This is a genomic window from Acinetobacter sp. EKM10A, assembly GCF_011075215.1.
Lineage (GTDB): Bacteria > Pseudomonadota > Gammaproteobacteria > Pseudomonadales > Moraxellaceae > Acinetobacter > Acinetobacter baumannii.
Window position 1 is genome coordinate 57,672 of the sequence record NZ_JAALLK010000009.1, and the last position, 57,671, is coordinate 115,342.

Here is a 57,671-nt window from a genome sequence, read left to right on the forward strand (position 1 = left end):
AATTGGCATTATAACAGTAAATAGCTATGAAAAAATCATGTCAGATTGAGCTAATTTTTTATTAAAAATGCTGATAGAATAACCAGTTGTTTATTGTTCTTTGAATTGATGCGGTTTGACTTTGCTTTATAGGGGCAGAGTACAGTAAAATTGCCAAACATTGTAGGCCGATTTCGGCTTGATTGTACGAGAAACTTAATGACCCATTTTATTTTTGTCACTGGTGGTGTGGTTTCATCGCTAGGTAAAGGTATTTCTGCTGCTTCTGTTGCTGCACTTTTGGAAGCTCGTGGCTTAAAAGTCACAATGGTTAAAATGGATCCTTATATTAATGTCGATCCAGGGACAATGAGCCCATTCCAGCATGGTGAAGTTTTTGTTACCGAAGATGGTGCAGAAACAGATCTGGATCTGGGTTATTACGAACGTTTCTTACGTCGCGCGAAAATGACCAAACTAAACAACTTCACTAGTGGTCGTGTATATCAAGACGTTTTAAATAAAGAGCGTCGTGGTGATTACTTAGGTGGTACAGTTCAGGTTATTCCTCATATTACCGACAATATTAAAGAACGTGTACTCCGCGCAGGCGAAGGTTATGATGTTGCTATCGTAGAGATCGGTGGTACCGTAGGTGATATCGAATCTTTACCGTTTATGGAGTCGGTTCGTCAGTTAATGGTTGAGCTGGGCCATAAACGTACCATGCTTATGCATTTAACTTTGTTGCCATATATTAAGTCAGCAGCGGAGTTAAAAACCAAACCAACTCAGCACTCTGTAAAAGAGTTACTTTCAATCGGTATTCAACCAGATATTCTTATCTGTCGTACTGAGTATGATGTTGATGCAGACACTAAACGTAAGATCGCGTTATTCACTAACGTAGAGGCTCGTGCGGTTGTCGTGTGTAAAGATGCGAAAACGATCTATCAAATTCCACGTGGCTTCTATGAGCAAAATGTAGATGACCTGATTTGTGAACGTTTTGGTTTTACTGATTTACCGGAAGCTGACTTAACTGATTGGGATAATGTTGTAGAAGCATTACTTAACCCAGAATACACAGTACGTGTAGCAATGGTCGGTAAGTATGTTGAATTACCGGATGCTTATAAATCTGTAAACGAAGCATTGTTACATGCTGGTATTAAAAATCGCGTAAAAGTACAAATTGATTATGTCAATGCTGAAGAGCTTGAAAGTCAAGATGTTTCTATTTTGAAAACAGCTGATGCGATTTTAGTTCCTGGTGGTTTTGGTGAGCGTGGTACTGAAGGCAAAATGAAAGCTATTCAATACGCACGTGAAAATGGTATTCCTTTCTTGGGAATCTGTTTGGGTATGCAGTTGGCTGTTATTGAATATGCTCGCCATGTTGCAGGTATGCCAGAAGCTTCTTCTACAGAATTTAACCGTTCTACAAAATATCCATTGATTGGTTTAATTACCGAATGGTTAGATGAGCGCGGTGAATTACAACAGCGTAGCCTTGAGTCTGACTTAGGCGGAACAATGCGTTTAGGTGCACAAAAATCAGAATTGGTTGAAGGCACAAAAACTCGTGAAGTTTACGGAAAAGCTGAGATTACCGAACGTCATCGTCACCGTTATGAAATGAATAATCGTTTCATTGAAGCGATTGAACAAGCGGGCATGAAGATTTCTGGTTATTCTTCAGCGCAACATTTAGTTGAAACTGTAGAAATTCCTGAACATCCTTGGTTTATTGCTGTACAATTCCACCCGGAATTTACAAGTTCACCACGTGATGGACATCCATTATTTGCTAGTTTTATTGACGCTGCAAAAACACAGCATCAAAAAAGTAAGTAATGCGATTTTAAAATAAACTGGGAAAGTTTAAATGTCACAATTAAAACCACAAGAAGTTGTACGTTTAGGCGATATACAAATGGCAAATCATTTGCCATTTGTATTATTTGGCGGAATGAACGTACTCGAGTCAAAAGATTTAGCTTTTGAAATTGCTGAAACTTATATTGATATTTGTAAACGCCTGGATATTCCTTATGTATTTAAGGCGAGTTTTGATAAAGCAAACCGTTCTAGTTTGCATTCATTCCGTGGTCCTGGACTTGAAAAAGGTATTGAATGGTTAGGCGACATTAAAAAACATTTTAATGTACCAATTATTACCGACGTTCACGAACCATATCAGGCAGCGCCAGTTGCCGAAGTCGCTGATATTATCCAGCTTCCTGCTTTCTTAAGCCGTCAAACTGATCTTGTTGAAGCAATGGCGAAAACCCAAGCTATTATCAACATTAAAAAAGCACAGTTCTTGGCTCCTCATGAAATGCGCCATATTTTGCATAAATGTTTAGAAGCGGGAAATGACAAACTTATTCTTTGTGAGCGTGGCTCAGCATTTGGCTATAACAATTTAGTTGTAGACATGCTTGGCTTTGACATCATGAAAGAAATGAATGTACCTGTATTCTTTGACGTGACTCATGCTTTACAAACTCCAGGTGGTCGTTCGGATTCAGCTGGTGGTCGCCGTGCTCAAATTACAACATTGGCACGTGCTGGTATGGCAACAGGTTTAGCGGGATTATTCCTAGAGTCTCATCCAGATCCAGACAAAGCAAAATGTGATGGACCATCTGCATTGCGCTTGTCACAGCTTGAGCCATTCTTGGCACAACTAAAAGAATTGGATACTTTAGTTAAAGGATTCAAAAAGTTAGATACTCATTGATGCAGGAATTTGCATCGCGTTATTCATTCAACTGAGGAATTGTTCATGAGCCAAATCGTTGACATTCGTGCACGTGAAATTTTGGACTCTCGTGGTAACCCAACCATCGAAGCAGACGTCATCTTGGAATCTGGGGTGGTTGGTCGTGCATGTGCACCATCTGGTGCTTCAACTGGTTCTCGTGAAGCTTTAGAACTTCGTGACGGCGACAAATCTCGTTACTTAGGTAAAGGCGTTCGTACTGCTGTTCAGAATGTAAATAGCTCAATTCATGAATTGCTTGTTGGTCAAAGTGTTTTTGAACAAAAAGCGCTTGATGAAAAAATGATTGCTTTTGATGGCACTGAAAACAAATCTAAATTAGGTGCTAATGCAACTTTGGCGGTATCTTTAGCAGCAGCTCACGCAGCAGCAGCTGAACAAAAACTTCCATTGTTTCAATACATTGCTAACTTACGTGGTCAAACTACTTTGACTATGCCTGTACCAATGATGAACATTTTGAACGGTGGTGCTCACGCAGATAACACTGTTGATATTCAAGAGTTCATGATTGAGCCAGTTGGTTTCACTTCATTCGCTGAAGCATTACGTGCTGGTGCAGAAGTATTCCATTCTTTGAAATCAGTTCTTAAGAAACAAGGTTTGAACACAGCTGTAGGTGATGAAGGTGGTTTTGCGCCTAACCTTCGTTCAAATGAAGAAGCGATTACAGTAATTCTTCAAGCAATTGAGCAAACTGGTTATAAAGCTGGTTCAGATATTATGCTTGCACTTGACTGTGCATCTTCAGAATTCTACAAGAATGGTCAATATATTCTTGAAGGTGAAGGCAACAAGTCTTTTACAAGCAATCAATTTGCTGATTACTTAGCTGGTCTTGTTAAGCAGTATCCAATTATCTCTATTGAAGATGGTTTGGATGAGTCTGACTGGGAAGGCTGGAGTTACTTAACTTCAATTCTTGGTGATAAAATCCAATTGGTTGGTGACGATTTATTCGTAACTAATCCTAAGATTTTACAACGTGGTATTGATGAAAAAGTTGGTAACTCAATTTTGATCAAATATAACCAGATTGGTACATTGACTGAAACTTTAGATGCAATCTACCTTGCTAAAGCAAATGGTTACACTACTGTTATTTCTCACCGTTCTGGTGAAACAGAAGATTCAACTATTGCTGATTTAGCAGTAGGTACAGCAGCAGGTCAAATTAAGACTGGTTCACTTTGCCGTTCTGACCGTGTTTCTAAATATAACCAATTGCTTCGTATTGAAGAGTTAACTAAAGCGGTTTACCGCGGTAAAGCTGAATTCAAAGGTTTAAACTAATCTTTTGAATAAAGCTTTATATATTTAAATATTGATGAAAAATTAATATCTAAATATAAGTGCTATTTCTAAGTGTTAGAAATAGCACTTTTTATTTACCCTAAGCGCCGGGTTTTTAAAGATTCAGCCCAACTGTGGTGATGACAACGAGAGCATTCTTGGTCTAGCTTATTTAAAATTTTAGTTTCGCCACATTTCATACAGGAATAAAAAGTATTAATTTTAAGAACTTCTGCTTTACGATAAGCAGCAGGGAATAAGGGAAGTCCCCATTTGACATCTTCATCTTCATAATAAAGCAAGCTCAGAATACCATCCGATTCAAGTAGGGCTGTTCTGACTTGGCCTAAATGTTCAACGTTTTGTTGGCGCATTTCCGAAAAAAACTCATCATGAGAATAAGTCTGTTTTTGGAAATCTTTGTAGACTAAAAGGCCTTCTTTAACGACACAGAGCGCTTTTCCTTCCAATAAATCTTCAATTTTTTTATGTTTTACCATACCCCAAGTGACCAGGCGATATAGAGAAAGAATAGCGATAAAAGCTATCAATGCATGGGCAATCGGTAAATCTTTAGTAAACATAGGATCGCCAGCAGCAGAACCTAAACATAAAATAATGGCAAGTTCAAATAAGGAGAGTTGCCGAATACCACGTTTACCAGATAGCCTTAGAAAACTAATGATAATGATAAACATGATGGTACAACGGACCAAAATTTCTAAAACAAAGGACCACGTTGTGTCACCTATAAGAATATTAGAAAGATCCATCTTTTTCTCACTTGTTTAAATATGTATAAAAAATACATTTAAAATTCATATCAGAATAAAATTAAAAAAAATATACTTTTTAAGTGGTTATTGGTTAAAAAATTGATATATGTGTATTGTTATATGAAATTAAAAGATATAAAACTCATGTATAGAATAGAAGGGCCGAGCTTGAAAAAAATGACGATACAACTATTAAATTTTAAAAAAATTCTGTTTTATTAATTTATCATCTTGAATAAAATTCCGACCGGAATCAAGCATTGTAAGTAATACAATATTTAAACTTTAGTCATTGGTGGTAAGAAGATAGTCTTTATGTTCAGAGAATCTATTTCTTTATATCTTTCAGGAGAGCTTTTTTATATTTATTGAGACACTTTTTTTGTTAATTAGAAGTATTTTTATATGCATAGATTGATTTATAAGCAGTTGTGTTCATAAACATTATTTTCCTTTCCAATTGAGTTGAATTTTGACAAAATGAAACATGTCACAATGGTCAATTTAAAGTAATATGACCATTCATCGTTTTGCAGGAACTTTGCAGGAATTTTGCATGCTGCTTGTAAATTGTCATACAATACAAAAACTTAATCAAAGTTTTTAATTAAAGCTCTTAATGCTATGTTAGAAGTATTTCGTTCCACTTCAAGCAAACTTATATTGCTACTGGTTATTGTTTTAGTGGCTATATTGCAATATCAGTTTTGGTTAGGTGAGGGTGGTTATTTTCCTCATCAAGCGCTTATGCAGCAGATTCAACAACAAGCCGAAGTAAATGACGAGCTTAAAGAGCGAAACCGTATTTTGGCAGCTGAAGTTTTCGACCTAAAGAATGGTACGGAGGCGATAGAAGAGCATGCTCGCCTAGATCTAGGTTTGGTTAAGCCACATGAGACATTTGTTCAAATGAGTACAATTAGTACCCATTACAAACCTATTTATATTGACCCGAACGCTAAAGTAGATTTGGAAACTAATGAGACACCTCCATCACCAGACATCCCAGATTAAATTATGGGCAGTTATCCCTGCGGCTGGTTCAGGAAGTCGGTTTTCCAAAACTGAATTAAAGCAATACCAATATATTCAAGATGCTACTGTTATAGAACATACGGTTAAGCGTTTAAGTCAGCTTCCGCTGACGGGTTATGTCTTGGCAATTGGAAAACAGGATACTTTTGCCTCAACTTTATCTTTTCAAGATAAGCATAAAGCGCATTTTTGTAATGGTGGTGTTGAACGTGTGCATTCGGTATTAAATGCGCTGAATTATCTATCACAGATTGCGGATGAAGATGATTGGGTATTAGTACATGATGCAGCAAGGCCTTGTGTGACTTTTGAATGCTTGAATACTCTTGTTAAAAATGCAATTGAGACTAATCAGAGTGCTATTTTGGCAATTCCTGTACGCGATACGCTAAAACAAGTGAATCAGGAACAGCAAATTGACAAAACTGTGAGTCGAGAGCTGTTGTGGCAAGCTCAAACTCCTCAAATTGCTAAAATTGGAATTCTTAAAAAAGCAATAGAAACAGCGCTAAAAAATAATTTGACTATTACAGATGAAGCGAGTGCACTTGAATCTATAGGAGAGAGTGTACAGGTGGTCATGGGGCGTTCTGATAATATAAAAATTACTTACCCCGATGATTTAGAACTTGCTCGCTTGATTCTACAATCACAAAATTAAGATTTTATTACAGGATAGATGGTAATTTTTAGTTATAAAATAGCCTAAGTAAATATGGTGTTTCTACATATCTATTCAAAATAATTAGTATTTTTTTACAACTTGTATTTGTAAGATTGAATAAGTAATTTACTTAGATAATGTTCGATAGTCGAACAAAAAAATCCTAAATCGAACAAAACTATATATAGCTGACTAGATCAAAATCTGAAAATTATCAAAAATGTTTAAAAGGGAAATCTAAGGGAAACACTCGGGATTGAGTGAAATATTTATCTATTCTTCTCGCCTCAGTGTGCCTAAATCTCTTACCTCTCTCTTCTTCAATGAGCACAATGGAGTTGTCTAATGATTGACAAAAGTAAGTCCTCACTAAGCGAGGTTTTATCGCAGATTAAAGATGGTGCAACCATTCTGATTGGTGGTTTCGGTACCGCAGGACAACCCGCTGAACTCATTGATGGTCTGATTGATCTTGGCGTTAAGGACCTGACCATTGTGAGCAACAATGCCGGTAATGGGGATTATGGTCTGGCTAAACTGCTCAAAGCCGGTTCAATTAAAAAAGTGATTTGCTCTTTCCCACGTCAGTCTGACTCTTATGTGTTTGATGAACTGTACCGTGCCGGAAAGGTTGAACTTGAACTGGTACCGCAAGGCAATCTGGCGTGCCGTATTCAGGCAGCAGGTATGGGCCTTGGGGCGGTGTTTACCCCAACGGGCTTTGGAACACTTTTGGCCGAAGGCAAAGAAACCCGTCATATTGATGGTAAAGATTACGTGCTTGAGTATCCGATCAAGGCTGACTTTGCCCTGATTAAAGCCTATAAGGGCGACCGCTGGGGCAATCTGGTTTACCGTAAATCTGCACGTAACTTTGGCCCGATCATGGCCATGGCTGCTGATGTCACCATTGCTCAGGTCTCTGAAGTGGTTGAATTGGGTGGATTAGACCCGGAACACATCATTACCCCAGGTATCTTTGTACAGCATGTTGTACAAGTACAGCCCGCACAGTAAGCAATAAGGAGAAATAACATGAGCTACCAGAAACTCAGCCGTGACCAGATTGCAAAGCGTGTGGCACAAGATATTCCAGATGGTGCCTATGTGAACTTGGGTATTGGTTTACCGACCAAGATTGCCAGCTACCTACCTGCTGACAAAGATGTCTTCCTACATTCTGAAAATGGCCTGTTGGCTTTTGGCCCACCGCCAGCTGCGGGTGAAGAAGACCCTGAACTGATTAATGCGGGTAAAGAGTTTGTGACTATGCTTGAAGGCGGGAGCTTTTTCCACCATGGCGATTCATTTGCGATGATGCGTGGTGGTCACCTTGATATTGCCGTACTTGGTGCATTTCAGGTTGCAGCCAATGGTGACTTGGCCAACTGGCACACGGGTGCACCGAATGCGATTCCTGCCGTAGGTGGTGCGATGGATTTGGCGGTTGGTGCCAAGAAAGTATTTATCACTACAGACCATGTGACCAAACAAGGTGAGCCGAAGATTGTGGCTGAGCTGACCTATCCGGTAACGGGTAAACACTGTGTTGACCGTATTTACACTGACCTGTGTGTAATTGATGTGACCAAAGATGGTTTAAAGGTGATTGAGAAAGTTGAAGGTCTTAGCTTTGATGAGTTACAGGCTTTAACCGGTGCAACTTTGATTGATGCGACTCAAGGGTAAGGAAGTAGGGAAATGACATTAAAAAACGCTTATATCATCGATGCCATCCGTACTCCATTCGGCCGTTATGCCGGTGGCCTTGCACCTGTCCGTGCCGATGACCTTGGCGCTGTGCCAATTAAAGCACTTATACAGCGTAACCCAAGTGTAGATTGGGAACAGGTCGATGATGTGATCTATGGCTGTGCCAACCAAGCCGGTGAAGATAACCGTAATGTCGGCCGTATGTCAGCATTGCTTGCTGGATTACCTTATCAAGTGCCGGCAACGACCATTAACCGTTTATGCGGTTCATCACTCGATGCCATTGCCATTGCTGCCCGTGCTATTAAAGCAGGTGAAGCGAATCTGGTGATTGCTGGTGGTGTGGAAAGCATGAGCCGTGCACCTTATGTAATGGGTAAGTCTGACTGTGCCTTTGGCCGTAGCCAGAAGATTGAAGACACCACCATGGGCTGGCGTTTCATTAACCCTAAACTTAAAGAATTGTATGGTGTAGACACCATGCCCCAGACTGCCGAAAACGTCGCTGAACAGTTCAACGTGAATCGTGCAGATCAGGACCAGTTTGCCTTGGTGAGCCAACAACGCACCGCAAGCGCGCAAGCCAAAGGCTTTTTTTCTAAAGAAATCGTGGCAGTTGAAATCCCTCAGCGTAAGGGTGATGCGGTGGTGATTGATACCGATGAGCATCCTCGTGCATCAACCACACTTGAAGGTTTAAGCAAACTTAAACCTGTGGTTAAAGCAGATGGCACAGTTACTGCGGGGAATGCTTCAGGCATTAACGATGGTGCAGCGGCTCTGCTGATTGCTTCTGATGATGCAGTTCAGGCTTACAACCTAAAACCACGTGCCAAGATCATTGCTTCGACAGCTGTAGGTGTAGAACCACGCATTATGGGTTTTGCTCCGGCACCAGCCATTAAAAAATTACTTAAACAAGCCAACCTGACTTTAGAGCAAATGGATGTAATTGAGCTCAATGAAGCCTTTGCTGCACAGGCTTTGGCAGTGACCCGTGATTTAGGCTTACCAGACAACTCTGACAAGGTAAATCCAAACGGTGGTGCCATCGCTTTAGGTCATCCACTTGGTGCATCAGGTGCACGTCTTGTGACGACAGCTTTAAACCAGCTTGAACAAACAGGTGGCCGTTATGCCTTGTGTTCAATGTGTATTGGGGTAGGTCAAGGTATCGCATTGATTATTGAGAGAGTCTAATCATGAGCCAGTTATATGCCAGCTTGTTTTACCAAAAAGACGTCACTGAAATCTTTAGTGATTCATCTTTAATCACCTACATGATTCAGGTTGAAGTTGCGTTAGCCCAAGCGCAGGCACAAGTTGGCGTGATTCCTCAAAATGCAGCAAATACCATTGCCCAAGTAGCTGAACAGGCGTTAGAAAAGTTTGACTTTTCGGCTTTGGCGGTAGCAACTGGCTTAGCTGGGAATATCGCAATTCCATTTGTAAAACAGCTTACGGCAATTGTTAAAGATACTGATGAAGATGCTTCACGTTATGTGCATTGGGGAGCAACCAGTCAGGATATTTTAGACACAGCTTGTATTTTGCAATGCCGTGATGCGTTGAATATTGTGGAAGGTCAACTTCAACAGTGCTACACCACAGCATTACAACAAGCTAAACAATATCGCCATCAAGTCATGATTGGGCGTACATGGTTACAGCAAGCTTTACCTATTACTTTAGGGCATAAGCTTGCTCGTTGGGCTTCTGCATTTAAACGTGATTTAGATCGTATACAAGCTATGAAGTCACGTGTGCTCACTGCTCAGTTAGGCGGTGCTGTGGGTTCGTTGGCTTCATTGCAAGATCAAGGTTCACTTGTGGTCAGCGCATTTGCGAAGCAACTGAATCTGACTGTACCAACAAGTACATGGCATGGTGAGCGTGATCGTATTGTAGAAATTGCAAGTGTGCTTGGCATGATTGTCGGGAATACGGGCAAGATGGCACGGGATTGGTCACTCATGATGCAAACTGAAATTGCAGAGTTGTTTGAGCCAACCGCAAAGGGTCGTGGTGGTTCATCGACCATGCCTCATAAGCGTAATCCAGTTGCGGCAGCATCCGTATTGGCCGCGGCGAATCGTGTACCAGCACTGATGTCTAGCATTTATCAAAGCATGGTACAGGAACATGAACGTAGCTTAGGTGCGTGGCATGCAGAATGGTTAGCAGTTCCAGAAATCTTTCAGCTTTGTGCTGGAGCATTAAGCCGTACTGGTGAAGTTCTACAAGGTTTTGAAGTTAATGCTGAGCATATGCAACAGAACCTTGAGTGTACCAACGGGTTAATTATGGCAGAAGCGGTGATGATGGCACTTGCTCCCAAAATTGGTCGTTTAAATGCTCATCATTTAGTTGAAGCTGCATGTAAAACAGCAGTAGCACAAAATGAGCATTTGTTTGATGTTGTTAGCCAACTAGATGAAATAAAAGGGCAGTTTAGCCAAGAAGAGATAAGGAATATTTTCAAACCAGAAAACTATTTAGGCAATATTCAGCAACAGATTGATGCGGTTTTGAAAGAAGCACAAGGAGAGTCAAAGTGAAACAGACTATTAGCAATCGTCAAGGAAAACAGTTAGCAGTTTATACAGATGGTCTAAAAGATGCTCCTGTGCTTATGTTTTCTAATTCATTAGGAACAGACCATGGTATGTGGCAACCTCAGCTGAATGAATTAAAAAGTCATTTTAATGTCATTACATACGACACACGTGGTCATGGCGAAAGTGATGTAATTAGTGACACCACATTGCAAAACTTAGCTGAAGATGTTGTTGATATTTTAGATGCCTTGAATATTGAAAAAGCTCATTTTTGCGGCATATCAATGGGCGGAATTACAGGGCTTTGGTTGGGTATTCATCATCCAAATCGTTTTAATAGTATTACGGTTGCAAACTCAGCAGCCAAAATTGGTCAGACTGAGGCTTGGTTAAGTCGTGCTGAATCGGTAGAAAAAAATGGTTTAGCCGAGCTAGTTAAAACTACGCATACCCGCTGGTTCAGTGAAAAATTTGACTATCAACATAATGTGGTTGCACAGACAACGATTCAAAGTCTCGCAAACACACCAGCACAAGGTTATGCCAATGCATGTCGCGCTTTAGCGTATGCTGATTTAAGAGATGAAATTGCACAAATTCAAATTCCAGCGCTACTGATTGCAGGAACAGAAGATCCGGTAACGACAGTGGCAGATGCCGAATTTATGCAGAAAGCAATTAATAATAGCCAGCTTGCAAAACTTGAAGCATCTCATCTTTCTAATATTGAGCAACCACAAAGATTTACTCAGGAATTGACTAGATTTATTCAGCAAATCTAATCGCTTAGTAATTTAAAAGGAATTGGCCTTAAGGAGGCAAATATGGCGTCTCAGGATTACGCTACACCAAGCAAAAGCATCGATGCTCAAGCACTGATTAATGATGCTCCACTTAGTAAATATCAATGGATGATCGCAATCATCTGTTTCTTAATTATTTTTACTGATGGTATCGATACAGCTGCAATGGGTTTTATCGCTCCAGCATTGGCTCAGGACTGGGGCGTTGACCGTTCTCAGTTAGGGCCGGTGATGAGTGCCGCACTTGGTGGAATGATTATTGGAGCTTTAGTTTCTGGCCCGACAGCTGACCGCTTTGGCCGCAAAATTGTTTTAGCCTTTTCGATGCTTGTATTTGGTGGGTTCACCTTGGCATCTGCTTATGCAACCAACTTGGATAGCCTTGTCGTTTTACGGTTTTTGACAGGTATTGGGCTTGGCGCAGCTATGCCGAATGCGACCACTTTATTTTCTGAGTACTGTCCAACCCGCATTCGCTCATTACTCGTGACATGTATGTTCTGTGGCTACAACTTGGGTATGGCTACAGGTGGTTTTATTAGCAGTTGGCTTATCCCGACCTACGGTTGGCATAGTTTATTTTTGCTCGGCGGCTGGTCACCTTTAATTTTAATGATTTTAGTGATTTTGGTGTTACCTGAGTCTTACCGCTTTTTAATTGTGAAAGGTAAGAATCCAGAAAAAGTACGCAAAATCTTAAACCATATTGCACCAGCACAGATTCAAAATGCGACAGCATTTCATGTGCCTGAAGAAAAAACAGAAGTTGTTCAAAAGAAAAATGTCTTTGGAATTATGTTTTCTAAGCCATATGCCAAAGGTACGGTTTTGCTTTGGGTGACTTACTTCATGGGACTCGTGGTTGTTTACTTGCTAACAAGTTGGTTACCAACACTTATGCGTGAAACAGGTGCTTCGATGGAGCGCGCTGCATTTATTGGCGGTTTGTTCCAGTTCGGTGGTGTGGTGAGTGCATTGTTTATTGGTTGGGCAATGGACAAATTTAACCCGAACCGAGTTATCGCCATTTTCTACTTTGCTGCAGGTCTCTTTGCAATTGCCGTTGGTCAGAGCTTAGGCAACTCAACCTTACTTGCAGTATTGGTACTTTGTGCGGGTATCGCCATTAATGGTGCGCAATCTTCGATGCCGGCGTTAAGTGCACGCTTCTATCCAACTCAGTGCCGCGCAACTGGTGTGTCTTGGATGACGGGTATTGGGCGTTTTGGTGCGGTATTTGGTGCGTGGATTGGAGCTGTGTTACTCGGCAATGATTGGTCGTTTACCGCCATTCTTAGTTTATTACTCATTCCAGCGACCGCTGCTGCTGTTGCGGTATTTATTAAATCAATTGTTGCGCATACCGATGCAACTTAATAGAGGTCTATCACAATGAATGATGAACAACACTATAAACAAGGCATTGAGGTGCGGACTGAAGTTTTGGGTGAAAAACATGTTGGTCGGTCTTTGCAGAACCTAAATGACTTTAACCAAGATTTTCAAAATTTTATTAGCCGTTATGCATGGGGCGAAGTGTGGTCTCGCCCAGGCTTACCACGTCATACCCGTAGTTTAGTGACTATCGCAATTTTATTGGCACTGGGCCGCGAAGATGAACTACGCATGCATTTACGTGCTTGTTTCAACAACGGTGTAACTAAAGAAGATTTAAAAGAGCTGATCTTACACAGTTCACTCTATGCGGGTTTACCTGCTGCAAACGCTGCAATGCATATGGCTGAAGAAGTCTTTAAAGAGTTGGGGATAGAAGTAAACCCAATTGCAGCGAAAGAACAGGATTAAGGAGATAAAGATGTCACAACATAGCTGGGGTGCTTACGCCCAACGTAATACAGATGATCATCCACCAGCGTATACGCCAGGTTATAAAACAAGTGTATTACGTTCGCCAAAAAATGCATTGATCTCAATTAATGAGACTTTAACAGAAGTCACTGCGCCGCATTTTTCTTCAAATCTGTTTGGCCCAAAAGATAACGATTTGATTTTGAACTATGCCAAAGATGGTTTGCCAATTGGTGAGCGTGTCATTGTTCATGGCTATGTTCGTGACCAATTTGGTCGTCCTGTAAAAAATGCACTTCTAGAAGTATGGCAAGCCAATGCTTCTGGTCGTTACCGCCATCCAAACGATAAGTTTATTGGTGCAATGGACCCTAACTTTGGTGGTTGTGGTCGTACCTTAACTGATGAAAACGGTTTTTATATTTTCCGTACCATTAAACCTGGTCCGTACCCATGGCGTAACCGTATTAATGAATGGCGTCCTGCACATATTCATTTCTCTTTAATTGCTGATGGTTGGGCTCAGCGCCTGATTTCGCAGTTTTATTTTGAAGGCGATACGCTCATTGATACTTGTCCGATCTTAAAAACGATTCCTTCTGAAGATCAACGTCGTGCCTTGATTGCACTAGAAGATAAAAACAACTTTATCGAAGCAGATAGCCGTTGTTACCGTTTTGACATCACTTTACGTGGACGTCGAGCGACTTACTTCGAAAATGATTTGACTTAATCGGGAGCACGAGCATGAACAACTGGAATTTTCAGGAATTAAAAGAAACTCCATCTCAAACAGGTGGTCCTTACGTTCACATTGGTTTATTGCCACAACAGGCCGGTATTGAAGTTTTTGAAAATAACTTTAATAACCAGTTGGTTCAAGACCAGACAAAAGGTGAGCGTATTCGTCTTGAAGGTCAAGTGTTTGACGGATTAGGTTTACCGCTACGTGATGTACTCATTGAGATTTGGCAGGCCGATGCGAGCGGTATTTATCCAAGTCAGGCAGATACGCGTGAGCAAAAAGCTGACCCGGCATTTCAGGGTTGGGGCCGTACAGGTGCCGATTTTGAAACAGGCGTTTGGAGCTTTAATACAATTAAACCGGGTGCGACAGCAGGCCGTAAAGGTTCAATTCAGGCACCTCATATTGCATTAGTGATTTTCGCTCGTGGTATCAACTTAGGGCTTCATACACGTGTTTATTTTGAAGATGAAGCTGAAGCAAATGCTAACGATCCAATTCTAAATAGCATTGAATGGGCACCACGTCGCCAAACACTTATTGCGAAACGTTTTGAAGAAAATGGTGAGGTTGTTTACCGCTTTGATATTCGTATTCAAGGCGATGACGAAACTGTATTTTTTGATATCTAAGAAACACCCAAGGCTACACCTGATTATTCAAGGATGCGTGTAGCCTTTTTAAGGATGAACCTATGAACATGAAAACATTATTAAGCCTAAGTTTGCTTGCACTCCCATTTTTCGCAGCACAGGCAAATGCTGAGCCAGTTACTTTAAATGCTCAAACACAGCCTACTGCCACAGCCGTTAAAACGATTGTTCCGATTACCGCAAAAACTAAAGAACAAGCATTGGCACAAGCTCAAGTCATTGCAAATACAGCAGATGCTGATTTAGCAGAGTTCCGTATCGATTTATTAAGCTTTGCCAGCGATACAAAACAAGTCATTGCCTTAGGTCATGAGCTGAAAAAGATTTTAGGCAATAAGCCAATGATTGCCACTATTCGTACCAAAAACGAAGGGGGCCAGCTTGAAATTAGCGATGCTGATTATGGTAAGACTTATCAAGCTTACTTAAAAAATCCGTTCATGGATTGGTTAGATGTTGAAATGTTCCGTGATCAAAAAGTAGTTTCAGAAATTGTTCAAAAAGCACATCAAAAGAAAGTGCTCGTTGTCATGTCTAATCACGACTTCCAAAAAACACCAAGCCAAGATGAAATTGAAAAACGCTTGTTAAAACAAGATCAAATGGGCGCAGATGTTCTCAAAATTGCCGTAATGCCTAAATCTAAACAAGACGTTTTCACTTTAATGAACGCAACTTTAAAGGTAAGCCAGCAAACCACTAAGCCATTATTGACAATGTCGATGGGGCAATTAGGTACGATTTCTCGTGTTGCGACTGCCAATATGGGCGGAAGTTATAGCTTTGGCATGATTGGGCAGGCTTCTGCACCGGGTCAAATTGATGTGACCAAGCTCAAACAGATTTTACAAACAGTTCAACCAACAAACCCATAAATCATAAGGATATGATGAAATGAATACATTACGTTTAACTACTCTTGCATTAGGTTTGATGGTTTCAGGAGTAGCGGCAGCACAAACTTATGTTGTTGACCGTTATCAAGACGATAGCAATAAAGGCTCTTTACGCTGGGCAATTGAACAAGCCAATGCAAACCCAAGCGAAGCTAGCGACATTTTGATTCAAGCAGTAGGCAAAGCACCTTATGCGATTAAATTAAACAGCGCACTTCCTGAGATTAAAGCACCTGTCAAAATCATTGGTACTCAGTGGGATAAAACTGGCGAATATATTGCAATTGATGGTTCAAATTATATTAAAGGCGAAGGTGCAAAAGCTTGTCCAGGTGCAAACCCTGAGCAGTACGGCACCAATGTACGTACCATGACTTTACCGGGGTTGGTACTACGTGACGTCAACAATGTCACTTTAAAAGGTTTAGACATTCATCGCTTCTGTATTGGGGTATTGATTAACCGCTCGAGCAATAACCTGATTCAACATAACCGTATTAGTAATAACTACGGCGGTGCTGGTGTTATGTTGACGGGTGATGATGGTAAAGGTAACCCAACTGCAACCACGACTAATAACAACAAAGTCTTAGATAACATTTTCCAAGACAATGGAGATGGTTTAGAACTGACACGTGGTGCAGCATTTAACTTAATTGCGAATAACCATTTTGTTTCAACGAAAGCAAATCCAGAACCATCACAAGGTATTGAAATTTTGTGGGGTAATGACAATGCCGTAGTTGGTAATAAATTCGAAAACTATTCAGATGGTTTACAGATTAACTGGGGCAAACGTAACTATATCGCCTACAACGAAATGACCAATAACTCGATTGGTTTCAATATGACGGGTGATGGCAACATTCTTGATAGCAATAAAGTACATGGTAACCGTATTGGTGTAGCCATTCGCTCTGAAAAAGACGCAAATGCAAGAATTACATTGACTAAAAACCTGATTTGGGACAATGGGAAAGATATTAAACGTTGTGAAGCAGGTGGTTCATGTGTACCAGATCAGCGTTTAGGGGCAATTGTATTTGGAGTACCTGCACTTGAGCATGAAGGATTTGTTGGTTCTCGTGGTGGTGGTGTGGTGATTGAACCATCTAAGCTTCAAAAGACATGTACTCAGCCAAATCAACAGGACTGTAATGCTCAGCCGAATCAGGGTATTAAAGCTCCTAAGTTAACAGCGAATAAAGGTTCAGTTACAGTAGAAGTTAATGGCTTACCAAATCAACGCTATCAAGTTGAGTTTTTTGGCAACCAAAATGCAGCATCAAAAGAAGCTGAGCAATATTTAGGAACAATAACAGTAGCTACAGATGCCGAAGGTAAAGCAAAAGCCAATTGGAAACCAACAGTCAAAGTTGCCTCAATTACAGCAAATGTGACTGATCGCTTCGGTGCTACATCTGAGCTCGGGTTTGTGCAAGTTAAATAACAAAAAATAAAGCGCCTAAAAACAGGGGCGCATTTCAGAAAAGACAAAAGGGACTTGAAATGCCAAATGTAATGAAACTGAGTGTGCTAACAATTGCTGTATTGGGCAGCCAATTTGCACTTGCAAATGAGCCGTGGTCACAAGACCGTCAATGGTTGCTAGGCGACTGGAATGGAAAACGCCAGCAATTAGAGCAGCAGGGCTATAAATTTACGGCTTCTATTATGAGCCAAAGTGCCACAAATTTAGATGGTGGTTACAACGACAGCAATACTTTTGAAAATGCTGCACAACTTTCTTTAGGTGCCAACTTCGATTTAGAAAAAATTGTTGGTTGGAAAGATACAACAGCGAGCCTAGTCGTGACTAAACGTGACGGCAATGCATTAACTCTTGAGCGTATTAAAGACCCACGTTCTAGCCAATTGGGCAATGCTCAAGAAATTTATGGTCGCGGGAAAATTTGGCGTTTATCCCAAGCATGGGTGAAGAAGGGCTTTGTTGATAATACTGTACAGGTCAAATTTGGTCGTATGGGAATGTCAGAGGACTTTAATAGTTCTCAATGTGAGTTTCAGAACTTATTGCTTTGCGGTGGGCAGTTAGGAAAATCAATTGGTTCAATTTGGTATAACTCACCAGTCGGTGTTTGGGCGACAAACGTTAAATATCAGTTTGCACCTGAGTGGACTTTAGGTATTGGTGTGTATGAGGTCAATCCAGACAATATTAAAACCGAATCAAACAGTGATGGTTTTAATCTAGATATGAACAACGTGAAGGGCGCTACCATACCAGTTGAACTTGCATGGAAACCAAAACTTGCTGCTTTTAATGGTTTACCGGGTGAATATAAAGTAGGTGCGCTGTACTCAACCGCAGAAGCAAATGATATTAAAACTGCGGGTAAAGTGCATGACGGAAAACAAAGCTTCTGGATTAATGCACAGCAACAACTTAGCCATGCCGGCCAAGATCCGAAACGCGGTTTATATGTCAGTTTTAACGGCGTTGTAAATGATAAAGCAACGACTTTTGTTCAAAGTACACAACAACTTGCTCTTTGGTATAAGGGACCGTTTGATAGCCGTCCAAATGATTCGATTGGTTTTGGTATTGCCAATTATGTAGTCAATGACCGTGCTAAAGATAAACAGATCTCGACAAACGAAAGCCGAGGATACTATAGCTATGATTCGATTGCATCTGACTATATTCCAATTCAAGACGACGAGTTAAATGTCGAGTTGAACTATACCTATCAATGGTCTCCGGCCGTCATGTTACGTCCAAACATTCAATATATCCATCAACCTGCTGGTGTGAAAGAAGTCGATGATGCTTGGGTGGCAGGCCTGAGTGTAAAAGTTAATTTTTAATAATATTGATGGCTGGTTAGACATGGTTTAACTGGCCCAAATGCTTGAACTATTCGGGTTCAGTATATGTGGAGTAGGATCTATGTCTGAGTCAGATTCTAAGTTTCATATCTTATTCAAAATATGGTGTTTTATTTTAGGTTTAGCTTTATTGGCTACTGGTATTTTTTATATCGTGGGCGGTGGAAAGCTAGTATCTCTCGGTGGTTCTTGGTATTTCCTTATCTCAGGACTGTTTATAACCATTTCAGCAATTAGTATTTTCCGAAAAAAAGCGCTGGGTGTCTGGATTTTTGCGGCTGTTTTTATTGGTACCGTAATTTGGTCACTCATTGATGCTGGATGGGAATTTTGGCCGTTATTCTCGCGGTTAATGTTTCCTGCTGGTCTTTTTGCTGCGTTGTTATTTACCTTACCTTCAATTCGACGTTACCAATTTCAAACTAGTTTGGCATCTTCAGCCTATGCCGTAGGTGGCTTAGTTGTTGTGGGAATGTTGATTGCGCTCTATCAAATGTTCCAACCGCATCCAACAGTAGCAAGCTCAGGTGAAAAACTACCTTTAGTACCAGTTGACCCTGCAAAAAAACAGGTGAATTGGGAAAATTATGGAAATGATGCAGGTGGTAGTCGCTTTGTTGCTCTCGATCAAATTAACCGAGATAACGTTCATAAACTAAAAGAAGCTTGGCGTTTTAGAACAGGTGATTTTACAACGGGTAGCGGTAATGGTGCCGAAGACCAAATGACGCCACTACAAGTTGGAAATAAAGTCTTTTTATGTACGCCACATAACAACATTTTTGCCATAGATGCTGACTCGGGCAAACAGATCTGGAAAGCTGAGGTAAACTCAAAAGCCGATGCTTGGGAACGTTGCCGTGGTGTTGCATACTTCGATTCAACTAAACCACTGGTGCAACCAACTTTAGCTGGTGCAACTCCAGTCACTACTGTTGCCAACAACACAGCCTGTCCACGTCGTGTATATACCAATACGCCAGATGGCCGTTTAATTGCAGTCAATGCAGATAATGGTCAGCGCTGTGCGGACTTTGGTGTAAATGGAACGGTTGATCTACTCGAAGGCTTAGGCGGTGGGACTAAGGCTCCACGTTTTGAAGTGACTTCTGCACCAACTATTGCCGGAACAACTATTGTGGTGGGTAGCCGTATTGCCGACAACGTGGCAGCAGATATGCCGGGTGGTGTAATACGTGGTTATGACGTGATTACGGGTAAACTTCGCTGGGCATTTGACCCGCGTAATCCAGATCCTAACTATGTTCTTAAACCGGGTGAAACCTATAAACGTAGTTCGGCAAACTCTTGGGCTGCAATGTCATATGATCCACAAATGAATACGGTGTTTTTACCGATGGGTAGTTCATCTGTCGACATTTGGGGGGGTAACCGTAATCCTTTAGATCACAAATACAATACTTCTGTTTTGGCACTTGATGCGACAACGGGTAAAGAAAAGTGGGTATATCAAACTGTTCATAACGATTTATGGGACTTTGACTTACCAATGCAACCAAGTCTAGTCGACTTTCCATTAAAAGATGGTACGACTAAGCCAGCTGTTGTGATTGGAACCAAATCAGGCCAATTCTTTGTTCTTGACCGTGTAACTGGTAAACCGCTAACTAAAGTGATTGAACAACCAGTGAAAGCGGCAAATATTCCGGGTGAGCAATATAGCTTAACTCAACCGCGTTCTGTTGAAATGCCTCAAATCGGTAATCAGACTTTAACCGAGTCAGATATGTGGGGCGCAACGCCGTTTGATCAGCTCATGTGCCGTATTAACTTTAAGTCAATGCGTTACGAAGGTTTATTTACTGCACCGGGTACTGATGTTTCATTAAGCTTCCCTGGTTCTTTAGGTGGCATGAACTGGGGTAGTATTGCTTTTGACCCGACACATCGTTACATGTTCGTAAACGATATGCGTCTTGGTTTATGGGTTCAACTCATTAAACAAACACCTGAAGATATTAAGATTCAGGCGAGTGGTGGCGAAAAAGTAAATACAGGTATGGGTGCTGTACCAATGAAAGGTACACCATATAAAGTGAATAAAAACCGCTTTATGTCCGCTTTAAGTATTCCTTGTCAAAAACCACCGTTTGGTACCATGACAGCAATTGACATGAAAACTCGTCAGGTTGCATGGCAAGTACCACTTGGTACAGTTGAGGACACTGGACCACTTGGTATTAAGATGGGCTTGAAAGCCCCAATTGGTATGCCAACTATTGGTGGGCCAATGGCAACTCAAGGTGGCTTAGTCTTCTTTGCTGCAACTCAAGATTATTACTTGCGTGCTTTTGATTCATCTACAGGTAAAGAGCTGTGGAAGTCACGTATGCCAGTAGGTAGTCAAGGTACACCAATCAGCTATGTTTCACCTAAAACAGGTAAACAATATGTAGTGGTTACCGCGGGTGGTGCACGACAGTCTCCAGACCATGGTGATTATGTGATCGCATATAGTTTAGATAAGTAATGAAAGAGGGCAAAAGGATAAATTTTCTTTTGCCCTTATTTTTTAATATCTTTTTTCTATTAAAGTATTTGCGTAAATTCTGTAATTTTAGTGGGATAGCTTTACCAAATAGTAAAAAAGTGCTTGAAGTTATTGCTAAACTTAAAATATTCCTATAATTGATTCATCCTGAACACTAGATATAGCCGAACTATTAAGCATTTTTTTATAATGTTTTACCTATAAATAAAATTTCAAAATTTATTAAGTTTTGTTTAACTTAAAGTTGTGAATTTTAATTAAAAATAAACATTATTGAGTTTTTAACTCTAAAAAACAGGTTTTTTTTGTTGGAAAAACGAGCGTAAATATATACTTATATTATATTTAAATAATGTATTGCATTAAGATAGAATGGTCGGCGCAGGTTATTACTACCCAGTAATAATTTGTATTTCAGGAATTTAAGCTTTAATTGGCTTAAGGCTCATCTAACGATGGGCCTTTTTTTATGTGCTTTATATTTTAATTTTCTTGATAACTAAAAATAGCCTAAGTAATAGCAAATAATACTATGAAAAATGAGTCTTTAATGACAATTTGCATATGATTTGTTAGATTAATGCCACTTGATAATAATAGGTGATGTAATGAGATTTTTAGTTCTTGCAACTTTATCCGGTTTGGCTTTAATGGGTTGTGCTTCTGTTCAACAAGCATCTAATACACAAGAAACCATTCGTTATGCTTCTAGTCCATGTTTCGGCGCATGCCCAATTTACTCAGTAGAAGTAACACCTACAGGTTTAATTCGTTTTGAAGGTAAGCAATATACAAAAGCAATTGGCGTTAAAGAAATTCAAGGTAGCGTAAAAGATTATCAAAAACTTGCTGATGAATTAAAAACTTATCGCCCGCAAACAGGAACCCAATCTAAAACTGCAGGTTGTCAGCAAACTGCGACCGATATGCCTAGCTATTACATCACCTGGATTCAACCCAATGGTACAGAAACAAAATTAAGCCATTACACAGGTTGTATCTCTCCAGCAAATAATAGATTAAATAAAGTTATGGAAAAATTACCTGAACAATTAGGCATTAAAGATCTAATTTAATGATAAAAGCCCCAAAATCTTGGGGTTTTTTCTTGTTAAGAAGAATTATAAACTTAAAGGTTTTATATTAAGTATTTCTAAAAGAATCAGCGTATAATACAGATTATAAAAACATATATTGTTAAGAGTGCTTATATGTCAAGTATTGTCTATGCCTTTGTGGGTGGTTTATTACTCGGTATCGCAACAGTTGGGTATTTATATATAAATGGTCGTATAGCTGGAATTAGTGGTTTGCTTGCTCAATTCATTAGCCCATCTAGAGATATATTTAAAAGTTCTGCATTCTGGTTCATTGCAGGACTCGTGATTACACCTTTCATATATGGTTATTTCTATCAGCCTGAAATCGAAATTAAAGCCAATTCATTTGTACTTATTCTGGCAGGGCTACTTGTTGGTTTTGGTACACGACTTGGATCAGGCTGTACAAGTGGGCATGGTATTTGTGGAATGAGCAGGCTATCAAAACGCTCAATAATAGCGACCGCAGTTTTTATGTTTGCTGGCATGCTGACTGTTTATATCATTCGCCATGTGCTGGGGTAATCTTATGAAAAATATCTTTGCTTTTATATTTGGTGGTTTGTTTTCATTGGGGTTAATGATTTCTGGTATGTCTAACCCTGCAAAGGTTTTAGGGTTTCTAGATATTTTTGGACAATGGGATATTAGCTTAATGTTTGTGATGCTAGGTGCTATTGCTGTGGCATTTATTCCGTTTCAAAGGGCTATTAAAAAACCAAAAACGATTTTTAATGAACAAATTCAATTACCAACAAATACACAGATTGACCAAAGGTTAATTGTAGGCGCTTTTATTTTCGGTATAGGCTGGGGAATAGCAGGTATATGTCCAGCGCCCGCTTTAACTCTTATTGGATTAGGGCATTTTGAAGCACTTTATTTTATTGTCGCGATGTTAGTAGGAATGTTTATTTACCGAATTTTAAATAAAGGAAATTAAAGATATGCAACAACCTCTAGTAAAAGATTTTTTTGATGAAAATACCAATACTTTTAGCTATGTTGTTGCAGATTTAGCGACTCTTCAATGCGCTATTATTGATAGCGTGCTTGATTACGATGCCGCATCGGCCACTACAAAAACAACTAATGCTGATCTGATCGTCGATTATGTCTTGGCGCAAAATTTCAAAGTGCAATGGATTTTAGAAACCCATGTACATGCGGACCATATGACTGCTGCCCAATATTTAAAATCTAAATTAGGCGGTAAAATTGCGATTAGTCAAAAAATCTCGGTAGTACAAGAAACATTTTCGGCTATCTATAATTTTGATTTTAAGAAATTTAATGAAAATCAGCCTTTTGATTATCTATTTGAAGATTATGAACATTTCAAAATAGGGGATATAGAAGCCTATAACATTCCTACACCAGGGCATACACCTGCTTGTTTAAGCTATGTGATTGGTGATGCTGTTTTTGTCGGGGATACTTTATTTATGCCCGATTATGGTTCGGCTAGATGCGACTTTCCTAAAGGAAGTGCTGCTGAGCTTTATGATTCGGTACAAAAGCTTTATACACTTCCTGACGATATGCGTATGTTTCTATGCCATGACTATAAGCCCGAAGGTCGTGATGAATATATCTGTCAAACAGATATAAAAACTCAAAAGCAAAGCAATATCCATTTAAATCGACGAGTTTCCAAAGAATCATTCATAAAAATGCGTCAAGAAAGAGATGCTACTTTGGCAATGCCAAAATTAATTCTGCCTTCAATTCAAATTAATATGAACGGTGGAAATTTTCCGGAACCTGAAGCGAATGGCATCCGCTATTTAAAAATCCCATTTAATTACTTTTAGAAATAGCCTAAGCATACATTCCGACCATTTTATTTATTCAAATAGCCTAAGCAAAAATAAAATTAATCTTATGGAAATAGCCTAAGCAAGATTTAAAGAACTTGTCTTAAATCCCGCGCAGTCTCTTGCAATAGCGGCAAAATATGTTGAATTAAATATTCTTCAGTTGTTCTCATGGTTGGAGAAACAATGTTTAAGGCAGCAACCACTTTAAAATCTTGTCCATAAATCGGTACGGCGAGCGCATGGACACCTAATTCGTGCTCTTCACGTGAATAACACCAATCTTGTTCTCGGATTTCTTTGAGTAACTCTAAAAATTTATCATTTTCGACATGCGTATATTTAGTTAAACGTTGAAGCGGATATTTTTGGAGCCAGTCCAATTGTTCTTCTTGGCTTAAATGTGCCAGTAAAATTTTACCCGCTGAAGTTGCATGAGCAGGTAAGCGATTACCCAAATGCAAACCATATGGATTTACGCGGTCGGTTTGTTGATGCGCGGCACTACGGGCAATGGTAATGGCTTCATAACCATCAAGAACCATCACTGAATAAATAAGGGAAGTCTGGTTAGTTAACAGATTTAATAAAGGCTGGGACACTTTTGGAAGCTGAGCTGCACCTAAATAAGCTCCTGAAAATTTAAGAACCTTTGGGGTTAAATAGTAATAGTGGCCATCTGACTCAAGATATCCTAAATATTCTAATGTTAATAAATGGCGTCTTGCTGCCGCTCGGGTGAGCCCAGTTTTTTCAGCCGCCATAGAAATGTTTAAACGATGTTGATTACTACTAAAACTATCTAAAATCGCCATGCCTTTACCAATGCCAGCAATGTAATCTTCATGACGAATCGTTTTTTTGTTGTCTTGATTCTGGATTATCCGTTCATCTTTACTCATTACTGATCCTTGTACGATAGAAGCTTAGTAGATCAATTTGCTTTACTGAAAAAGTTTAATAATTTCATGTCGCAAAAATTGATGCCTTAAATTATCCCTTAAATCTTCGTGCCAAAACATACCCATTTTAATATTGGTCATCTCAAAAGGTAGAGAATGTAACCGAATCTTAGGGCTATAAGATAAATGCTGCAAAATCATACGGGGCATGGTGAGTATTGCGTCGGCTTGGGCTCTCAAGACTTGTAACGCGGTTGAGTAGTTTTGACAGCGCATAAATACATTTCTTGAAATTTTTTGGTGTTGGTTTAAATAAATATCTTCAAGTAAAGCACCCGTACGGCGTGATGAAACACCAATGTGTCGTCCATTAATATAACTAGCTAAATCGACTTCTTTAAGTTGGCTGCAAATAACGAAATCATCTGTGACCAAATGATCAAAGGTAATTTTTGGAGATAAGTATTGTTCTAGATCAATCACGAAATCGAGCTGTTGTGTCGCCAAGTCCGCCATAATATGTTTTCGATCGAGCTTCATACTGACAAACTGCAAATCTAAATTAAGATTTTGAAAATGTTGAGCCAATCTTGGAAGAATAATTGGCTCAATTTCGTCATGCACGGCAATTTTTAAGCTTTTTAAACTTGTTGGGTCGAACACATGTCTCTGTTGGCTAATATTTTGGATGGTTAAAAGTGCTTGCTTAACAGTTGGATAAATGTGTTCTGCAAAAGGCGTTGCAGACATTTTATTACCTACACGTATAAATACATCATCTTCAAGTTGTTGACGTAAACGCTGCAAAGCATGACTTGCTGCTGACTGCGTAATATTGAGACTACTTGCCGCATTTGAAATACTTTTTTGCTCATAAATCGCGATAAAAAGCGGATATAAATTAATATCGATTCGGTGAAAAAAACTTAAGTCTAAGCCATGTAGGTTATGAATATTATTCATGATGCATTATTTAATAAAATCATTTCATTCATATTAAGTTTCAAGTTATGTTGATGTAAAGAATAGATAATGATGTAAAGGAAAAAGAATGTTTGAACTCTCCAAGAAAGCTCAAGATTTTGCTGAGCGAACTAAAAAATTTATTTTAGAAGAAATAGAACCTGTCGAAGCAAAATTTTGGGAAGAAGTTCATGAGTTAAATCCAGATGGAAACTGGAAAAAATGGCAGTGGCCCGAGCTTTTAGAAACTCTAAAATCTAAAGCTAAACAAGCTGGTCTTTGGAATATGTTTTTACCCGATGAAAAGCTAGGTGCTGGGTTAACTGTTCAAGAATATGCACATATTGCTGAATTGACTGGCCGCAGTTTATTGGCACCAACCGTTTTTAACTGTAATGCACCAGATACGGGAAATATGGAGGTGTTATGGCGCTATGGCAGTGAGCAGCAAAAACAGCAATGGTTAGAGCCTTTATTGGACGGAAAAATTCGCTCGGTTTTTTGCATGACTGAACCTGATGTTGCATCAAGTGATGCAACCAACATGCAAGCGACCGCACTCATTGACGGTAATAAAATTGTTTTAAATGGCAAAAAATGGTGGTCGTCTGGTTTAGGTGATCCAAATGCTAAAGTCATTATTTTTATGGCCCATACTCCAGATGAAACTAAAGACCGCCACCATCAACACTCTATGGTTTTAGTACCGATTGATACGGCGGGTGTCGAAATTCAACGTATGTTACCTGTGTTTGGTGACTACGATGCGCCACATGGACACGGTGAAGTTCACTTTAATAATGTTCGAGTGCCTATTGAAAACTTTATTGGTGGAGCGGGCCAAGGTTTTGAAATTGCACAAGGGCGTTTAGGGCCAGGACGTATTCACCATTGCATGCGCTGTATTGGGGCTGCTGAAAAAGCGCTAGAACTCATGATTGATCGTGGCATGGCTAGAACGGCGTTTGGTAAAGAAATTTTAAAACTCGGTGGAAACCTCGAACGCGTGGCTGATGCTCGAGTCGCCATAGATCAAGCCAGACTTTTAACCTTGTATGCTGCTTATAAAATGGATACTTTAGGGAATATGGCTGCTTTAACAGAAATATCTGCAATTAAAGTGGTTGCTCCGAGTGTTTTAGAAAAAGTAGTCGATATGGCGATTCAGCTACATGGCGGTGCGGGCGTTTCAAGAGATACGCCATTAACGGGTTTCTTTGCCCAAGCTCGCAGTTTACGTTTAGCTGATGGCCCAGATGAAGTACATAAAGGCATGATTGCCAAATTAGAGTTGGCCAAACGTGGTTATGGTCGTCATAAGAAAGTATAAGTTTAAAGGAAGTGAATATGTCGGTAATTGATGTAGGCGGTGAAGTACGTGAAGGTGAAGAGCTTGATATTGGGGCAGTTGAAAACTGGTTAAAAAACCAAGGGGTTGAATTGGTTGGCCCAGCAGTCGTTACTCAATATACGGGCGGGGCGTCGAATTGGACTTATCGTTTAAAATATGAAAATACCGATTTAATTTTGCGACGTCCCCCAAAAGGAACAAAAGCGAAGTCAGCCCACGACATGGCCCGTGAATATATGGTGCAGAAAAATCTTGCGCCTTATTATCCAGTGCTTCCTAAAATGGTTGCACTTTGTCAGGACGAATCGGTCATTGGCTGTGATTTTTATGTCATGGAACGGATTGAAGGCATTATTCCTCGTGCAAAATTACCGCCTGAACTTGGTTTTAATGAAGAAGATGTTCATGAGCTTTGTGTCAATGTTATTGATAAGTTGATTGAGTTACATCAAGTTCCTTATGAAAACACGCCTTTAGCTGAACTAGGCAAAGGTACAGGATATTGCCGTAGACAAGTTGAAGGTTGGGATAAACGCTATGAAAAAGTCCGCACAATCAACGTTCCTTCATTTAAATATGTTCGAAAATGGCTAAACGATAATATCCCTCAAGATTCTACAACTTGTATTATTCACAATGATTGGCGTTTTGATAATGTGATTTTAGATCCAGAGCATCCAATAAAAGTGATTGGTGTATTGGATTGGGAAATGGCGACCTTGGGGGATCCATTAATGGATTTGGGTAGCGCTTTGGCTTATTGGGTTGAGCCAACGGATAATATGATTTTTAGATCAACACGCCGTCAGCCGACTCACTTAAAGGGAATGTTCTCTCGTAAAGAAGTCGTTGAATATTATTTGCAAAAAACAGGATTGGACCCTCAAAACTGGGCTTTTTATGAAGTGTTTGGTGTATTCCGATTAGCCGTGATTGCCCAGCAAATCTATTATCGTTATTACCATAAACAAACCCGAAACCCTGCTTTTAAAGATTTCTGGATTGTCATTCATGCGCTACATATTCGAGCTTTAAAACTTATCGCGCAGCAAAAACTGCAAGACTCAGAATTTGCTCAGCAATCTCTACAGAAAATACAGGGTATTTTAAGAAAATGACCACAATTTATCTGGTAAGACATGGGCAGGCATCATTTGGTAAAAGTAACTATGATGAGTTGTCTGAAAATGGTGAAGCTCAAGCGACTTTATTAGGCCAATATTTTAAGCAAATATTGAAAGAAAAACCTTATGTGGTTGCTGGAACTATGCAGCGCCACGAGCAAACTGCAAAGCTCGCACTCAATGAATGCTTTCCAGATGCGATGATTCATCATAATAATTTATGGAATGAATTTAACCACCAACAGGTTTTCGCTCGTTACGAACCGCGTTTTGAACAGCCTGAACTTTTAAAAGCTGATGTAGCACAAGAACAGAACCCTCGCGCATATCTTGCCAAAATATTCGAAAATGCCATTGGACGATGGACAGATGGTGATTTCCATCATGAATATGATGAGTCTTGGCCACACTTTAAAGAAAGAGTCGAAACAGCATTGCAGCAACTTTGTGATGAGTTAGCAAAAACTAAACCTCGCTATGCAGTAGTTTTTACCTCTGGTGGTGTGATTTCTGTAGCAATCGGAAAATTGCTTGAACTTAGCCCTAATCGAACTTTTGCGTTGAATTGGGCAATCGCGAATACAAGCCTCACGACTTTGCGTTTGGTTGGAAATGAAGCTCAAGTTTTAAGTTTAAATGAACATCATTTTATAAAAGCTAAGCGTCCAGATTTACTGACATGGATTTAAAATAAGGATAAAAGCATGGCAAAGACGATTTTAATTACAGGCGCAAGTTCTGGATTAGGCGCAGGTATGGCGCATGAATTTGCAGTGAAAGGTTATAACTTGGCGATTTGTGCACGCCGTTTAGACAGATTGGAAGATTTAAAAACGGAACTTGAGAATCAGTACGGTATTAAAGTCATTGCGAAAAGTTTGGACGTAACCGATTACGATCAGGTTTTTGAAGTATTTCGTGCCTTTAAACAAGAATTTGGCTATTTAGACCGAATTATTGTAAATGCCGGAGTAGGCAATGGCCGTCGTATTGGTAAAGGTAATTTTGAAATTAACAGAGCCACAGCTGAAACAAACTTTATCTCTGCCTTAGCACAGTGTGAGGCGGCGACTGAAATTTTTAGAGAGCAAAACGCTGGTCATTTGGTGGTGATGTCATCCATGAGTGCGATGCGTGGATTACCAAAACATTTATCGACTTATGCGGCAAGTAAAGCTGCAGTTGCTCACTTGGCCGAGGGTATTCGTGCTGAATTACTAGATACTCCAATTAAAGTCTCAACCATTTTCCCGGGTTACATCCGAACTGAAATGAATGAAGGTGCTAAACATTTACCTTTTGAAGTCGATGCCAAAACAGGATGTAAAGCTTTGGTCAAAGCGATCGAAAAGCAACCTGTAAAAGCTTATGTGCCACAGTGGCCGTGGTTACCCATGAGTATTGCCATGAAGGTTTTGCCTTTAAAGTTGGTCAATAAATTAGGATAAAAAATACCCCCTAAAGTTTAGGGGGTATTTTTTATTTAGAATTTTTTAGTGTAATTGACAAACAAGCGATCTTCACCAAAGTCATTGCCATGTTTTACATTGTAATCAATACGAATATATTGCAGGGCCACGCCTTTTAGGAACGGTTGCTGAAATGCGTAGTTTAAAATCACATTTGACTCGGTTTCGTGGTTTTTTTCACCATTAGCTGCTTTAAAGTCATGTCCGTAAACATATTTCACCATCGCATTTAGGCCTGGCACATAATCTTTAAAATCGTAGCCATACATGACATGGTAAGACTTTTCATCTTCTTTAAAGAAACCTGTAGCATTCCAGTTAATGAAATACGTTTCTGGTAAGAAACCATCTGGTAATGGGTAAGCTGATTCACCAATAATCTGTTGGTAACCCAAGCCAAATGTGTGGTTTTTTACTTTAACGGTTTCAAGTAATCCAATGTTCTGCGCATCAATATCAAAAGTATTGCCATCATCTTTTGCATTGAAGTATTTAAACTTAGAGGTCAGAGCAAAACTTGGTTGCTTCCACGTATGTTCAAGTCCTACATAATGCTTGTTATACAGATCTTCCAAATTACCGAAGTAATATTCGCCTTTTAAAGACGGCGTAAATTGATAGCGCAGGTCAATGTAGTTCAAACCATCAGATTCTTTGGTAATTCCATTTGATGTGAAAGAAAACTTTTTAAAGTCTTCTTCATTTCGTGGCGACACTTTTTCCACTCGGCCAATTTCAGCATAGAGTTGATCTGACAGTTGAGACTTTAAGTTGGTTCCCCAATACGATGTGAGTAACTGACGACTAGCATCTACAGCAGTGACAGGTAAATCTAGCCAGAGTTCACCGACACTTAAAAGTGTTTTGTCATAGCCGAGTTTTAAGGTCGCGCCGTATTTTAGATAGTCTGATGCTTGTGACTGAGTCTCTTTATTAAAAGGCAGAACAGTATCTGCGACATGTTTGTCTGAACTCAAGCGCACGGCGTATTGGACAGAAGCATCAGCCCCAATCGTGATTGGCTTGTCTGCAATGACTAACGGGGTGTCATGCATTTTCGATTTATAAAATAATGACGCTGCCTGAGACCAACTACCAGTATCTTTTAAGGCATCATTATCAAAATCACGGTTGATATAGGCATTCTTTAGCGTGAACTTCCATTCATCTTCGGACTGCTGATTTGGATTTGCAGCCCATGAGTTGCTGCACATCAGTAATAAAGTGGCAACAGCCAAAGTGTGTGGTTTAAAACGGTGAAATAATTCCATAATCCATTTCCCAGATGTATGCCAATCCTCGGCACTACGTAATTTTGAATATTTCGGTACTCTCTAAGCGTTTAGTTAGAGAGTACATTTTTGCAATTGGTGAGACCTATTAATTTAATTTTTCAAGCTTCATGCTTTCACTAAAGAATTTGCAGCCTTTAAAAAGTAGAATTAAAGCCAGTACACAAGACAAACCACCCACAATAGATAAAGAAGAACCCACCATTAATGGGCTACCAAAAACTTTATCTGTAATAATGGCTACCAGTGTTGTGCCAATACCGAGTCCAATTAAGTTACTCACCAAAAGGAAGAGGGCAGAAAGGCGTGCTCTAAACTGGTTTGGGGCTAACATTTGCAAAGCAGTTGCTGAAATCACTAGAGGGAAAGATGCAAAGAACATTGCAGGAATCAGTAAGCTAACTGAAAGCCAAAGCTGATCTGTTTGGGTAAAAAATGCAATTGGAATAATCAGGCCAACAATACCAATTACACCCGTGAACATCGGCGCATCTTGACGGCCTTTTTTGATAAACCAGTCATTTAGCCAGCCTGCACAAAATACGCCTAATGTATTTGCGACTAACAGAATGGTACCAAGCATATAGCCTGTTTCAGTCGGCGCGAGTTGAAACTTACGAATATAAAATGCAGGTGTCCAGCTAGTTAGGCTATAGAGTGCCATTGCATAAAAGGTAAAACCTAAATAATGACAAGCAAATGTTTTCGAATGTTTTTTAATAAACTGAAGACATTGTGTGAATTTAACTTGGTCAACTTGTCCATTTTGGTTGAGTTGTTGGCCTTTACGTGCAGGGTCTTTAACGGTCAGAATAAATAGCAAACCAATAAGGATGCCGGGTAAACCCACTACTAAAAAGGCAATTTGCCATGCCTTGAGTGCGCCTAATAGTGGAACTTCAATGAGTGTCACGCCTTTAAGCAAGTTAATGACATAACCGCCAACTAAGAAGGCAATACCTCCACCTAAAAAAGCACCAATTGAATAGATCCCGACGGCACGCCCCAGTTTGTCCTTACTAAACATGTCGCTAAACATTGAATAAGCCGCTGGAGATAAAGCCGCTTCACCGACACCTACCGCCATACGGCTTAAGAACAGTTGAATAAAGTTTTTACTTAAACCGCAAGTTGCTGTTGCCAGACTCCAAACAATAATCCCGATTGAAATTAATTTTGGTCGTGAAAAACGGTCAGCAATATAGGCTAAGGGTAAACCCATAACCGCATAAAACAGTGAGAAGGCGAGGCCATGTAATAAGCTAAATTGTGTATCTGAAAGTTGGAGATCTGCTTTGATGGGTTCAATCATCAGCGCCAGAATTTGGCGGTCAATAAATGAAATTATATATGCCAACATACAAAGTATGACCACATACCATGCATATGCATTGCTTTTCTTCTGTGTCCTTTCAACAGCGATATTACTTTGGTTCATACACTTAATCCTTATGTATAAAACGCTTAAAGAAATTGATATCTAACTTTTATTATTCCTCTAAAATTTTCGATATTTCCCCCTTTTAGATAAGAATAATAAATAGGCTAGAAATGAGTAATTTGGTCTCGTACAGACCGGAAGAGTGCGTCTAAACCCAATTAGGAGTTAATGGGATTTTTAAGATCATGGAATTATTATTTTCTTTTTATATGTAAAATTCCATTACTTATTGAGTATGTTAGAATACCTAAAAAGTATGTTAAGTAATTATATATAGATAAATTTGTTATATAAAAATTTGATTTTATTAATTTTTATTGTTTTAACAAAAGAGCAGCTAAAGAAAAGAAAATTTTTAACTGCTCTAAGAGAGCTAATTTATCATGATGAGAAATATTTAGCTGGATGGCATCAGGTCAAATAATTTCTTTAACTGGGTATTTAAATTATGTAGCTCGTCTTCTGAAAAAGCATTCAGGATGCCTGCCAAGGTGACCACACTAATTTGATTAATCTGTTCAACCAGCTCAATACCTTTGGCCGTTAATTTCACCATTGAGATCCGTTCATCAGAAGTAGAAGAGTAGACCTCGACAATTCCATCTTCTACCAAGCGATATACAGCTTTTGTTGCCGTCGTTAACTTTAAAGTAGAAAGATTGGCAATGTCGGTAATACTGGCTTCCCCAAGGGCATTAGTACTTAAAATAATTTTACGGCGTGTATTATCAATACCTAGCTTTTTTATTGATTTTTCAATCAGTTGTGAATACTTTCCATTCACTTGGGAAACCCAAAAAAAAGGAAAATTTTGAATACTCGACGGTTCTTTATTAGGAAGAAATTGTTCTAAATGATCAAGCATAGCTAAGCAATAACTTAGTGAAAAAAGGGTAATCCTATTATAAACAAAATTTTGCATATTTCCTTGAGAACAAATTATAAAAAAATACTTGACAATTCCATTAAATTTTCCGATATTTTAATTAATCAATAAAAATACATGGAAAAGTGAATGAATATTATTAGCCAAAGCGTGCACAAAGGAAGTGGCAAGCTCAAGGTCATGGTGAAAGACACAATTGATATTCAAGGTCTAAAAACCATTGCTGGCAGTCGAGCTTTATTAAATGTTGAACCTGCTCAAGATGATGCCGAGGTTGTTAAAAACATTCTAAAAGCAGATTGTGAAATTATTGCGAAAACAAATTTGCACGAATTGGCTTTTGGTATTACAGGCATTAATCACGCTTTTGGTACACCCATCAATCCTAAATATCCTGAACTTATCCCAGGCGGATCTTCAAGTGGTTCGGCTGCGGCAGTTGCTGCTAAACAAGCTGACTTTACTCTAGGCACAGACACGGGTGGCTCTATTCGTATGCCTGCTGCATGCTGCGGAGTTTTTGGTTTAAAACCGACTTTTGGTCGCGTGAGCAGAAAAGGTGTATATCCGCCGTCAAGTTCTTTAGATTGCGTTGGTCCTTTTGCGAATTCAGTCGAGATGATTGAAAAGGCCATGCAAATTATTGATCCAACTTTTAAACCTACTGAATTTACTAGTGCACCAAAAATTGCTGTTTTAGATGTAAAAGCAGATGAGATTATTTGGAACTGTATTTGTCAGGCACTTCAAAAAGCGAATTTAGAGACCGTTTTAGAAAAAGTTGAACATTTTGAAGCGGCTTATGATGCAGGCATGCAGATTATTAATTATGAAAATTGGCAAGCTTTTGGTGAATTAACTCAAACGGGCTTAATTGGTTCTGATGTAAATGGTCGTTTATTAAAAGCTGCCGCAACAACTTTAGAGCAAGTGAAACAAGCAGAAGTTGTGAGAGCACAGCTGACCCAAGAACTCGATGCTTTATTAGAAAAATATGATGCATTGGTTCTACCGACACTTCCACAAATTCCACCAAAAGTTTCTGAAGCTGAAAACACGGTCGCTTTTTTGAATCTTACAGCTTTAGTTCGACCATTTAATTTATCAGGACATCCTGTCATTTCAGTGCCACTTGAAACCAGTGAAGGTTTACCTGTGGGCTTACAGATCGTATCGAAGCATCAAAAAGATGAGCAATTATGCGCTATAGCTAAATTTTGTGTTGATGCAATGCAATAAATTACAAGGAGTTAGATGATGAATAAGTTGTCTAAAATGGAGTTTGCTTCTCAAGACAAAGCAGTTGACTTAGACGCTTTGTGCCAAGAAATTCGTGAGCGTGCCTGTACAGGTGAGTTTGATAATCAGGCCTACGTGAGCCAAGACATTATCGAAAAACTTAAGCAGATTGGTGTTTACCGTGCATTAGTTCCTAAACGTTTTGGTGGCGAAGAATGGTCACCACGGCAGTTTTGCGAATTGATCGAGACTTTATCTAAAGCTGATGGTTCAGTCGGTTGGGTGGCAAGTTTCGGTATGAGCCCTGCGTATTTAGGAAGTTTGCCTGAAGAAACACTGAAAGAATTGTACCAAAACGGCCCAGATGTGGTGTTTGCTGGAGGTATTTTTCCGCCACAACCTGCTGAAATTACCGATGAAGGTGTAGTAGTTCGTGGACGTTGGAAATTTTCCAGCGGCTGTATGGGAGCTGACATTGTTGGCGTGGGGATTTCACCGCTTAAAAACAATGAAATGCAAGGCTTACCACGCATGGCAGTGATGCCTGCAAAAAAAGCCAAAATTGAAATGACTTGGGACACCGTTGGTCTAAAAGGTACGGGAAGCCATGATTTGGTGGTCGAAGATGTATTGGTCGAAAAGAAATGGACCTTTGTACGTGGTGAACCTTCAAAACTAAGTGAGCCATTTTTTAAATATCCGTCCCTGTCTTTAGCGACTCAAGTATTAACCGTGGTGGGTATTGGGGTTGCAGCTGCCGCATTAGAAGAATTTGAAAAATTAGCACCGGGTAAAGCATCGATTACGGGCGGGTCAGAAATTGCCAACCGCCCAGTGACTCAATATGAGTTTGCTCAAGCTGATGCAGAGTTTCAGGCGGCAAAGTCTTGGTTTTATCAAACCATGGACATTGTTTGGAATGAAATTATTGCTGGTCGTGAAGCAACTGCTGAACAGATTAGCGATATGCGTTTGGCATGTACCCATGCAGCGCGAGTTTGCGCCAAAGTGACCCGAAAAATGCAAATGCTCGCGGGCATGACAGCGATCTATACCAACAATCCATTTAGCCGTTTTGTGAATGACACCAACGTGGTGACTCAGCATGCCTTTATGGGCGATGCGACTTTACAAAATGCAGGCTCAATCAGTTTCGGATTAAAGCCAACCCCAGGTTATTTATAAGTTTAATTTTTAAAAGGATATTGAGATGGAAGCTAAAAAATCATTACGCGTTTTATTCTGCATGGGTATTAACCAAAACTTTTTTGACGCAGAGCCAGCTGAAGCAAAAGCGGTTTGGGCAGCGTTTGGTGAAATGTGGAATGGCATTCATGACTTACCGGGCGTGCATGTTTTTGGAAATCTTGATGATGACCAAAGCATGGTTGGCCCAAGTGCAGGTTGGCCTTGGACAACCTACTTGCTTGCAGATGTTCCGGATATTGAAACCGTACACGCGGCTTGTAACTTGTTTAGAACGACTGTGGTGGGTGAAGGTCCATACAAACTTTGGAAATACTGCAAAGTTGAAGCTCGTGTTGGGCGTGAATTGATTATTCAACGTTAAGGCGACCGCAATGACTGACAAAGTGAATATTGCAAAAATCATAGAGCGACTAGAACAGTTAGAAGCGCACAATGCAATTCGTAACTGCCTGAATCGCTATATGGAAATCTGCGACGAGCTTAATGCAAATACAGACCTTGATGAGCTAATGAATCTTTTTGATCAGGACTGTATTTGGGAAGGTATTGGCGAGAAATATGCCAAATCTTTTGGCCGTTATGATTCTTGGCAGTCGATTTACGACATGTTTAAAAGCTATACCCAAAAAGAATCTCACTTTGTTATGAATGCACACTTTGTAAATTCAGAACAAATTTATGTAAATCAAAATGATGCAAATGCTTCTTGGCTCATGTTGCAAACTTCAACCTTTAAAGATGGCCGTAGTCATCTGAATGCAGCAAAGCTCAATGTGAAGTTTCAAAAGCAAGCAGATGGAACATGGAAAATTAAACATTTCCAAACACAGAATATTTTCAGTCGTCCGGTATCGCATTGGCACAGTGAAGCCGAATTGCCGGTACCTTCCCAGGAATGACCCAGGACATATTTAAAAGGACTATTGATATGAACAGTATTATCCCGACGCATAACATTGGCACTGATTACGATGCTTTGGTTCAAAGTGACCGTGCTCATACTTCTCTTTATAAAGATGAACGCATTTTTGATGAAGAAATGGAAAAAATCTTTTATAGCACTTGGGTGTGGGTTGCACACGCGAGTGAAATTCCGGAAGGTGGAAGCTATAAAACGATTAACATCGGTAAACAGCCTGTGGTTGTGGTGCGTGACCGTAAAAAGAAAGTCCATGTACTTTTAAACCGTTGCCGTCACCGTGCAGCAACCGTATGTGAACATAAAAAAGGAAAAACTAATAGTTTTGTATGTCCGTACCACGGTTGGAGTTATGCACTTGACGGTAGTTTACGTGGTGTGCCATCTCCGGAAAGTTACGGCGATTGTTTAGATAAGTCAGAATTACCGCTGGTGAGTCTACGGGTAGAAGAATATAACGGTATGATCTTCGCTTCATTTAAAGAAGACATTCAACCGCTTGAAGAGTTCCTTGGACCAGCAAAAAAATGGATCGACCTGTTTATGAAACAAGGTGCGGGTTATCCAATTAAAGTGTTGGGTGAACACCGCTTCCGTTTTCCGGGTAACTGGAAAATCCAGCTTGAAAATACCACCGATGCATATCACTTCCCGTTGGTACACAAGTCATTCTTAAGTTCTGTAGATGAAAAAACCGAAGAACTCTTTAACTTTGAAAACCAGCCAGGCTTTGTTGAAGACTTAGGCAACGGTCACAGTGTCATGGTGATGATTCCTGAACTGGTCGATTTAGAAGAAGACTTAATGGAGCGACCAATTCAAGAGCGTTTTGAAGACTTGGCTCAAGCTTTGCGTGATGAAGGCCATGAAGAGTTAGAAGTACGCCGTATTGTCCGTGCAGTGGGTGGTTCTGGATTTAACTTAAATTTATTCCCGAATATTGCATGTTCAATGGCGTTCTTCCGTGTGTTACAGCCAATTTCAGTCGCTGAAACAGAGATTCATCACTCGGTGATTACGATGGATGGCGGTCCACAAATTGCCAATCAATATCGCTTACGGTTGCATGAACATTTCCAAGGCCCATTTGGTTTTGGTACGCCAGATGACTCTGAAGCTTGGGAACGCGTACAACATGGTGCCAATGCCGGTAATGATTTATGGATCATGCTCAACCGTGGTTTACCAGGCGAAGTCAAAACTGAAGATGGCTTAAAAAGTGATGTCAGTGCTGAAACAGGTATGCGTGCTGCATATCAGCAGTGGAAAAAGATGATGACAGCTTAAGGAGAGAGCAATGAATATGAATCTGCAATTATTAAATGAAGTCACTGCTTTCATCTGGGCTGAAGCAGATATGTTAGACCACAGCGAGTACCGTGAATGGCTTAATTTATGGAATGAAAAGGGCGTTTATATCATTCCGATTGACCCGAACCTCACAGACTACGAAAACAACTTAAATTATGCCTATGACGATAATCATATGCGTAAGTTACGTGTAGAACGACTCGAAAATGGTGAGGCAATTTCTACGGCACCGAAAGCGAATACGGTACGCAGCATTTCGCGAGTACGGGTGATTCAAGAACAAGATGATGAAATCGTTTTACGCTGTGCTCAAAACCTACGTGAATTTCGTAAAGAAAACCTCAAGCATTACACGGCCGATATTACGTACCATCTAACTCGTGATACCGATACTGGTTTTAAGATTAACCGTAAAATTATTAACTTGGTTAACTCAACCGATACCTTGGCTGGTATTAGCTACATTCTTTAGGAGCGGTAACATGAAACAGGTTGTTTTAGTGACAGGTGCTGCTTCTGGACTCGGTAATGTGATTGCTGAATATTTTGCGAGCCAAGGTCATCAAGTAATTTTGTCGGCAAGTACGCTTGAAAAAGCCGAAAATGCCAAAGCACAAAGTCAGTATGCCCAAAATATATTTCCTTTAAAGCTGGATATTTCGGTCGAGGCAGATTTTCATGCAGCGGTGCAATGGATTGAAGAGAAATTTTCTAAACTTGATGTGTTAATTAACAATGCTACCGTCACTAAAGCAACGCCCGTATTAGAAATTACCGCAGCCGATTTTGATTGGGTGACCCAAGTTAACCAACGCGGCACCTTTCAAGCTTGTCAAATTATTGGCCAATATATGGTCAAAAAAGGTTATGGACGCATCATTAATATGGCGTCTTTGGCGGGACAAAACGGCGGTACTGCAACGGGTGCACACTACGCGGCAACCAAAGGTGCCATTGTGACATTAACCAAAATTTTTGCCAAAGAGTTTGCGGCAAAAGGTGTGACGGTCAATGCGGTTGCGCCGGGACCAATGGAGTCACCAATCGTTCATAGTGTGGTGCCAGACGAAAAAATGGAACAGTTCATCCAGAATATTCCGGTTAAAGCCTTAGGAAGTATGCATTTTATTGCTGAAACCTGTGGGTTGCTTGCGAGTCCAAATGCGAGTTTTGTGACTGGTGCAACATGGGATATTAACGGTGGTTTATTCATGCGTTAAGCCACAAGCTTAGGCATGAAAAGGGAGTTGAATCATGACTACACTTTATGATGTTGTCGTTAAAAATCGCCATGTGGAAGGTGGAAATATTGCAGTTATGGAGTTTGAATCTGCAACTTCTGCTGCATTACCAAAGGTTGAACCCGGTGCACATATTGATGTGCACTTACCGAATGGTATGGTGCGCCAATATTCGCTTTGCCAAAATCCAAATGACGAAGGTAAGTTTCGCCTTGGAATTTTACGTGACCCTGAATCACGTGGCGGCTCGATTTCTGCATTTGATGAAATTAAAGATGGTATGCAAATTCAGGTCAGTGAGCCGAAAAACTTATTCCCACTTTTAAAAGCCAAGCACAGTGTGTTAATTGGCGGTGGAATCGGGATTACGCCATTAATCACGATGGCATATCAACTTGCACATGAAGGTGCATCATTTGAGCTTCACTACTGTGGTGCTAGCCCTGAAAAATGTGCTTTTGTTGATGAAATTAAAAATGGTGTGTTAGCACAATACACAACTTTCCATTTTAAATCTGAAGGCGCAAGCCACAGAGCATTTTTTGAATCTGCCATTAAAGATATTGACTCGGAAAGTCATATTTATACCTGTGGTCCAGTCGGTTTCATGGATTGGGTGATTAACCTCGCCATGACTCACGATTTTCCTGAGCAGCAAATCCACAAAGAGTATTTCCAAGTCGAAACTGACACCTCGGGAGATTCATTTGAGGTAGTGGCTGAGCGTAGCGGAAAAATCATTATGGTCGAAGCTGGCGAAACCATTTTGCAAGCTTTGGCTAAAGAAGGCATCGAGATTGAAATGTCTTGCGAGCAAGGCGTATGCGGAACCTGTATGTGCGATGTAATTGAAGGCGAACCAGATCACAGAGATGTTTATTTTACTGACGAAGAAAAGGCCAGCAATGAGCAAATATTGGTGTGCTGTTCACGCTCTAAAACACCGAGACTAGTTTTAGATATCTAATGCTCTCGCGATTTATATGGATGTAAGAGAAGGTTTAGGAGAAATATGATGAATGTATTACAACAAATAGATGAGTTTACGGTCGATCCACTACAGTTCCGACGGGCATTAGGAAATTTTGCAACAGGCGTTACCATTGTTACTGCACAAAATGCACAAGGTGAGAAAGTTGGTGTAACTGCAAATAGTTTTAACTCGGTGTCACTCGATCCACCACTTATTTTGTGGAGCATTGATAAAAAATCGTCAAGTTTTTCAGTATTTGAAGAATCAACACATTTTGCAGTCAATATTTTATCAGGCACGCAAATTGAGCTGTCTAATAAGTTTTCGAGACGTAATATTGATAAATTTGCCGACACAAATTTTCAACTTGGCGCAGGACGCGCACCCATTTTAGAAAATTGTTCTGCGGTGTTTGAGTGCGAACGTTATCAAGTAATTGAAGGTGGTGACCATTGGATTATTGTTGGTAAAGTGGTTCGTTTCCATGATCAAGGCCGAAGCCCGCTGGTTTACCATCAAGGTGCATATTCTTGTGTCATGCCGCATCCAAGCCTTCAAGTTAAGCAAACTGAACAGAACGGTGTAGACCAAACACATTATGGGCACTTATATAACAATGTCTGCTATTTGATGAGCCGTGCTTTTAAAGCTTATCAAACCGACTATATTCCTAAGCAAATGACTTCTGGTTTCCGGACCAGTGAATCACGGCTGTTGCTCGTTTTGGCCAGTGGTACTGCTTCAAGTAAGGAAGATTTACCGCGTGATATTGCTATGCCAATGCAAGAAGTTGAAAGGTCGGCTGAAATTCTAAAATTTGAAGGCTTATTGGTTGATCACGATAATTTGTATGCACTAACCGAGAAAGGTAAACAAACGGCGCAGTATTTGTTTGATATTGCCGACAGCCACCAAAATGAGGTGTTTAAAAAGTATTCTGAGGAGCAAAAGGATATTTTTATTACCATGCTGCGAGACTTTGCAGGAGTAGCATAAGTCCCATTAAGCTGATAAATTAAATTGATTTATCAGCTTCTTTACATCTAGCTGACTATCAGCAAAACAATTCCAAGGATAAGGAATTTTTGGCACACAATTTGTTTATCAATAAAACAAGATTGCAAATAAGCCAAGACAGTGCACCACCACAAACGCAAAATTTTGAGTGGTGGCACATGTATAGAGAGGTAAGGGATGAACCAATATGTAAGCGATGCATTACTCACATGGACGCACCATATTAAAAGTGTGTGCGGCAATTTTGAAACCGATTTTGATGGAACCCGTAATTTATTCATTGGTGAGGTCCAGTGCTTTTTATTGGGTGACACCGAAATTGCTTTTATCAAAAACAATGCCAATAAGATTGTCCGAAAAGCCGATGAAATCGATCGAGTGAATAATCGTTTTTGTTTTTTGATTTTGCAGTATTCGGGAAAAATGCTGCTCGAGTATAAAAATGAAACTCTTAGCCTGAATGAAGGCGATATTGTCTTGGTCGACCCGGTCGAAACAATTTCGATGTACCCGCAAGGTTTGGTAAGCCAGATTTCAGTGCACCTGTCGCGTGAAAAATTACTGAAAGAAAATATTAGTACCGAATATTTTGGAAAGCTCATTACGCAAAATATGAGTGGTTTTTTACTCAAGAATATTTTGAAAAATATGTCTGCTGAAAACATCAAACTTTGGTACGCAACCGAGGATGGCAATGCTTTTGAAGATGCGCTGATCGCCTTAATCAAACCCACAATCAATTATAAAAATGTTCATAGCTCAAATAACCTCATGGAAAAAGCCGAGCGCTATATTATAGAAAACTTAGCAAAACCCGATTTAACACCTAAATTAATTGCAGAGCATATTGGGGTATCACTACGACATCTCTACCGTTTATTCTTTCAAGAAAATTTATCTATTAACAAATATATACAGCTCAAACGCCTAGAAAAAGTCAAAGCGGATTTGCTTGATAAAAAGAATAAACAAAGCTCGATTACCCAAATTGCCTTGAAGTGGGGTTTCTGGGACGGTGCTCATTTTTCAAAGATCTTTAAAAAGACCTATGGTATCTCTCCTAAAGAGTTTAGAGAGGGTATGTCGGTTTAAATATTTCTTCTTTTAATGTCATTTTTAGACAAATTCGACGTCATTCTTGAACAAGCTAGCCCTATGTAACTGTGTTGAAATTAAATTCATTAGAGCAGGTTAGATAAGCTTAATAACCATAAAACTATTAAGTTAGTCTAATGAATTTCACTCACAGGAAGTGCATTTTAACTGTCTGATTCAGATAGTTCAGGGATAGATGAAAAGGATGAAACCCATGCGTAAACAACGATTATTGAATGACATACAAAAAATACTGGCACTTAACTTATCAATCGCTGCAAGCTTTTGGGGACTCAATACTCAAGCGTTTGCTCATGGTGGAAAGGCCGACATGGTCTCACTTTATCAAAACATGAGTGAGCAAGGCGCTAAAGTTGTTAAAGATGACTTTACCAATACCTATACAATTACCAAAGGCTCTATAGTGGTGAGAGCCAAGCCAAACTCAAATCAGGTTTTAGTGAATGGCAAACCTTTAAAACTCAGTGTCCCGTTATTAATTAAAGATGGTAAACCTGTTATTGGAAAAGATTTTTTTAACGAAGTCTTCCAGTCTGGGTTAGATCAAACCTTTAAAATTGAAAATACGTTTCATCCACTCAATAGCTTAAATTCCGATGAAATTAAAAAGACATTTGATGTGATTAACCGCTCGAAATACGCTTATAAAAATATGCGTTTTGCCGAGTTAAAGCTTAAAGAACCTGAAAAAGCCAAAGTATGGGATTACTTTATTAATCATAAAGATTTTAAAGAAGATCGTATTGCCTCATTTATTTTATTAAAGGGCAATCAAGCGATTGAAGGTGAAGTTAATCTTAATACTCAGCAAGTCACAAAATGGAATGTACTTAAAGATACTCACGGTATGGTTTTGCTCGATAATTTTGAAGCCGTACAGCGCGTAATTGAGACGAGTAAAGAATATCAAGACGCGTTACGCAAACGCGGCATTACCGATGTGAAGAAAGTGATCGCTACTCCGCTAACTGTTGGATATTTTGGCGGTAAAGATGGTCTGGATAAACAACTCAATATATTAAAAGTCGTTGCTTATCTCGATGTCGGCGATGGTAACTATTGGGCGCATCCTATTGAGAACCTAGTTGCTGTAGTCGATTTAGATAAAGAAAAAATTATCAAGATTGAAGAAGGTGCCATCATTCCTGTGCCGATGGCAAATCGACCTTATATGTCGAATAAGCCCGTAGCAAGTAAGCTAAAACCACTCAATATTACTGAACCTGAGGGTAAGAACTTTAGCATTACCGGTCAAACCATACATTGGGGCAACTGGTGTTTGCATGTGGCGTTAGATTCTCGTGTTGGCTTGCAGCTTTCAACTGTGACTTATAAAGATAAGGGCGTAAAACGTAAAGTCATGTATGAAGGTAACTTGGGTGGAATGGTGGTTCCATATGGTGACCCTGATATTGGTTGGTACTTCAAATCTTATTTGGACTCTGGCGAATATGGTATGGGAACACTTACCTCATCTATTCTTCCGGGAACAGATGCACCCGACAACGCTGTTTTACTTGATGCCGTGATTGCAGACTACAAAGGCCAGCCACAAGTAATTCCAAATGCCATTGCTGTATTTGAACGTTATGCAGGACCTGAATATAAACATCACGAAATTTTTGGCAATCAGGATGCCAGTGAAGCTCGCCGTGAACTTGTCGTGCGCTGGATTAGTACAGTTGGAAACTACGATTACATGTTTGACTGGGTATTTTCCCAAAATGGTGTAATTGGAATTAATGCGGGTGCAACGGGTATTGAAGCTGTTAAAGGCGTTAAATCACGCACCATGCATGACAGTACCGCCAAAGAAGACACCAAATATGGAACTTTAATTGACCATAATATTGTGGGTACAACGCATCAGCACATCTATAACTTCCGCTTAGATATGGATGTAGATGGGGAAAACAACAGCTTTATGCATATGGACCCTGTAGTGAAAGCCAATGACAAAGGCGGTGTTCGTACAAGCACGATGCAAATCGATAGTAAAGTCATTACGAATGAGCAAAATGCGGCTGAAAAATTTGATCCATCTACCATTCGATTACTGACTAATTTCAATAAGGAAAATAAATTAGGTAATCCGGTTTCTTACCAATTGATTCCGTTTGCAGGTGGAACACACCCTGTGGCGAAAGGAGCCAATTTCTCTAAAGATGAATGGTTATTTAAACGTTTGAACTTTATGGATAAACAAATTTGGGTAACGCAATATAATCCGGATGAACGCTACCCTGAAGGGAAATATTCAAACCGTTCAACTCATGATACAGGGTTAGGACAGTTCATTGGTAACAACGAAAATATTGAAAATAAAGACCTTGTGGTGTGGATGACAACAGGCACAACCCATGTGGCACGTGCTGAAGAATGGCCAATTATGCCGACAGAATGGGTTTATACCCTAATCAAACCTTGGAACTTCTTTGACAACACCCCGACTTTAAACTTGGGTGAAGAAGAGCAAAACACACAGCACGACCATCACTAAACGGGTGCATGATCTAGAGTGGGTAACGAATCGATTACCCACACTTGAGCACGGTTAGGCCGTTCGCAAAAAAGGAATTTCTCAATGAAAAATTTATTTTCTCAGGTTGTGAGAGGGACTCTCTTTGTCTCATTTTTTTCAACAGTGCATGCTGGTGAAATTGAAATTAAGCCAACTTTTGAAGCAACTTTTGGGGCTTTTAGTAGCGGTAAAAGCTATAACGGCGAAAACCTAGAGGATGAAAGAATCAATTGGCAAGAAGGCCATCTTAAATATGGTGCTAAAGGACAATATACCTTTAAAGGCAATCAGCTCTATGCAAGTTTGAGTGGTATTAGTTCGGCTACATTTGGTGATGGTGACGCAGGCCAAAATAGTAATGGTAAAGAACGCAAAACAGATGTAAATGAATGGGTCATTGGTTTTAAAGACGGCACCAATAAAGATGAGTTAACGACCTATGATTTAAGTATCGGTCGACAAAATATCATGATTGGTGATGGGTTCTTTATTGCGGGTGATGCATTAAACCTCGGTAAAGTGCCGGCGGATGGTGCACTCGATCGGGGCGGCGCATATTATCTGGCAGCCCGTCGAAGCTTTGATTTTACAAGTTTGCTTCAGTACAAACCGCAAGAGAATACCACGCTAAAACTGGCTTATTTAAAATCGGACAATAAAGCACAATTTTCACCTGAACTGTTTGTGACTGATCTGATGTATCAGCTTAAATATAAAGGTGTTGGATTTACTTACTTAAATGTATTAGACCTTGAAGATGCTGAACACGTTTCAGGGCGCGAAGATCTTAAAAATTATGCTTTACGCTTGAATTATCAACCTTTACCAGAACTACAAGTTAAAACTGAGTTTGTAGTTCAAGATAAAAAAGATGGCGACGAAAATGCTGGCTACTTAGCGCTGAACTATAACTTTTTATCTTCAAAATATACGCCTTCATTAGGGTACCGTTTTAGTCATTTTTCAGACCAATACGACCCTATGTTTTATGGAAATACGGTCGGCTTTGGTACATGGTTTCAGGGTGAAGTTGCCGGAAACTATGCTGGACCATTCAATAAAAATGCCGACATTCATCAACTTTCTTACATGATGAATTTGAAAGAAAATTTTATGTTGGGTGCTTTGGCCTATAAGTTCAAAACAGTTAATAAATCTTTAACTAATGTAGATGGACATGAGCTGGATGTCTTTTCGGTCTGGTCAGTTAATAAAAAATTCAACGTGATTCCTTTAGTGGGACTTTATAAACCAAAACACGATATCCATAGTGGCGGCACTCAAAACTACGATGACAAAACCAATGTCTATGCGCAGTTAATTTTGCAATACATCTATTAATAAATCCTTTTAAATGAATTGAGAGAAATAAAAAATGAGTGAAGTTAAGATTTTACAAAGCGTACAGCAATTTATGGCACGTCAACATGGACATTTTATTGATGGAAAGTTAGTTGCTGCCGAGCTTTTAGATAAAGTGGATATTGTGAATCCGTCGACTGAACAAGTGGTTGCTCAAATTAGTATTGGTAGTCAACAAGATGTCGCAAGCGCCGTCAAGAGTGCTGAACATGCTTTTCAAAATGCTTGGGCTGAAACGACGCCGTATGAACGTGGCGTTAAACTAAATAAGTTGGCAGATTTAATTGAGCAACATGGTGAAGAACTTGCACAGCTCGAGACGTTGTCTACAGGAAAACTTATCAATATTTCCCGTCATCTTGAGGTCGCACAATCCGTTATTTTCTTAAGATATTTTGCAGGGTGGGCAACCAAAATTAATGGTCAAACCATGCAACCTTCTATTCCTTCTATGCAAGGTGAGAAATATACGGCCTTTACTTTAAGGCAACCAGTGGGTGTAGTTGCAGGGATTGTGCCTTGGAATTTTTCACTGATGATTGGCGTTTGGAAAATCGGTTCAGCTTTAACAACTGGCTGTACCATTGTGCTTAAACCAAGTGAGTTCGCCAGTTTATCATTATTACGTTTAGCTGAACTTGCTATTGAGGCAGGTATTCCGGCTGGTGTAATTAATGTAGTGACAGGTAAGGGCGATACAGGGCAATATTTAATTGAGTCACCGCTGGTTAAGAAAGTCTCGTTTACGGGTTCGGTACCAGCAGGTATTGCCATTGGTAAACTCGCGATGAGCAGCGATTTAACCCGTGTAAGTCTAGAGTTAGGCGGTAAAAATGCTATAGCTGTTTTGGCTGATGCAAATATTGATGAGATTTTACCGACTTTATTGCAAGCAACTTTTGTGCATCAAGGTCAAGTTTGTGCATCCCCAGAACGTTTTTTTGTACACCGTACAAAATATGATGAACTTGTTGAGAAACTCTCTAAAGCACTTTCTAGTTTAAAAATTGGATCGGCTATGGATGAAGGAAGTATGTTTGGTCCACTCTCTAATCAGCCACATTTTCATAAAGTAAAACATTATTTAGATATGGCTAAAGCCAACAACCAGATTATTGCTGGAGGTGAGGCTCTAGATCAGACAGGGTATTTTGTACAGCCGACTTTAATTTCCTTTAAAAATACCGATGATCCTTTATTTTCAGAAGAAACCTTTGGTCCCGTGGTCGGGATAATGCCATTCGAAACCGATGAAGAACTCATTCAACTTATGAATCAGTCACGTTTTGGTTTAACCGCAAGTATCTGGACAAATGATTTGTCTAAAGCTTTACGTTTAATTCCTAAAATTGAAGCAGGCACCTTATGGGTGAACATGCATACGTTCTTAGACCCGTCGGTTCCATTTGGTGGGGTGAAAGCTTCGGGAATTGGTAGAGAGTTTTCAGATGCATTTATTGAAGATTACACCGAATTAAAATCGGTGATGATTCGATATTAAATTCAAAGATTCTAGGAGATATAAAAAATGGCCGTTATAGGCCATTTTTTGAATCATTAAATTAACCTAATAAAAAATCCTTTAGGATTTTATTAAAAGCTTCTGGTTGCTCGACATTAGAAATATGAGAGGCATCTATTTCTGCAAGTTGTGATTGCGGAAGACGCTGCTGCATAAACTCGCCATCTGCAACTGTCGTTACAGGGTCTTGAGTTCCAGCAACCACCAATACAGGAATTTTGATATCTTTTAATTGCTCACGGACATCCGCTTTAGCCAAAGCCTCACAACAATTGGCATAACCCATTGCGCTGCCAGCACTTAAGTCGTTACACAGGTTGTTGACAATAGAAGGATGACTTTGGATAAAGGGATCTGTAAACCATCGCGAGGCTGCTGTAGCTGCGATCGGTTGTAAACCTTGCTCACGTACTAGTTTTGCACGGTCAAGCCATGCTTGTTCTTGTCCAATTTTAGCGGCAGTATTTGCCACAATGACATGACTAAAACGGTTAGGGTAGTGAATCGCCAGCCATTGACCTGTTAAACCGCCCATGGAAATACCACAAAAAGCAGCTTTGCTAATATTCAGATGATCCAGTAAACGGACAACATCTTCACCTAATTGCTCTACAGTATATGGACCGTCAGGCGTAGATGATGAACCATGACCACGAGTGTCATAGCAGATCACAAAAAATTGATCTTTTAACTCATTAAACTGTTTTTGCCACATACCATAATTGGTGCCCAAAGAATTGGAAAACACCAGAGCAGGGGAAGACTGTTCGCCAAAGGTCTGATAGTTAATTTGTGCATCGGCAGATTGAAAAGATGGCATTTGTTTCTCCTTAAAGTGCTTCAACACGTTCAATAATCAATGCGATGCCTTGCCCCACACCAATACACATTGAACACAAGGCATAACGGCCACCTGTTTGTTCAAGCTGGTTTAAAGCTGTAGTGACTAAGCGTGCACCTGATGCACCAAGTGGATGACCTAAAGCGATGGCACCACCGTTTGGATTCACCTTGTCAGAGTTGTCTGATAAGCCTAAATCACGGGTCACTGCTAAAGCCTGTGCAGCAAAGGCTTCATTGAGCTCAATCACATCCATTTGCTCTAAAGTCAGGTTGGCTTGTTTAAGTAATTTTTTAATCGCTGGTGCCGGAGCAAAACCCATAATGCGTGGTTCTACACCTACGGCTGTTGAAGCAATGATCTTGGCACGCGGTTTTAAGTTGTATGCCTGAACTGCCTCATCAGAAGCAATCAGCAGAGCCGCTGCACCATCGTTAATACCTGAAGCATTACCCGCAGTGACTGTGCCATCTGCTTTTACAACAGGCTTAAGTTTGCTTAAAGCTTCAAGTGTGGTTGATGCACGAGGATGCTCATCGGTATCAATCACAATAGCATCACCCTTACGCTGAGGGATTTCAACTGCCACGATTTCTTTAGAAAAAAAGCCTTTGGCTTGCGCGCTTGCGGTGCGTTGTTGGCTCACCAAGGCAAACTGGTCCTGATCTGCACGATTGACGTTGAACTGTTCAGCGACGTTTTCGGCAGTCTGGGGCATGGTGTTTACACCATACAATTCTTTAAGTTTAGGGTTAATGAAACGCCAGCCCATGGTGGTGTCTTCAATCTTCTGGCTACGGCCAAAGGCACTGTCAGACTTACCCATCACATAAGGTGCACGGCTCATGCTTTCTACACCACCTGCAATTACCAAGTTCGCTTCGCCGGCTTTAATGGCACGGGCAGCAATGGCAATGGCATCGAGTGATGAACCGCATAAACGGTTAATGGTGGTTGCCGGCACCTGATACGGTAACCCAGCAAGCAGTGCTGACATACGGCCGACATTACGGTTATCTTCACCGGCTTGGTTAGCACAGCCATAGATCACATCATCGACCTGTTCCCAATCTACATTTGGGTTACGCTGCATGAGGGCTTTAATCGGCACAGCGCCAAGGTCATCGGCACGGACAGGTGCAAGGCCACCGGCGTAACGGCCAAATGGAGTACGGATGGCATCGATGATATAAGCGTTTTTCATTCTTACATTTCCATTTTGAAATCTATTGCTGTCATTGCCACATAGTTAGGCTTTTCCAGAGTTTGCTGGCGATCATCATGGTTACTAAGTTAAAAGTAGTCATGACAGAGTCTTATCGTGTTGAGTCAAATGCCAGTAGCTAATTCTTGTCACTTTTTTAAAAAAGTAACCAAAAACCTTTGTTGAACAGAGGAGGCTTCCTTACCTCCCTGTCCAACGGGCGACATCCATGTCGCCTGTCACAATAGCGAATTACGGTAAAATCCAAATTAATAAGCAAGAACCGTATTCAAAGAGTTCCATTCAATGTTTCGCGTTGGCGACATGGATGTCGCCTCGTTGCTCAGCACAACAGGGATGTTGTGTCTGAGTAACAAAGGATTTTTGTTACTTTTTATCCTTAAAAAGTAAGGTATTGCCTATACAAAGGGCCTTTGAATATCACCATCATTTATAGGCTGTGGCGCTATTGATTAGCTGCCATACTCAATCAATTTAGAGACTTAATTCGTTGCATCAATCAAAGTTGCACCGGTTAAAGCCTGTAACTCATCAAAGCTAAGACCTTCAACTTTCTCAATCACCTTTAAACCATCTTTGGTTACATCAATCACACACAGGTCAGTGTAAATACGGTCAACACAGTGTTTACCCGTTACCGGATAAGTCAGCTCAGCGACAATCTTTGGCTCACCTTGTTTGGTTACATGGTCTGTAGTGATAAATACTTTCTTGGCACCAACAGCTAAATCCATCGCACCACCAACAGCAGGAATTGCATCAGGTGCACCTGTATGCCAGTTCGCCAAGTCACCATTCGCAGCAACCTGAAATGCCCCAAGCACCGCAATATCAAGGTGACCACCACGCATCATGGCAAATGAGTCGCCATGGTGGAAAAAGCTGCCGCCTTCAAGCATGGTCACAAACTCTTTACCCGCATTAATCAGTTCAGGGTCTTCTTCACCCGCAGCTGGCGGTGGGCCAAAAGCCAACAGGCCATTTTCAGAATGTAGGAAGACATCTTTGTCAGCAGGTAAGTAGCTGGCAATCTTGGTTGGTAAACCAATACCCAAGTTCACATAGGCACCATCTGGAATATCTTGTGCCACACGTTGTGCAATCTGGTCACGGCTGAGTTTCTGGTAGCTCATGTTATTTCTCCTTATTGCTTACTGTGCGGGCTGTACTTGTACAACGTGCTGTACAAAGATACCTGGGGTAATGATGTGTTCCGGATCTAATCCACCCAGTTCAACCACTTCAGAAACCTGGGCAATGGTGACATCAGCAGCCATGGCCATGATCGGGCCAAAGTTACGTGCAGATTTACGGTAAACCAGATTGCCCCAGCGGTCGCCCTTGTAAGCTTTAATCAGGGCAAAGTCAGCCTTAATCGGATACTCAAGCACATAGTCTTTACCATCAATATGACGGGTTTCTTTGCCTTCAGCTAAAAGTGTTCCAAAGCCAGTTGGGGTAAACACCGCCCCAAGGCCCATACCTGCTGCCTGAATACGGCACGCCAGATTGCCTTGCGGTACCAGTTCAAGTTCAACCTTTCCGGCACGGTACAGTTCATCAAATACATAAGAGTCCGACTGACGTGGGAAAGAGCAAATCACTTTTTTAATTGAACCGGCTTTGAGCAGCTTAGCCAGACCATAATCCCCATTACCGGCATTGTTGCTCACAATGGTCAGGTCCTTAACACCGAGTTCAATCAGACCGTCAATGAGTTCAGCGGGTTGTCCTGCAGTACCGAAACCACCAATCAGAATGGTTGCACCATCTTTAATCTGCGATAGAACCTCGCTTAGTGAGGACTTACTTTTGTCAATCATGTGAGAAACCTTAGAGCATGAGGTAACGTGATGTATTACTACCGCTAAAAATTTATTGAAATTCTTAATGGTAGTAATAAATGGAGTAAATTTTGTGAGTCAAAAGCGAACTTTTAACTCACATACACTTTCAATTAAGCACTAGCGCGACGGCGTTCAACTTCAGTTGAAGGAGCAGCAGCGGCTTCTTTAACCAGTTCAATGTTAAATGTGATGTGTTTGAAAGCGTGATCTAAACCACGGCGTTGAATTTCAGCAGGGTCTGTGACATCTACTGCTGTTGCCACTAAACCGTCACGAGTAGCGAAGGCAAAGTCATCCCATAAATACTCATCACCCTCAATGTTGAATTGAGTAGTCAGCTTGCGGTAACCCGGTGCAGAAACGAAGTAGTGAACGTGAGATGGACGGTTACCATGACGGCCTAACTTGTTAAGAAGAGCCTGTGTTGTACCTTCAGGAGGGCATCCATAACCAACTGGCATAGTGGTTAACGCTACATATTTACCATCTGCATCGGTGAAAATGGTACGGCGTAAGTTAAAGTCAGATTGTGACTTATCAAAGAATGAATAGTTACCTAAACTGTTGGCATGCCATACTTCAACTTTGGCATTTTCAATAATATTGCCATCAGTGTCGGTTACCGTACCTTCAATAATTAAGGTATCGATTTTGCCAGTCTCGGTTCCGTCATCCATACGTGCAAAGCCAACTGATTCAGGTGCGCCAGCAACATAAAGTGGACCTTCGATAGTACGAGGTGTACCGCCTGTAATACCAGCTTTGGCATCTGCTTCATCTGCACGTAAGTCAAGGTAATGTTCAAGACCTAAGCCTGCTGCCAAAAGACCAAGTTCATTTGCTTGACCTGCATCGGTAAAATATTCCAAACCTTTCCAAACTTCAGAAGGCTGGATGTCTAAATCTTCGATGGCTTGAAATAAATCCCCAAGAAGGCGCACTACAATTTGTTGAACACGTGCATCAACTTCGCCTTTTGCAGTGTCGACATTCATTTGTTTTACAAGCGCATCAATTTGTTGACGGTTCATACTAAAACTCCTTAAGTATGCAATACGGTTTTGGGTGGCAGCGCTGCGGGCATTTTGTTTTGCTAGCGAATAAGTGCCGCCACGTTCCTTGTTACCTTCTGAATAATCTGCTTGGTTTTTAAATGGACTTCAGAGATCGCATTTAAAAAATTCTTTCTATTTACGAATCATCATCACGAACAGAAGATGGATGACGGTTAAGCGCCATCACTTCAATGTCCATATATGGATAGAGAGGTAAACCTTGTAAAATGTTGTGCAATTCTTCATTGCTCTCTACATCAAAAATGCTGATGTTTGAGTACTGACCTGTAATTCGCCAGATATGACGCCATTTACCTTGGCGTTGTAAGTCTTGCGAATAAGCCTTTTCAACGGCCTTAATTTCATTTGCTTTGTCGGCTGGCATATCAAGTGGAATATGCACATCCATACGTACATGAAATAACATGGGAAACTCCTTATCCTGTTGCCTTAACGACGTAATTTCTCAATCTTATCTTCATCAATTTCAATGCCTAGGCCCGGAGCTGTCGGCAAATGCAATTCAAAGTTTTCGTAACGTAGCGGCTCTTTTAAAATTTCTTCGGTAAGTAATAACGGACCAAATAATTCTGTGCCGAACGCTAACGTTTCAAAAGTTGCAAATACATGGGCCGATGCAATACTTCCTACAGGACCTTCAAGCATAGTGCCGCCATATAGGTCGATACCAGCCAAACCAGCAATTTTGCCAACTTCACATGCTTCAATCAGACCACCAGATTGTTCAATTTTTACGGCAAATACATCTGCACCGTGATTTTTTGCAATACGGTACGCGCTGTCAGGTCCAGTTAAAGCCTCATCAGCCATAATGGCTACATCAAAACGTTGGGTGAGGCGAGCAAGTGCTTCGGTATTTTGAATTGCACATGGCTGTTCGATTAAATCGATTCCACCATCTTGAAGCTGTTGAATACCATGAATACACTCAAGTTCTGACCATGCACGGTTTACATCTACACGTACACTAACATCAGCCCCTAATGCTTTTTTAATAGCAATCACATGGTCAACATCTTGCTGTAAAGGACGCGCACCAATTTTAAGTTTGAACGTGTTGTGGCGCTTTAGCTCAATCATTTTGCGAGCTTCAGCAATATCTTTTTCCGTGTCACCAGACGCAAGCGTCCAAAGCACAGGTAAACTATTACGCAGACGTCCACCTAAAACTTCGCTTAATGGCACACCTAAACGTTTGGCCTGAATATCAAGTAGGGCAGTCTGAATGGCACACTTAGCAAAGCGGTTACCATTAATATTTTTACGAATCAGTTTTAGTGTTTGTGCAACATTTAAATCTTTAACTGATGTCAGTAATGGTGCAAAGTAGGTATCAATATTGGCTTTGACACTCTCAGGACTTTCTTCACCATAGTTCAGCCCACCAATGGTGGTGGCTTCACCCCAACCGACAATACCATCCGTGGTCGTAATTTTAACGAGTACCAAAGTCTGGGTACGCATAGTAGTCACAGACAACTGGTGAGGACGGATAGTTGGAATATCCACAAGTATGGTTTCTATGGTTCTATACATGAAGTTTCAACTATTACGAACTTGTTTGTATACCATAGAAGAATGTAATAGCCTAAAATAGATATAGAACGGTATTTTAAGATACTAAAAAGGTATATTAATGGAATTAAGACATCTACGTTATTTTGTTACCGTTGTTGAAGAACAGAGTCTGACGAAAGCTGCAGAAAAGCTTTTTATTGCTCAGCCACCTTTAACACGCCAAATCAAAAAACTAGAAGAAGAATTAGGGATCGATTTATTCGAAAAAGGCTCTCGTCCATTAAAAGTAACAGAAGCAGGGCTGTTTTTTTACCAGCATGCGGTGCAAATTTTGACGCATACCGCTCAAGCTGCTTCGATGGCTAAAAAAATGAAGCTAGTCGAGAACGTTGTTAAAGTTGGTTATGTGAGTTCGCTTCTTTATGGGCGATTACCACAGGTCATTTATCTATTTAGGCAAAAAAATCCTGACATTCATGTCGAGCTTATTGAATGTGGTACACGAGATCAGGTGGAAGCATTAAAACTCGGTAAAATTGATTTAGGTTTTGGTCGATTACCAATTAGTGATCCAGCCATCAAGCGGCTTCTACTCAGAAAAGAAAAATTAAAACTCGCAATCCATAAAAAACACCCATTAAGTGATTTCCAAGAGTCAGGAATTTATTTATCTCAAATTATCAATGAGACAATTTTCTCTTACCCAACTACACCTAAACCAAATTTTTCGACCACTATTCAAGCTTTATTTACCAAATTAGGTCTTGTTCCAGCCAAGCTGACTGAAGTACGAGAAATTCATATGGCACTTGGCTTAGTGGCATCCGGAGAGGGTATTTGTATTATTCCGGAAAGCGCCTGCGACATTGGAATGAAGAATCTAACTTATTTAAATATTTTAGACTTAGAAGCCTATAGTCCCATCTCTCTATCCATGCGCAACATGGACCAAAGTTCCTATATTCCTAAAATCTTAGATTGTATTGAAGAGATCTATAGCGAAGAAGAAGTATCCAGAAATTTGAATTTATAAATTTTTAATATGCTTTAAATTGAATTATCATGTTATTTTAAAACTTTAAACCTATAGGTAATATGTAAAAGGAATTATTAAATGAGAAAAATTTTAGGTGTAGCTTCTCTCATTATGTCTACAGGTGTTGTACATGCTGAACAATTAAATGAACAAGAACAAATTTCTCCGTATAGTGCGAATGTGACTTTTGCAAGTCAATATATTTCACGTGGTTTCCAGCAAACTTGGGGTAAGCCTGCACTACAAATTGGTTTCGACTATGCAAATCCGAATGGGCTATTTGTGGGTACTTGGGCATCAAATGTAAGCTCTAACTATCTCCGTGATGCTTCAGTTGAATGGGACTTTTATGCAGGTTATTTAAAAACTATTGATAAATTCTCAATTGGAATGTCTGTTTATTATTATTATTACCCAGGTGCAAAAAGTACGCCTGAAACGGGAAGTACAAGCTATAACTATGGCGAAATTGTGCCTCAAATTGGCTATGGTCCTTTAAGTCTCAAATATTTTATTACCTATACCCCAGATTACGCAGGTTATAACTCAAATACGATGGGTGGTACAGAAGGTAAACGTTCACGAGGAACAACTTATTTAGATTTAAACTTTACACAGCCGATCAATGAAAGTTGGACTTTTGGTGCGCACTATGGCTATGAAAGAATTAAAAATTTCTCTGAAGCTAATTTTCAGGATATGAAAGTTGAACTTATTAAAGATTTAGGTGATGGCTGGACTACAGGGTTAGCTTATACCAAAGCGTGGGACAAAGACGGATACTATAGAAATTATAGTAATGGTGAACCAGATGCACCAATTTCAAATCCGATTGATTCGACCTTTACAGTATCTGTAAAAAAGGTGTTCTAATTTATACATAAAAAGCCTGATCACTTTAATTTGGAGTCAGCAGGCTTTTTCTAATACATAGAGTAAATTATTTTTTAATTAAATCATAAGCCATTTTAGTATCGTCTAGCTGAACCAGTGAAGCATGACGAGCAGAGAGCGGATCTTTATTTTCAATTGCTGTCAAAATTGCTTTATGTCTTGGTAATGAATGACCTTGTAAATTTGGGCGTAGACTGGTGACTTGAATCGATTGCTGCAAAGGTAAAACCAGCATTTTTGACATATAAGCCAATAAATCATTATGCGTTGCTTTGGCAATTGCTAAGTGAAACTGGATATCTGGCTCTATAAATTCTTCAACTGTTGTTGCCTTTTCCATTCCTTCATAGGCTTGCTTAATACGTTCAATATCTTCTTCATTTGCTGTACTTGCCGCAATATAGGCTAACTCCGGTTCTAAAACGCGTCGTACGGTAGAAAGTGTTTTAAAAAACTCGTGCTCAGGCGTGGTTTGAATCAACCAGAACAGTACATCTGGGTCGAGTAAATGCCATTCTTCTTTAGGTCGAACTACTGTTCCGATTTTGGGCCTTGAATAAGTTAAGCCTTTCGCATTTAAAACGCGTATTGCTTCGCGAAAGACAGGGCGGCTGACTTTATATTCCTCACACAAATCAACTTCACTTGGGAGCTTTTCATTTTCTGAAATTTCTCCAGAAACAATTTTTAATCCCAATTGTTGAACGATTAATGCATGTTGGCTTTTGCTTGGAATAGGATTTTTATAGTCAGCTTTACTCATATTTCACTATTACGACATGTTGAATATCCTATGGTATAGATGACCTTGTGTTTTAACAAGATCATCTTTTTCAAGAATAAATATTAATGGGAATGACGTGGAACTTCTGAGCCACGGCAACCGACCAAGAAATCAAAATCACAACCTTCGTCGGCTTGTAAAACATGTTCTACATAGAGTTTACGGTAACCACCAATAAAACTTGGTGGAGCTGGTGGCGCTAAATTTTCAAGACGTTGCTTAAGTTCTTCATCACTCACTTCTAGGTGAAGTTTTCCAGCATAGGCATCAAGCTCAATAAAGTCACCATTTTGAACTACAGCCAAAGGCCCACCTGCCATAGCTTCAGGGGCAACATGTAAAACGACCGTGCCATACGCTGTTCCACTCATTCGTGCATCGGAAATACGAACCATGTCGGTAATGCCTTTGGCTAAAATTTTTGGTGGTAGTCCCATATTTCCAACCTCGGCCATGCCCGGATATCCTTTAGGGCCGGCATTTTTCATCACAAGAATACAAGTTTCATCGACATCTAGATCTGGGTCGTTAATACGGGATTTATAATCATCGAAGTTTTCAAATACGACTGCACGACCACGGTGTTTCATCAACTCCGGTG

At 40.1% G+C, this 57,671-nt stretch carries 56 protein-coding genes (1 of these 56 only partly in view); 41 read left to right on the plus strand and 15 right to left on the minus strand.

Going from position 1 to position 57,671, the window contains the following annotated elements:
* The first annotated feature begins 198 nt into the window (after positions 1-198).
* The 3 genes from G9371_RS12555 to eno are packed head-to-tail and all read left to right on the plus strand — an operon-like array spanning position 199 to position 4,060.
* The gene (locus tag G9371_RS12555; protein ID WP_000148658.1) at positions 199-1,836 is read left to right on the plus strand and encodes a CTP synthase; all 1,638 of its coding nucleotides are present in this window, start codon (positions 199-201) and stop codon (positions 1,834-1,836) included.
* A gap of 31 nt (positions 1,837-1,867) precedes the next feature.
* The gene (gene kdsA, locus G9371_RS12560; protein WP_000080538.1) at positions 1,868-2,725 is read left to right on the plus strand and encodes a 3-deoxy-8-phosphooctulonate synthase; all 858 of its coding nucleotides are present in this window, start codon (positions 1,868-1,870) and stop codon (positions 2,723-2,725) included.
* Positions 2,726-2,770: 45 nt separating this feature from the next.
* On the plus strand, positions 2,771-4,060 hold the full coding sequence (gene eno, locus G9371_RS12565; protein ID WP_000078452.1) for a phosphopyruvate hydratase: 1,290 nt from the start codon (positions 2,771-2,773) through the stop codon (positions 4,058-4,060).
* Positions 4,061-4,155: 95 nt separating this feature from the next.
* Here eno and G9371_RS12570 read toward each other — a convergent pair whose 3' ends face one another.
* Positions 4,156-4,833: a DUF421 domain-containing protein gene (locus G9371_RS12570; protein WP_029424761.1), complete on the minus strand. Its 678-nt coding sequence runs from the start codon at positions 4,831-4,833 to the stop codon at positions 4,156-4,158.
* Positions 4,834-5,460: 627 nt separating this feature from the next.
* On the opposite strand from G9371_RS12570, the gene ftsB reads away from it, so the two are divergent.
* From ftsB to G9371_RS12665, 19 genes are all read left to right on the plus strand, one after another.
* On the plus strand, positions 5,461-5,850 hold the full coding sequence (ftsB, locus tag G9371_RS12575) for a cell division protein FtsB (protein ID WP_000895054.1): 390 nt from the start codon (positions 5,461-5,463) through the stop codon (positions 5,848-5,850).
* Complete coding sequence (gene ispD, locus G9371_RS12580) at positions 5,816-6,532, plus strand: 2-C-methyl-D-erythritol 4-phosphate cytidylyltransferase (protein ID WP_001216206.1); 717 nt, start codon at positions 5,816-5,818, stop codon at positions 6,530-6,532. Before ftsB ends, ispD begins: the two co-directional genes overlap by 35 nt.
* A 348-nt stretch (positions 6,533-6,880) precedes the next feature.
* Complete coding sequence (locus G9371_RS12585; RefSeq protein WP_000565989.1) at positions 6,881-7,552, plus strand: 3-oxoacid CoA-transferase subunit A; 672 nt, start codon at positions 6,881-6,883, stop codon at positions 7,550-7,552.
* Positions 7,553-7,570: 18 nt separating this feature from the next.
* The gene (locus G9371_RS12590) at positions 7,571-8,224 is read left to right on the plus strand and encodes a 3-oxoacid CoA-transferase subunit B (protein ID WP_000121757.1); all 654 of its coding nucleotides are present in this window, start codon (positions 7,571-7,573) and stop codon (positions 8,222-8,224) included.
* A gap of 12 nt (positions 8,225-8,236) precedes the next feature.
* Positions 8,237-9,448, plus strand: coding sequence for a 3-oxoadipyl-CoA thiolase (pcaF, locus tag G9371_RS12595; RefSeq protein ID WP_029424762.1), 1,212 nt, complete (start codon positions 8,237-8,239; stop codon positions 9,446-9,448).
* A gap of 2 nt (positions 9,449-9,450) precedes the next feature.
* Positions 9,451-10,806, plus strand: coding sequence for a 3-carboxy-cis,cis-muconate cycloisomerase (locus G9371_RS12600; RefSeq protein WP_029424763.1), 1,356 nt, complete (start codon positions 9,451-9,453; stop codon positions 10,804-10,806).
* Complete coding sequence (gene pcaD / locus G9371_RS12605) at positions 10,803-11,588, plus strand: 3-oxoadipate enol-lactonase (protein WP_000814783.1); 786 nt, start codon at positions 10,803-10,805, stop codon at positions 11,586-11,588. The genes G9371_RS12600 and pcaD (G9371_RS12605) overlap by 4 nt, the downstream gene beginning before the upstream one ends.
* 42 nt (positions 11,589-11,630) lie before the next feature.
* Positions 11,631-12,986 (plus strand): MFS transporter, encoded by a 1,356-nt coding sequence (locus tag G9371_RS12610; RefSeq protein ID WP_000168125.1) that lies wholly within the window; start codon positions 11,631-11,633, stop codon positions 12,984-12,986.
* A gap of 15 nt (positions 12,987-13,001) precedes the next feature.
* A complete protein-coding gene (gene pcaC / locus G9371_RS12615; protein WP_029424764.1) occupies positions 13,002-13,415 on the plus strand; it encodes a 4-carboxymuconolactone decarboxylase in 414 nt (137 codons plus the stop codon).
* Between the two features lie 10 nt (positions 13,416-13,425).
* Positions 13,426-14,151: a protocatechuate 3,4-dioxygenase subunit beta gene (gene pcaH, locus G9371_RS12620; RefSeq protein ID WP_000077912.1), complete on the plus strand. Its 726-nt coding sequence runs from the start codon at positions 13,426-13,428 to the stop codon at positions 14,149-14,151.
* Between the two features lie 14 nt (positions 14,152-14,165).
* Positions 14,166-14,795: a protocatechuate 3,4-dioxygenase subunit alpha gene (pcaG, locus tag G9371_RS12625; protein ID WP_001067207.1), complete on the plus strand. Its 630-nt coding sequence runs from the start codon at positions 14,166-14,168 to the stop codon at positions 14,793-14,795.
* A 68-nt stretch (positions 14,796-14,863) separates the two neighbouring features.
* Positions 14,864-15,691 (plus strand): type I 3-dehydroquinate dehydratase, encoded by an 828-nt coding sequence (aroD, locus tag G9371_RS12630; RefSeq protein WP_086221569.1) that lies wholly within the window; start codon positions 14,864-14,866, stop codon positions 15,689-15,691.
* 19 nt (positions 15,692-15,710) lie between these two features.
* A complete protein-coding gene (locus G9371_RS12635; protein ID WP_029424766.1) occupies positions 15,711-17,162 on the plus strand; it encodes a nitrous oxide reductase family maturation protein NosD in 1,452 nt (483 codons plus the stop codon).
* Positions 17,163-17,221: 59 nt separating this feature from the next.
* Positions 17,222-18,541, plus strand: a complete 1,320-nt coding sequence (locus G9371_RS12640; protein ID WP_029424767.1) for a carbohydrate porin — start codon at positions 17,222-17,224, stop codon at positions 18,539-18,541.
* Positions 18,542-18,623: 82 nt separating this feature from the next.
* The gene (locus G9371_RS12645; RefSeq protein WP_029424768.1) at positions 18,624-21,053 is read left to right on the plus strand and encodes a glucose/quinate/shikimate family membrane-bound PQQ-dependent dehydrogenase; all 2,430 of its coding nucleotides are present in this window, start codon (positions 18,624-18,626) and stop codon (positions 21,051-21,053) included.
* Between the two features lie 629 nt (positions 21,054-21,682).
* Entirely contained in the window at positions 21,683-22,150 is a 468-nt protein-coding gene (locus G9371_RS12650; protein ID WP_029424769.1) for a DUF6438 domain-containing protein, read from the plus strand.
* A 135-nt stretch (positions 22,151-22,285) separates the two neighbouring features.
* The gene (locus tag G9371_RS12655) at positions 22,286-22,699 is read left to right on the plus strand and encodes a YeeE/YedE family protein (protein ID WP_000095339.1); all 414 of its coding nucleotides are present in this window, start codon (positions 22,286-22,288) and stop codon (positions 22,697-22,699) included.
* Between the two features lie 4 nt (positions 22,700-22,703).
* Complete coding sequence (locus tag G9371_RS12660) at positions 22,704-23,117, plus strand: DUF6691 family protein (RefSeq protein ID WP_000789128.1); 414 nt, start codon at positions 22,704-22,706, stop codon at positions 23,115-23,117.
* 4 nt (positions 23,118-23,121) lie between these two features.
* Positions 23,122-23,988, plus strand: a complete 867-nt coding sequence (locus G9371_RS12665) for an MBL fold metallo-hydrolase (protein ID WP_001187012.1) — start codon at positions 23,122-23,124, stop codon at positions 23,986-23,988.
* 92 nt (positions 23,989-24,080) lie between these two features.
* On the opposite strand, the gene pcaU is transcribed toward G9371_RS12665, so the two are convergent.
* Both pcaU and G9371_RS12675 read right to left on the minus strand, forming a co-directional pair.
* A complete protein-coding gene (gene pcaU / locus G9371_RS12670; RefSeq protein ID WP_000030961.1) occupies positions 24,081-24,893 on the minus strand; it encodes an IclR family transcriptional regulator PcaU in 813 nt (270 codons plus the stop codon).
* Between the two features lie 42 nt (positions 24,894-24,935).
* A complete protein-coding gene (locus G9371_RS12675) occupies positions 24,936-25,856 on the minus strand; it encodes a LysR family transcriptional regulator (RefSeq protein ID WP_029424771.1) in 921 nt (306 codons plus the stop codon).
* 88 nt (positions 25,857-25,944) lie between these two features.
* Here G9371_RS12675 and G9371_RS12680 point away from each other — a divergent pair, with 88 nt between their 5' ends.
* Genes G9371_RS12680 through G9371_RS12695 form a run of 4 tightly spaced genes read left to right on the plus strand, consistent with a single transcriptional unit; the run spans position 25,945 to position 29,779 of the window.
* Positions 25,945-27,186: an acyl-CoA dehydrogenase family protein gene (locus tag G9371_RS12680; protein WP_029424772.1), complete on the plus strand. Its 1,242-nt coding sequence runs from the start codon at positions 25,945-25,947 to the stop codon at positions 27,184-27,186.
* Positions 27,187-27,203: 17 nt separating this feature from the next.
* The gene (locus G9371_RS12685; protein ID WP_029424773.1) at positions 27,204-28,325 is read left to right on the plus strand and encodes a phosphotransferase family protein; all 1,122 of its coding nucleotides are present in this window, start codon (positions 27,204-27,206) and stop codon (positions 28,323-28,325) included.
* A complete protein-coding gene (locus G9371_RS12690; protein WP_029424774.1) occupies positions 28,322-29,020 on the plus strand; it encodes a histidine phosphatase family protein in 699 nt (232 codons plus the stop codon). The genes G9371_RS12685 and G9371_RS12690 overlap by 4 nt, the downstream gene beginning before the upstream one ends.
* Positions 29,021-29,035: 15 nt before the next feature.
* Positions 29,036-29,779 (plus strand): SDR family oxidoreductase, encoded by a 744-nt coding sequence (locus G9371_RS12695; RefSeq protein ID WP_165471275.1) that lies wholly within the window; start codon positions 29,036-29,038, stop codon positions 29,777-29,779.
* Positions 29,780-29,814: 35 nt separating this feature from the next.
* Here G9371_RS12695 and G9371_RS12700 read toward each other — a convergent pair whose 3' ends face one another.
* From G9371_RS12700 to G9371_RS12710, 3 genes are all read right to left on the minus strand, one after another.
* Positions 29,815-31,071: an OprD family outer membrane porin gene (locus tag G9371_RS12700; protein ID WP_029424776.1), complete on the minus strand. Its 1,257-nt coding sequence runs from the start codon at positions 31,069-31,071 to the stop codon at positions 29,815-29,817.
* A 109-nt stretch (positions 31,072-31,180) separates the two neighbouring features.
* Positions 31,181-32,530: a spinster family MFS transporter gene (locus tag G9371_RS12705; RefSeq protein WP_029424777.1), complete on the minus strand. Its 1,350-nt coding sequence runs from the start codon at positions 32,528-32,530 to the stop codon at positions 31,181-31,183.
* Positions 32,531-32,930: 400 nt separating this feature from the next.
* A complete protein-coding gene (locus tag G9371_RS12710) occupies positions 32,931-33,398 on the minus strand; it encodes a MarR family winged helix-turn-helix transcriptional regulator (RefSeq protein ID WP_002121038.1) in 468 nt (155 codons plus the stop codon).
* Between the two features lie 150 nt (positions 33,399-33,548).
* Here G9371_RS12710 and G9371_RS12715 point away from each other — a divergent pair, with 150 nt between their 5' ends.
* The 13 genes from G9371_RS12715 to G9371_RS12775 all read left to right on the plus strand — a co-directional run bounded on the left by G9371_RS12715 (position 33,549) and on the right by G9371_RS12775 (position 47,828).
* Positions 33,549-34,658, plus strand: a complete 1,110-nt coding sequence (locus G9371_RS12715) for an amidase (RefSeq protein ID WP_029424778.1) — start codon at positions 33,549-33,551, stop codon at positions 34,656-34,658.
* 36 nt (positions 34,659-34,694) lie between these two features.
* Positions 34,695-35,843, plus strand: coding sequence for an acyl-CoA dehydrogenase family protein (locus tag G9371_RS12720; RefSeq protein WP_080593013.1), 1,149 nt, complete (start codon positions 34,695-34,697; stop codon positions 35,841-35,843).
* 25 nt (positions 35,844-35,868) lie between these two features.
* Positions 35,869-36,228, plus strand: a complete 360-nt coding sequence (locus G9371_RS12725) for a hypothetical protein (RefSeq protein ID WP_000387554.1) — start codon at positions 35,869-35,871, stop codon at positions 36,226-36,228.
* A 10-nt stretch (positions 36,229-36,238) separates the two neighbouring features.
* Positions 36,239-36,766 (plus strand): nuclear transport factor 2 family protein, encoded by a 528-nt coding sequence (locus G9371_RS12730; RefSeq protein ID WP_029424779.1) that lies wholly within the window; start codon positions 36,239-36,241, stop codon positions 36,764-36,766.
* 29 nt (positions 36,767-36,795) lie between these two features.
* Positions 36,796-38,073 (plus strand): aromatic ring-hydroxylating oxygenase subunit alpha, encoded by a 1,278-nt coding sequence (locus G9371_RS12735; protein WP_029424780.1) that lies wholly within the window; start codon positions 36,796-36,798, stop codon positions 38,071-38,073.
* 10 nt (positions 38,074-38,083) lie between these two features.
* The gene (locus G9371_RS12740; RefSeq protein WP_017394039.1) at positions 38,084-38,569 is read left to right on the plus strand and encodes an aromatic-ring-hydroxylating dioxygenase subunit beta; all 486 of its coding nucleotides are present in this window, start codon (positions 38,084-38,086) and stop codon (positions 38,567-38,569) included.
* Positions 38,570-38,579: 10 nt separating this feature from the next.
* Positions 38,580-39,317, plus strand: a complete 738-nt coding sequence (locus tag G9371_RS12745; protein ID WP_029424781.1) for an SDR family NAD(P)-dependent oxidoreductase — start codon at positions 38,580-38,582, stop codon at positions 39,315-39,317.
* 34 nt (positions 39,318-39,351) lie between these two features.
* Positions 39,352-40,305 (plus strand): PDR/VanB family oxidoreductase, encoded by a 954-nt coding sequence (locus tag G9371_RS12750; protein WP_029424782.1) that lies wholly within the window; start codon positions 39,352-39,354, stop codon positions 40,303-40,305.
* Positions 40,306-40,350: 45 nt separating this feature from the next.
* The gene (locus G9371_RS12755; RefSeq protein WP_086374561.1) at positions 40,351-41,307 is read left to right on the plus strand and encodes a p-hydroxyphenylacetate 3-hydroxylase reductase component; all 957 of its coding nucleotides are present in this window, start codon (positions 40,351-40,353) and stop codon (positions 41,305-41,307) included.
* 198 nt (positions 41,308-41,505) lie between these two features.
* Positions 41,506-42,420, plus strand: a complete 915-nt coding sequence (gene feaR, locus G9371_RS12760) for a transcriptional regulator FeaR (protein ID WP_029424784.1) — start codon at positions 41,506-41,508, stop codon at positions 42,418-42,420.
* Between the two features lie 208 nt (positions 42,421-42,628).
* Positions 42,629-44,944 (plus strand): primary-amine oxidase, encoded by a 2,316-nt coding sequence (gene tynA, locus G9371_RS12765; RefSeq protein ID WP_086221566.1) that lies wholly within the window; start codon positions 42,629-42,631, stop codon positions 44,942-44,944.
* Between the two features lie 144 nt (positions 44,945-45,088).
* Positions 45,089-46,306, plus strand: coding sequence for a hypothetical protein (locus G9371_RS12770; RefSeq protein ID WP_086374562.1), 1,218 nt, complete (start codon positions 45,089-45,091; stop codon positions 46,304-46,306).
* Positions 46,307-46,340: 34 nt separating this feature from the next.
* Positions 46,341-47,828 (plus strand): NAD-dependent phenylacetaldehyde dehydrogenase, encoded by a 1,488-nt coding sequence (locus tag G9371_RS12775; protein WP_029424787.1) that lies wholly within the window; start codon positions 46,341-46,343, stop codon positions 47,826-47,828.
* Between the two features lie 61 nt (positions 47,829-47,889).
* Here G9371_RS12775 and pcaD (G9371_RS12780) read toward each other — a convergent pair whose 3' ends face one another.
* The 7 genes from pcaD (G9371_RS12780) to G9371_RS12810 all read right to left on the minus strand — a co-directional run bounded on the left by pcaD (G9371_RS12780) (position 47,890) and on the right by G9371_RS12810 (position 54,374).
* The gene (pcaD, locus tag G9371_RS12780) at positions 47,890-48,669 is read right to left on the minus strand and encodes a 3-oxoadipate enol-lactonase (RefSeq protein ID WP_029424788.1); all 780 of its coding nucleotides are present in this window, start codon (positions 48,667-48,669) and stop codon (positions 47,890-47,892) included.
* Between the two features lie 10 nt (positions 48,670-48,679).
* Positions 48,680-49,894 carry a 3-oxoadipyl-CoA thiolase gene (gene pcaF / locus G9371_RS12785; RefSeq protein ID WP_029424789.1) on the minus strand — a complete coding sequence of 405 codons (1,215 nt, stop codon included), beginning with the start codon at positions 49,892-49,894 and terminating at the stop codon, positions 48,680-48,682.
* 503 nt (positions 49,895-50,397) lie between these two features.
* Positions 50,398-51,048 carry a 3-oxoacid CoA-transferase subunit B gene (locus G9371_RS12790; protein ID WP_029424790.1) on the minus strand — a complete coding sequence of 217 codons (651 nt, stop codon included), beginning with the start codon at positions 51,046-51,048 and terminating at the stop codon, positions 50,398-50,400.
* A gap of 18 nt (positions 51,049-51,066) precedes the next feature.
* The gene (locus tag G9371_RS12795) at positions 51,067-51,738 is read right to left on the minus strand and encodes a 3-oxoacid CoA-transferase subunit A (RefSeq protein WP_000566012.1); all 672 of its coding nucleotides are present in this window, start codon (positions 51,736-51,738) and stop codon (positions 51,067-51,069) included.
* 134 nt (positions 51,739-51,872) lie between these two features.
* A complete protein-coding gene (catA, locus tag G9371_RS12800) occupies positions 51,873-52,793 on the minus strand; it encodes a catechol 1,2-dioxygenase (protein ID WP_001081618.1) in 921 nt (306 codons plus the stop codon).
* A 160-nt stretch (positions 52,794-52,953) separates the two neighbouring features.
* Positions 52,954-53,244, minus strand: a complete 291-nt coding sequence (gene catC / locus G9371_RS12805) for a muconolactone Delta-isomerase (protein WP_000897235.1) — start codon at positions 53,242-53,244, stop codon at positions 52,954-52,956.
* A 23-nt stretch (positions 53,245-53,267) separates the two neighbouring features.
* Positions 53,268-54,374: a muconate/chloromuconate family cycloisomerase gene (locus tag G9371_RS12810; protein WP_001986121.1), complete on the minus strand. Its 1,107-nt coding sequence runs from the start codon at positions 54,372-54,374 to the stop codon at positions 53,268-53,270.
* Positions 54,375-54,474: 100 nt separating this feature from the next.
* On the opposite strand from G9371_RS12810, the gene G9371_RS12815 reads away from it, so the two are divergent.
* Together G9371_RS12815 and G9371_RS12820 are read left to right on the plus strand one after the other, a co-directional pair.
* Positions 54,475-55,389 carry a LysR family transcriptional regulator gene (locus G9371_RS12815; RefSeq protein WP_000423293.1) on the plus strand — a complete coding sequence of 305 codons (915 nt, stop codon included), beginning with the start codon at positions 54,475-54,477 and terminating at the stop codon, positions 55,387-55,389.
* 81 nt (positions 55,390-55,470) lie between these two features.
* Positions 55,471-56,265 carry a TorF family putative porin gene (locus G9371_RS12820; RefSeq protein ID WP_029424791.1) on the plus strand — a complete coding sequence of 265 codons (795 nt, stop codon included), beginning with the start codon at positions 55,471-55,473 and terminating at the stop codon, positions 56,263-56,265.
* Positions 56,266-56,332: 67 nt separating this feature from the next.
* Here the strand turns inward: G9371_RS12820 and G9371_RS12825 are convergent, their stop codons facing one another.
* Both G9371_RS12825 and G9371_RS12830 read right to left on the minus strand, forming a co-directional pair.
* The gene (locus G9371_RS12825) at positions 56,333-57,049 is read right to left on the minus strand and encodes a FadR/GntR family transcriptional regulator (protein ID WP_000029961.1); all 717 of its coding nucleotides are present in this window, start codon (positions 57,047-57,049) and stop codon (positions 56,333-56,335) included.
* Between the two features lie 83 nt (positions 57,050-57,132).
* On the minus strand, positions 57,133-57,671 hold the end of the coding sequence (locus G9371_RS12830; protein ID WP_001060819.1) for an IlvD/Edd family dehydratase. 1,195 nt of this gene lie beyond the right edge of the window; only the last 539 of its 1,734 coding nucleotides appear in the window; the start codon falls outside the window, past its right edge — the gene reads right to left on this strand; it ends in the stop codon at positions 57,133-57,135.

Coding starts and splice junctions, on each gene's coding strand:
- G9371_RS12590 (WP_000121757.1), top strand. CDS start 7,571: ATGAGCTACCAGAAACTCAGCCGTGACCAGATTGCAAAGCGTGTGGCA.
- G9371_RS12755 (WP_086374561.1), top strand. CDS start 40,351: ATGATGAATGTATTACAACAAATAGATGAGTTTACGGTCGATCCACTA.
- G9371_RS12715 (WP_029424778.1), top strand. CDS start 33,549: ATGAATATTATTAGCCAAAGCGTGCACAAAGGAAGTGGCAAGCTCAAG.
- pcaU (WP_000030961.1), bottom strand. CDS start 24,893: ATGAGTAAAGATGAACGGATAATCCAGAATCAAGACAACAAAAAAACG.
- G9371_RS12665 (WP_001187012.1), top strand. CDS start 23,122: ATGCAACAACCTCTAGTAAAAGATTTTTTTGATGAAAATACCAATACT.
- catA (WP_001081618.1), bottom strand. CDS start 52,793: ATGAACCGTCAACAAATTGATGCGCTTGTAAAACAAATGAATGTCGAC.
- pcaF (WP_029424789.1), bottom strand. CDS start 49,894: ATGAAAAACGCTTATATCATCGATGCCATCCGTACTCCATTTGGCCGT.
- pcaG (WP_001067207.1), top strand. CDS start 14,166: ATGAACAACTGGAATTTTCAGGAATTAAAAGAAACTCCATCTCAAACA.
- G9371_RS12570 (WP_029424761.1), bottom strand. CDS start 4,833: ATGGATCTTTCTAATATTCTTATAGGTGACACAACGTGGTCCTTTGTT.
- catC (WP_000897235.1), bottom strand. CDS start 53,244: ATGTTATTTCATGTACGTATGGATGTGCATATTCCACTTGATATGCCA.
- G9371_RS12730 (WP_029424779.1), top strand. CDS start 36,239: ATGACTGACAAAGTGAATATTGCAAAAATCATAGAGCGACTAGAACAG.
- aroD (WP_086221569.1), top strand. CDS start 14,864: ATGAAAACATTATTAAGCCTAAGTTTGCTTGCACTCCCATTTTTCGCA.
- G9371_RS12710 (WP_002121038.1), bottom strand. CDS start 33,398: ATGCTTGATCATTTAGAACAATTTCTTCCTAATAAAGAACCGTCGAGT.
- ftsB (WP_000895054.1), top strand. CDS start 5,461: ATGTTAGAAGTATTTCGTTCCACTTCAAGCAAACTTATATTGCTACTG.
- G9371_RS12675 (WP_029424771.1), bottom strand. CDS start 25,856: ATGAATAATATTCATAACCTACATGGCTTAGACTTAAGTTTTTTTCAC.
- G9371_RS12705 (WP_029424777.1), bottom strand. CDS start 32,530: ATGAACCAAAGTAATATCGCTGTTGAAAGGACACAGAAGAAAAGCAAT.
- pcaF (WP_029424762.1), top strand. CDS start 8,237: ATGACATTAAAAAACGCTTATATCATCGATGCCATCCGTACTCCATTC.
- G9371_RS12815 (WP_000423293.1), top strand. CDS start 54,475: ATGGAATTAAGACATCTACGTTATTTTGTTACCGTTGTTGAAGAACAG.
- G9371_RS12695 (WP_165471275.1), top strand. CDS start 29,036: ATGGCAAAGACGATTTTAATTACAGGCGCAAGTTCTGGATTAGGCGCA.
- G9371_RS12750 (WP_029424782.1), top strand. CDS start 39,352: ATGACTACACTTTATGATGTTGTCGTTAAAAATCGCCATGTGGAAGGT.
- G9371_RS12810 (WP_001986121.1), bottom strand. CDS start 54,374: ATGTATAGAACCATAGAAACCATACTTGTGGATATTCCAACTATCCGT.
- G9371_RS12650 (WP_029424769.1), top strand. CDS start 21,683: ATGAGATTTTTAGTTCTTGCAACTTTATCCGGTTTGGCTTTAATGGGT.
- G9371_RS12610 (WP_000168125.1), top strand. CDS start 11,631: ATGGCGTCTCAGGATTACGCTACACCAAGCAAAAGCATCGATGCTCAA.
- G9371_RS12795 (WP_000566012.1), bottom strand. CDS start 51,738: ATGATTGACAAAAGTAAGTCCTCACTAAGCGAGGTTCTATCGCAGATT.
- G9371_RS12645 (WP_029424768.1), top strand. CDS start 18,624: ATGTCTGAGTCAGATTCTAAGTTTCATATCTTATTCAAAATATGGTGT.
- G9371_RS12600 (WP_029424763.1), top strand. CDS start 9,451: ATGAGCCAGTTATATGCCAGCTTGTTTTACCAAAAAGACGTCACTGAA.
- tynA (WP_086221566.1), top strand. CDS start 42,629: ATGAAACCCATGCGTAAACAACGATTATTGAATGACATACAAAAAATA.
- G9371_RS12700 (WP_029424776.1), bottom strand. CDS start 31,071: ATGGAATTATTTCACCGTTTTAAACCACACACTTTGGCTGTTGCCACT.
- G9371_RS12635 (WP_029424766.1), top strand. CDS start 15,711: ATGAATACATTACGTTTAACTACTCTTGCATTAGGTTTGATGGTTTCA.
- pcaD (WP_029424788.1), bottom strand. CDS start 48,669: ATGCCATCTTTTCAATCTGCCGATGCACAAATTAACTATCAGACCTTT.
- G9371_RS12740 (WP_017394039.1), top strand. CDS start 38,084: ATGAATATGAATCTGCAATTATTAAATGAAGTCACTGCTTTCATCTGG.
- G9371_RS12685 (WP_029424773.1), top strand. CDS start 27,204: ATGTCGGTAATTGATGTAGGCGGTGAAGTACGTGAAGGTGAAGAGCTT.
- G9371_RS12735 (WP_029424780.1), top strand. CDS start 36,796: ATGAACAGTATTATCCCGACGCATAACATTGGCACTGATTACGATGCT.
- G9371_RS12585 (WP_000565989.1), top strand. CDS start 6,881: ATGATTGACAAAAGTAAGTCCTCACTAAGCGAGGTTTTATCGCAGATT.
- eno (WP_000078452.1), top strand. CDS start 2,771: ATGAGCCAAATCGTTGACATTCGTGCACGTGAAATTTTGGACTCTCGT.
- G9371_RS12775 (WP_029424787.1), top strand. CDS start 46,341: ATGAGTGAAGTTAAGATTTTACAAAGCGTACAGCAATTTATGGCACGT.
- G9371_RS12680 (WP_029424772.1), top strand. CDS start 25,945: ATGTTTGAACTCTCCAAGAAAGCTCAAGATTTTGCTGAGCGAACTAAA.
- pcaC (WP_029424764.1), top strand. CDS start 13,002: ATGAATGATGAACAACACTATAAACAAGGCATTGAGGTGCGGACTGAA.
- G9371_RS12790 (WP_029424790.1), bottom strand. CDS start 51,048: ATGAGCTACCAGAAACTCAGCCGTGACCAGATTGCACAACGTGTGGCA.
- G9371_RS12655 (WP_000095339.1), top strand. CDS start 22,286: ATGTCAAGTATTGTCTATGCCTTTGTGGGTGGTTTATTACTCGGTATC.
- G9371_RS12640 (WP_029424767.1), top strand. CDS start 17,222: ATGCCAAATGTAATGAAACTGAGTGTGCTAACAATTGCTGTATTGGGC.
- G9371_RS12555 (WP_000148658.1), top strand. CDS start 199: ATGACCCATTTTATTTTTGTCACTGGTGGTGTGGTTTCATCGCTAGGT.
- G9371_RS12690 (WP_029424774.1), top strand. CDS start 28,322: ATGACCACAATTTATCTGGTAAGACATGGGCAGGCATCATTTGGTAAA.
- pcaH (WP_000077912.1), top strand. CDS start 13,426: ATGTCACAACATAGCTGGGGTGCTTACGCCCAACGTAATACAGATGAT.
- G9371_RS12720 (WP_080593013.1), top strand. CDS start 34,695: ATGGAGTTTGCTTCTCAAGACAAAGCAGTTGACTTAGACGCTTTGTGC.
- feaR (WP_029424784.1), top strand. CDS start 41,506: ATGAACCAATATGTAAGCGATGCATTACTCACATGGACGCACCATATT.
- G9371_RS12745 (WP_029424781.1), top strand. CDS start 38,580: ATGAAACAGGTTGTTTTAGTGACAGGTGCTGCTTCTGGACTCGGTAAT.
- kdsA (WP_000080538.1), top strand. CDS start 1,868: ATGTCACAATTAAAACCACAAGAAGTTGTACGTTTAGGCGATATACAA.
- G9371_RS12820 (WP_029424791.1), top strand. CDS start 55,471: ATGAGAAAAATTTTAGGTGTAGCTTCTCTCATTATGTCTACAGGTGTT.
- G9371_RS12825 (WP_000029961.1), bottom strand. CDS start 57,049: ATGAGTAAAGCTGACTATAAAAATCCTATTCCAAGCAAAAGCCAACAT.
- G9371_RS12725 (WP_000387554.1), top strand. CDS start 35,869: ATGGAAGCTAAAAAATCATTACGCGTTTTATTCTGCATGGGTATTAAC.
- ispD (WP_001216206.1), top strand. CDS start 5,816: ATGAGACACCTCCATCACCAGACATCCCAGATTAAATTATGGGCAGTT.
- G9371_RS12660 (WP_000789128.1), top strand. CDS start 22,704: ATGAAAAATATCTTTGCTTTTATATTTGGTGGTTTGTTTTCATTGGGG.